General features: G+C 67.8%; 62 protein-coding genes (1 of these 62 only partly in view). 23 read left to right on the top strand and 39 right to left on the bottom strand.

Going from position 1 to position 53877, the window contains the following annotated elements; genetic code table 11:
- Positions 1-331, bottom strand: partial view of a hypothetical protein gene (locus A7D27_RS20290; RefSeq protein ID WP_069565898.1) — the 5' portion only. 248 nt of this gene lie to the left of the window's left edge; the window shows 331 of its 579 coding nt (coding positions 1-331); it begins with the start codon at positions 329-331; its stop codon lies beyond the left edge, outside the window.
- The gene (locus tag A7D27_RS20285; protein WP_069561884.1) at positions 306-1076 is read right to left on the bottom strand and encodes an SURF1 family protein; all 771 of its coding nucleotides are present in this window, start codon (positions 1074-1076) and stop codon (positions 306-308) included. The genes A7D27_RS20290 and A7D27_RS20285 overlap by 26 nt, the downstream gene beginning before the upstream one ends.
- Before the next feature lie 31 nt (positions 1077-1107).
- Between A7D27_RS20285 and A7D27_RS20280 the strand changes: the two genes are divergently transcribed.
- Entirely contained in the window at positions 1108-1311 is a 204-nt protein-coding gene (locus A7D27_RS20280) for a twin transmembrane helix small protein (RefSeq protein ID WP_069565897.1), read from the top strand.
- A gap of 6 nt (positions 1312-1317) precedes the next feature.
- Here A7D27_RS20280 and A7D27_RS20275 read toward each other — a convergent pair whose 3' ends face one another.
- From A7D27_RS20275 to coxB, 4 genes are read right to left on the bottom strand one after another with little or no spacing between them, the layout of a single operon-like run.
- Positions 1318-2205: a cytochrome c oxidase subunit 3 gene (locus tag A7D27_RS20275; RefSeq protein WP_069561882.1), complete on the bottom strand. Its 888-nt coding sequence runs from the start codon at positions 2203-2205 to the stop codon at positions 1318-1320.
- A gap of 22 nt (positions 2206-2227) precedes the next feature.
- Positions 2228-2773 (bottom strand): cytochrome c oxidase assembly protein, encoded by a 546-nt coding sequence (locus tag A7D27_RS20270; RefSeq protein ID WP_069561881.1) that lies wholly within the window; start codon positions 2771-2773, stop codon positions 2228-2230.
- Position 2774: 1 nt separating this feature from the next.
- On the bottom strand, positions 2775-4379 hold the full coding sequence (ctaD, locus tag A7D27_RS20265; RefSeq protein ID WP_069561880.1) for a cytochrome c oxidase subunit I: 1605 nt from the start codon (positions 4377-4379) through the stop codon (positions 2775-2777).
- A gap of 1 nt (position 4380) precedes the next feature.
- Positions 4381-5508: a cytochrome c oxidase subunit II gene (gene coxB, locus A7D27_RS20260; protein WP_083265718.1), complete on the bottom strand. Its 1128-nt coding sequence runs from the start codon at positions 5506-5508 to the stop codon at positions 4381-4383.
- A gap of 370 nt (positions 5509-5878) precedes the next feature.
- Here coxB and A7D27_RS20255 point away from each other — a divergent pair, with 370 nt between their 5' ends.
- Positions 5879-6538: a hypothetical protein gene (locus tag A7D27_RS20255; protein WP_069565896.1), complete on the top strand. Its 660-nt coding sequence runs from the start codon at positions 5879-5881 to the stop codon at positions 6536-6538.
- A 3-nt stretch (positions 6539-6541) separates the two neighbouring features.
- Here the strand turns inward: A7D27_RS20255 and A7D27_RS20250 are convergent, their stop codons facing one another.
- The 11 genes from A7D27_RS20250 to A7D27_RS20200 all read right to left on the bottom strand — a co-directional run bounded on the left by A7D27_RS20250 (position 6542) and on the right by A7D27_RS20200 (position 16694).
- Positions 6542-8071, bottom strand: coding sequence for a SulP family inorganic anion transporter (locus A7D27_RS20250; protein ID WP_069565895.1), 1530 nt, complete (start codon positions 8069-8071; stop codon positions 6542-6544).
- Positions 8072-8137: 66 nt separating this feature from the next.
- Positions 8138-8869 (bottom strand): carbonic anhydrase, encoded by a 732-nt coding sequence (locus tag A7D27_RS20245; RefSeq protein WP_083265717.1) that lies wholly within the window; start codon positions 8867-8869, stop codon positions 8138-8140.
- 289 nt (positions 8870-9158) lie between these two features.
- Positions 9159-9863, bottom strand: coding sequence for a carbonic anhydrase (locus tag A7D27_RS20240; protein WP_069561877.1), 705 nt, complete (start codon positions 9861-9863; stop codon positions 9159-9161).
- A 148-nt stretch (positions 9864-10011) separates the two neighbouring features.
- Positions 10012-11070, bottom strand: a complete 1059-nt coding sequence (locus A7D27_RS20235) for a PA0069 family radical SAM protein (protein WP_069561876.1) — start codon at positions 11068-11070, stop codon at positions 10012-10014.
- An 82-nt stretch (positions 11071-11152) separates the two neighbouring features.
- On the bottom strand, positions 11153-11665 hold the full coding sequence (locus tag A7D27_RS20230; RefSeq protein ID WP_069561875.1) for a hypothetical protein: 513 nt from the start codon (positions 11663-11665) through the stop codon (positions 11153-11155).
- Positions 11662-12489: a hypothetical protein gene (locus A7D27_RS20225; RefSeq protein WP_069561874.1), complete on the bottom strand. Its 828-nt coding sequence runs from the start codon at positions 12487-12489 to the stop codon at positions 11662-11664. Before A7D27_RS20225 ends, A7D27_RS20230 begins: the two co-directional genes overlap by 4 nt.
- A gap of 129 nt (positions 12490-12618) precedes the next feature.
- Complete coding sequence (locus tag A7D27_RS20220; RefSeq protein WP_083265716.1) at positions 12619-13260, bottom strand: Vat family streptogramin A O-acetyltransferase; 642 nt, start codon at positions 13258-13260, stop codon at positions 12619-12621.
- Between the two features lie 44 nt (positions 13261-13304).
- Positions 13305-14087, bottom strand: a complete 783-nt coding sequence (locus A7D27_RS20215) for a DUF1835 domain-containing protein (RefSeq protein WP_069561873.1) — start codon at positions 14085-14087, stop codon at positions 13305-13307.
- 22 nt (positions 14088-14109) lie between these two features.
- Positions 14110-14376, bottom strand: a complete 267-nt coding sequence (locus A7D27_RS20210; protein ID WP_069561872.1) for a YheV family putative zinc ribbon protein — start codon at positions 14374-14376, stop codon at positions 14110-14112.
- The gene (gene prlC / locus A7D27_RS20205) at positions 14373-16421 is read right to left on the bottom strand and encodes an oligopeptidase A (RefSeq protein ID WP_069561890.1); all 2049 of its coding nucleotides are present in this window, start codon (positions 16419-16421) and stop codon (positions 14373-14375) included. The genes A7D27_RS20210 and prlC overlap by 4 nt, the downstream gene beginning before the upstream one ends.
- Positions 16422-16499: 78 nt before the next feature.
- Entirely contained in the window at positions 16500-16694 is a 195-nt protein-coding gene (locus A7D27_RS20200; RefSeq protein ID WP_069561871.1) for a hypothetical protein, read from the bottom strand.
- 164 nt (positions 16695-16858) lie between these two features.
- On the opposite strand from A7D27_RS20200, the gene A7D27_RS20195 reads away from it, so the two are divergent.
- Positions 16859-17404: a gamma carbonic anhydrase family protein gene (locus A7D27_RS20195; protein ID WP_069561870.1), complete on the top strand. Its 546-nt coding sequence runs from the start codon at positions 16859-16861 to the stop codon at positions 17402-17404.
- 28 nt (positions 17405-17432) lie between these two features.
- The gene (locus A7D27_RS20190) at positions 17433-18077 is read left to right on the top strand and encodes an HAD family hydrolase (protein WP_069565894.1); all 645 of its coding nucleotides are present in this window, start codon (positions 17433-17435) and stop codon (positions 18075-18077) included.
- A gap of 2 nt (positions 18078-18079) precedes the next feature.
- On the opposite strand, the gene A7D27_RS20185 is transcribed toward A7D27_RS20190, so the two are convergent.
- Both A7D27_RS20185 and A7D27_RS20180 read right to left on the bottom strand, forming a co-directional pair.
- Complete coding sequence (locus A7D27_RS20185; protein WP_069561868.1) at positions 18080-18313, bottom strand: DUF1161 domain-containing protein; 234 nt, start codon at positions 18311-18313, stop codon at positions 18080-18082.
- Between the two features lie 31 nt (positions 18314-18344).
- A complete protein-coding gene (locus A7D27_RS20180; protein ID WP_069565893.1) occupies positions 18345-19442 on the bottom strand; it encodes an aminopeptidase in 1098 nt (365 codons plus the stop codon).
- A gap of 48 nt (positions 19443-19490) precedes the next feature.
- Between A7D27_RS20180 and A7D27_RS20175 the strand changes: the two genes are divergently transcribed.
- Both A7D27_RS20175 and A7D27_RS20170 read left to right on the top strand, forming a co-directional pair.
- Positions 19491-19907, top strand: coding sequence for a hypothetical protein (locus tag A7D27_RS20175; RefSeq protein ID WP_069565892.1), 417 nt, complete (start codon positions 19491-19493; stop codon positions 19905-19907).
- Between the two features lie 62 nt (positions 19908-19969).
- On the top strand, positions 19970-20389 hold the full coding sequence (locus A7D27_RS20170) for a hypothetical protein (protein WP_069565891.1): 420 nt from the start codon (positions 19970-19972) through the stop codon (positions 20387-20389).
- A gap of 3 nt (positions 20390-20392) precedes the next feature.
- Here the strand turns inward: A7D27_RS20170 and A7D27_RS20165 are convergent, their stop codons facing one another.
- From A7D27_RS20165 to A7D27_RS20140, 6 genes are all read right to left on the bottom strand, one after another.
- Positions 20393-21391, bottom strand: a complete 999-nt coding sequence (locus A7D27_RS20165; protein WP_069565890.1) for an LLM class flavin-dependent oxidoreductase — start codon at positions 21389-21391, stop codon at positions 20393-20395.
- 234 nt (positions 21392-21625) lie between these two features.
- On the bottom strand, positions 21626-21850 hold the full coding sequence (locus A7D27_RS20160; protein WP_069561864.1) for a DUF1161 domain-containing protein: 225 nt from the start codon (positions 21848-21850) through the stop codon (positions 21626-21628).
- A gap of 140 nt (positions 21851-21990) precedes the next feature.
- Positions 21991-22206, bottom strand: coding sequence for a dodecin (locus A7D27_RS20155; protein ID WP_044410160.1), 216 nt, complete (start codon positions 22204-22206; stop codon positions 21991-21993).
- A gap of 80 nt (positions 22207-22286) precedes the next feature.
- Positions 22287-22811, bottom strand: coding sequence for a DUF3060 domain-containing protein (locus tag A7D27_RS20150; protein WP_069565889.1), 525 nt, complete (start codon positions 22809-22811; stop codon positions 22287-22289).
- Between the two features lie 97 nt (positions 22812-22908).
- Positions 22909-23796, bottom strand: coding sequence for a LysR family transcriptional regulator (locus A7D27_RS20145; RefSeq protein WP_069565888.1), 888 nt, complete (start codon positions 23794-23796; stop codon positions 22909-22911).
- 1 nt (position 23797) lies between these two features.
- Positions 23798-24469, bottom strand: coding sequence for a DUF3592 domain-containing protein (locus A7D27_RS20140; protein ID WP_069561861.1), 672 nt, complete (start codon positions 24467-24469; stop codon positions 23798-23800).
- A 117-nt stretch (positions 24470-24586) separates the two neighbouring features.
- On the opposite strand from A7D27_RS20140, the gene trpB reads away from it, so the two are divergent.
- The 3 genes from trpB (at position 24587) to A7D27_RS20125 (ending at position 27717) form a co-directional block, all read left to right on the top strand.
- Complete coding sequence (trpB, locus tag A7D27_RS20135; protein WP_069561860.1) at positions 24587-25810, top strand: tryptophan synthase subunit beta; 1224 nt, start codon at positions 24587-24589, stop codon at positions 25808-25810.
- Positions 25810-26619 carry a tryptophan synthase subunit alpha gene (trpA, locus tag A7D27_RS20130; protein WP_069561859.1) on the top strand — a complete coding sequence of 270 codons (810 nt, stop codon included), beginning with the start codon at positions 25810-25812 and terminating at the stop codon, positions 26617-26619. The genes trpB and trpA overlap by 1 nt, the downstream gene beginning before the upstream one ends.
- Positions 26620-26838: 219 nt before the next feature.
- Positions 26839-27717, top strand: coding sequence for a M24 family metallopeptidase (locus A7D27_RS20125; protein WP_139134140.1), 879 nt, complete (start codon positions 26839-26841; stop codon positions 27715-27717).
- A gap of 51 nt (positions 27718-27768) precedes the next feature.
- Here the strand turns inward: A7D27_RS20125 and A7D27_RS20120 are convergent, their stop codons facing one another.
- Positions 27769-28635: a carboxylate/amino acid/amine transporter gene (locus A7D27_RS20120; RefSeq protein WP_069565887.1), complete on the bottom strand. Its 867-nt coding sequence runs from the start codon at positions 28633-28635 to the stop codon at positions 27769-27771.
- Positions 28636-28736: 101 nt separating this feature from the next.
- Here A7D27_RS20120 and A7D27_RS20115 point away from each other — a divergent pair, with 101 nt between their 5' ends.
- Complete coding sequence (locus tag A7D27_RS20115) at positions 28737-29411, top strand: FadR/GntR family transcriptional regulator (protein WP_069565886.1); 675 nt, start codon at positions 28737-28739, stop codon at positions 29409-29411.
- Between the two features lie 71 nt (positions 29412-29482).
- On the top strand, positions 29483-30919 hold the full coding sequence (locus A7D27_RS20110; RefSeq protein WP_083265715.1) for an FAD-dependent oxidoreductase: 1437 nt from the start codon (positions 29483-29485) through the stop codon (positions 30917-30919).
- Here the strand turns inward: A7D27_RS20110 and A7D27_RS20105 are convergent.
- The 6 genes from A7D27_RS20105 to hemF form a co-directional block, all read right to left on the bottom strand.
- Positions 30916-31284: a DOPA 4,5-dioxygenase family protein gene (locus tag A7D27_RS20105; RefSeq protein ID WP_069561855.1), complete on the bottom strand. Its 369-nt coding sequence runs from the start codon at positions 31282-31284 to the stop codon at positions 30916-30918. The genes A7D27_RS20110 and A7D27_RS20105 overlap by 4 nt on opposite strands.
- Before the next feature lie 55 nt (positions 31285-31339).
- Positions 31340-31936 carry a hypothetical protein gene (locus A7D27_RS20100; protein ID WP_069565885.1) on the bottom strand — a complete coding sequence of 199 codons (597 nt, stop codon included), beginning with the start codon at positions 31934-31936 and terminating at the stop codon, positions 31340-31342.
- Complete coding sequence (locus A7D27_RS20095; RefSeq protein ID WP_170832312.1) at positions 31933-33201, bottom strand: peptidyl-prolyl cis-trans isomerase; 1269 nt, start codon at positions 33199-33201, stop codon at positions 31933-31935. The genes A7D27_RS20100 and A7D27_RS20095 overlap by 4 nt, the downstream gene beginning before the upstream one ends.
- Entirely contained in the window at positions 33188-34174 is a 987-nt protein-coding gene (locus A7D27_RS20090; protein WP_069565884.1) for a phospholipase, read from the bottom strand. Before A7D27_RS20090 ends, A7D27_RS20095 begins: the two co-directional genes overlap by 14 nt.
- A 274-nt stretch (positions 34175-34448) precedes the next feature.
- Positions 34449-35273 carry a shikimate dehydrogenase gene (aroE, locus tag A7D27_RS20085; protein ID WP_069565883.1) on the bottom strand — a complete coding sequence of 275 codons (825 nt, stop codon included), beginning with the start codon at positions 35271-35273 and terminating at the stop codon, positions 34449-34451.
- A gap of 157 nt (positions 35274-35430) precedes the next feature.
- A complete protein-coding gene (gene hemF, locus A7D27_RS20080) occupies positions 35431-36348 on the bottom strand; it encodes an oxygen-dependent coproporphyrinogen oxidase (protein WP_069565882.1) in 918 nt (305 codons plus the stop codon).
- Positions 36349-36505: 157 nt separating this feature from the next.
- Here hemF and A7D27_RS20075 point away from each other — a divergent pair, with 157 nt between their 5' ends.
- Positions 36506-37483 (top strand): NADPH:quinone reductase, encoded by a 978-nt coding sequence (locus A7D27_RS20075; RefSeq protein ID WP_069565881.1) that lies wholly within the window; start codon positions 36506-36508, stop codon positions 37481-37483.
- Positions 37484-37541: 58 nt separating this feature from the next.
- On the opposite strand, the gene A7D27_RS20070 is transcribed toward A7D27_RS20075, so the two are convergent.
- The 3 genes from A7D27_RS20070 to A7D27_RS20060 form a co-directional block, all read right to left on the bottom strand.
- Positions 37542-38099: an L-threonylcarbamoyladenylate synthase gene (locus A7D27_RS20070; RefSeq protein ID WP_069561849.1), complete on the bottom strand. Its 558-nt coding sequence runs from the start codon at positions 38097-38099 to the stop codon at positions 37542-37544.
- 40 nt (positions 38100-38139) lie between these two features.
- Positions 38140-39240, bottom strand: a complete 1101-nt coding sequence (dprA, locus tag A7D27_RS20065) for a DNA-processing protein DprA (RefSeq protein ID WP_069565880.1) — start codon at positions 39238-39240, stop codon at positions 38140-38142.
- An 84-nt stretch (positions 39241-39324) separates the two neighbouring features.
- Positions 39325-40350, bottom strand: a complete 1026-nt coding sequence (locus A7D27_RS20060) for a LysM peptidoglycan-binding domain-containing protein (protein WP_069561847.1) — start codon at positions 40348-40350, stop codon at positions 39325-39327.
- 141 nt (positions 40351-40491) lie between these two features.
- Here A7D27_RS20060 and def point away from each other — a divergent pair, with 141 nt between their 5' ends.
- From def to A7D27_RS20025, 7 genes are all read left to right on the top strand, one after another.
- Positions 40492-40998 (top strand): peptide deformylase, encoded by a 507-nt coding sequence (def, locus tag A7D27_RS20055; RefSeq protein ID WP_069561846.1) that lies wholly within the window; start codon positions 40492-40494, stop codon positions 40996-40998.
- A 60-nt stretch (positions 40999-41058) separates the two neighbouring features.
- Positions 41059-42003, top strand: a complete 945-nt coding sequence (gene fmt, locus A7D27_RS20050; protein ID WP_069565879.1) for a methionyl-tRNA formyltransferase — start codon at positions 41059-41061, stop codon at positions 42001-42003.
- Positions 42000-43313 carry a 16S rRNA (cytosine(967)-C(5))-methyltransferase RsmB gene (rsmB, locus tag A7D27_RS20045; RefSeq protein WP_069565878.1) on the top strand — a complete coding sequence of 438 codons (1314 nt, stop codon included), beginning with the start codon at positions 42000-42002 and terminating at the stop codon, positions 43311-43313. Before fmt ends, rsmB begins: the two co-directional genes overlap by 4 nt.
- Before the next feature lie 11 nt (positions 43314-43324).
- Positions 43325-44698, top strand: a complete 1374-nt coding sequence (gene trkA / locus A7D27_RS20040; protein WP_069561843.1) for a Trk system potassium transporter TrkA — start codon at positions 43325-43327, stop codon at positions 44696-44698.
- A 120-nt stretch (positions 44699-44818) separates the two neighbouring features.
- Positions 44819-46342, top strand: a complete 1524-nt coding sequence (locus A7D27_RS20035; protein ID WP_083265714.1) for a TrkH family potassium uptake protein — start codon at positions 44819-44821, stop codon at positions 46340-46342.
- A gap of 67 nt (positions 46343-46409) precedes the next feature.
- Positions 46410-46730 (top strand): tetratricopeptide repeat protein, encoded by a 321-nt coding sequence (locus A7D27_RS20030; RefSeq protein WP_069561842.1) that lies wholly within the window; start codon positions 46410-46412, stop codon positions 46728-46730.
- A 1-nt stretch (position 46731) separates the two neighbouring features.
- Positions 46732-47160: a hypothetical protein gene (locus tag A7D27_RS20025; RefSeq protein ID WP_069561841.1), complete on the top strand. Its 429-nt coding sequence runs from the start codon at positions 46732-46734 to the stop codon at positions 47158-47160.
- 30 nt (positions 47161-47190) lie between these two features.
- On the opposite strand, the gene A7D27_RS20020 is transcribed toward A7D27_RS20025, so the two are convergent.
- The 3 genes from A7D27_RS20020 to A7D27_RS20010 all read right to left on the bottom strand — a co-directional run bounded on the left by A7D27_RS20020 (position 47191) and on the right by A7D27_RS20010 (position 49059).
- Positions 47191-47457, bottom strand: coding sequence for a PilZ domain-containing protein (locus tag A7D27_RS20020; RefSeq protein WP_069561840.1), 267 nt, complete (start codon positions 47455-47457; stop codon positions 47191-47193).
- A gap of 95 nt (positions 47458-47552) precedes the next feature.
- Positions 47553-48440, bottom strand: coding sequence for a lysophospholipid acyltransferase (locus tag A7D27_RS20015; protein ID WP_069565877.1), 888 nt, complete (start codon positions 48438-48440; stop codon positions 47553-47555).
- Positions 48441-48507: 67 nt separating this feature from the next.
- A complete protein-coding gene (locus A7D27_RS20010) occupies positions 48508-49059 on the bottom strand; it encodes a DNA-3-methyladenine glycosylase I (RefSeq protein WP_069561839.1) in 552 nt (183 codons plus the stop codon).
- An 81-nt stretch (positions 49060-49140) separates the two neighbouring features.
- Here A7D27_RS20010 and glyQ point away from each other — a divergent pair, with 81 nt between their 5' ends.
- From glyQ to A7D27_RS19990, 4 genes are read left to right on the top strand one after another with little or no spacing between them, the layout of a single operon-like run.
- Positions 49141-50088, top strand: coding sequence for a glycine--tRNA ligase subunit alpha (gene glyQ / locus A7D27_RS20005; RefSeq protein WP_069561838.1), 948 nt, complete (start codon positions 49141-49143; stop codon positions 50086-50088).
- Positions 50085-52139 (top strand): glycine--tRNA ligase subunit beta, encoded by a 2055-nt coding sequence (glyS, locus tag A7D27_RS20000; protein ID WP_069565876.1) that lies wholly within the window; start codon positions 50085-50087, stop codon positions 52137-52139. The genes glyQ and glyS overlap by 4 nt, the downstream gene beginning before the upstream one ends.
- 52 nt (positions 52140-52191) lie before the next feature.
- On the top strand, positions 52192-52722 hold the full coding sequence (gene gmhB, locus A7D27_RS19995; protein WP_069565875.1) for a D-glycero-beta-D-manno-heptose 1,7-bisphosphate 7-phosphatase: 531 nt from the start codon (positions 52192-52194) through the stop codon (positions 52720-52722).
- A gap of 15 nt (positions 52723-52737) precedes the next feature.
- Positions 52738-53511, top strand: coding sequence for a 1-acyl-sn-glycerol-3-phosphate acyltransferase (locus A7D27_RS19990; protein ID WP_069561835.1), 774 nt, complete (start codon positions 52738-52740; stop codon positions 53509-53511).
- 132 nt (positions 53512-53643) lie between these two features.
- Here A7D27_RS19990 and A7D27_RS19985 read toward each other — a convergent pair.
- On the bottom strand, positions 53644-53877 hold a 234-nt coding region (locus A7D27_RS19985), incomplete at its 5' end, for a hypothetical protein (RefSeq protein ID WP_205895381.1).

The raw sequence follows: 53877 nt of genomic DNA, 5'->3' as shown, positions 1-53877 counted from the left end.
CGGCGCGGTTGGCTTCGCGGCCCAGGCCGATGTTGATCTGCCGGGCGAGGTAGACCAGTTGCTGGCAGTCAGCGGGGCAGCCGGCCGGGGCGGTCACCAGCAACTGCCAGCGCTCGGGGGCGGCGGCGCCCTGCACGCCGAGGTCTTCGCGCTGCTGGCCGTTGCCGATCAGCGTGCCGTGGTAGCTGCGCCCGTCGGGCACCCAGAAACGCAGGTGGTACATGGCCGAGGCCAGCACCATGGGGCCGATCACCACGGCGAGGATCAGCAGCAGTTGCAGGCGCCCACGGGCGCGGTGCGGGCGTTCAGGCAGAGCGAGGGCTGGGTTCATCAGGAAGCTCCCGTGCTAGGCGGATGCCGAGGTAGAGGTACAGGGCACAGAGGGCGACGGCCAGGGCGAACCATTGCACGGCGTAGCCCAGGTGGCGTTCGGGGCCCATGGCCACCACCGGCCAGTCGGTGTCGTAGGCGGCGCTGCCGGGCTCCAGGCGCAGTTCCAGGGGCAGGCCGCCACGGCCGAGGCGCTGCCAGAGCGCGGCGGCGTCCACCTGGTTGATCAGTTGTGGCCAGTCGCGGCTGTCCACATGGCGCAGTTCGAGGCTGGTGCCGGGCGGGACGTAGGCCCAGGCATCGAGCACCTGGGCGGCGGCAGGGGTGTCGAAGGTCGGCGGGGTGCGGCGGTCGGGCCAGGGCAGCCAGCCCCGGTTGACCAGCACCCAGAGCCCGCTGGCCGGGTCGTAGAAGGGTTGCAGCAGTTCGACGCCGGGGCGGCCGTTGCGGGTGCGGTTGTCCAGCAGGAGGCTGTGCTGGGCGTCGAAGCGGCCCTGCAGACGCACCCGCATGAAGGCGGGGTCGGGCTGGCGTTCCAGGTCCAGCACGCTCACCGGGTCGGCCTGTCGGCGGGCTTCGTAGCCGGCCAGCAACTGGCGCTTCTCCTCGGCGCGGCCGAGCTGCCAGAGGCCCAGGCCGACCAGCAGCGGCAGCAGCAGGAGCACCGCCAGGGTGGGCCCCCAGCCGGGTCGGAAGCGCCGGGCCCGGGGTCGCCGGGTGCCCGGGTAGGGCTGGCTATACTGCACGACGTCCCCCTTCTGTCGACGGAGTCGCCCCATGCTCAAGGCGCTCATCCTGGTGTTGCTGCTGGCCATGCTGGTCAGCCTGTTCAGCGGCCTGTTCTTCCTGGTCAAGGACGCCGGCAAGGGCCACCGCCTGGTGAACGCCCTGACCCTGCGGGTGGTACTGGCCGCGTCGATCCTGGCGCTGGTGGCCTGGGGTTTCTACAGCGGCCAGTTGGTGTCCCACGTCACCTGGTAGGGCGGTTCAGAGCACGTAGACGAAGATGAACAGCCCGACCCAGACCACGTCCACGAAGTGCCAGTACCAACTGGCGGCCTCGAAGCCGAAGTGGTGCTCGGCGTCGAAGTGGCCGCGCAGGATGCGCACCAGCATCACGATGAGAATCAGGGTGCCCATGGTCACGTGGGCGCCGTGGAAGCCGGTGAGCATGAAGAAGGTGGCGCCGTAGATGCCCGAGCCGAGGGTCAGGCCCAGTTCGGTGTAGGCGTGCACGTATTCCTCGACCTGCAGGGCGAGGAAGGCGGCGCCGAGCAGGATGGTCAGGGCCAGCCAGATCTTCAGCAGCTTGCGGTTGTCTTTCTTCAGCGCGTGGTGGGCGAAGGTGACGGTGAAGCTGGAGGACACCAGCAGGAGGGTGTTGATCAGCGGCAGGTGCCACGGGTCGATCACTTCCTTCGGTCCGGGGAACAGCTTGGGATCGGGGGTGTTGAGCAGCGGCCAGGTGTATTCGAAATTGGGCCAGAGCATGTTGGCCACGCCCTTGTCCCCCTCACCACCGAGCCAGGGGCCGGCCCACATGCGGATGTAGAACAGGGCACCGAAGAAGGCGGCGAAGAACATCACCTCGGAGAAGATGAACCAGCTCATGCCCCAGCGGAACGAGCGGTCCATCTGCGGGCTGTAGAGCCCGCCCCGGCTCTCGCGGATCACCGCGCCGAACCAGCCGAACAGCATGTAGGCCAGGCACAGGCTGCCGATGAAGAAGATCAGCGGGCCGTTGGACTCGGGCCGCGCGGCCTTGAGGTCGTTGAACCAGGTGCCCAGTCCGTAGACGGTCACGAGCATGCCGATGGTGGCGATGATCGGCCATTTGCTCTGGGCGGGGACGTAGTACTGCTCGTGGCTAGCCATCGTGTCGTTCTCCTTGCGCGCCTCAGTTGCTGGCGACTGGCGGCTTGCGGGCGGTGATGTCGAACAGCGTGTAGGCGAGGGTCAGGTGGTGCACGTCCGCCGGCAGGTCGCGGTCGACGATGAAACGCACCGGCATCTCGATGCGTTCACCCGGCTGCAGCACCTGCTGGGTGAAGCAGAAGCACTCGGTCTTGTGGAAATAGGCGGCGGCCTTGGAGGGCGAGATGCTGGGGATCGCCTGGGCGCTCATCGGCTTGTCGGTGGTGTTGTGGGCGATGAACAGCATTTCGTTGCTGGCCCCCGGGTGCACCACCAGGTCGTCCGCCTTGGAGCGGAACTCCCAGGTCATGTCCGCCGCGTTGGTGGCGAGGAACTGCACGCGCACCTGGCGCTTGTCGTCCTGCACCTGGCTGCCTTCGTAGGCGCTGGCGTTGGTCTTGCCGTTGATGCCGAAGGCGACGCACATGACGTCGTAGATCGGCACCAGGGCGAAACCGAAGCCGAACATCGCCACCACCAGCACCAGCAGGCGCTGGATCAGGCGGCGGGTTCCCAGCTCGCCGTCCATGTCACTTCACCTCGGGCGGGGTGCTGAAGGTGTGGTACGGCGCCGGCGAGGGCACGCTCCATTCCAGCCCCTCGGCACCGTCCCAGGGCTTGGCCGGGGCGGGTTTGCCGCCACGGATGCACTTGATGACGATGAACAGGAACAGCAACTGGGTGGCGCCGAAGGTGAAGGCGCCGATGGAGGAGACCATGTTGAAGTCGGCGAACTGCAGGTTGTAGTCGGGGATGCGCCGGGGCATGCCGGCCAGCCCCACGAAGTGCATGGGGAAGAAGGCGAGGTTCATGCCGATGAAGCTCATCCAGAAATGCAGCTTGCCGAGGGTCTCGTCGTACATGTGGCCGGTCCACTTGGGCAGCCAGTAGTAGGCCGAGGCGAAGATGCCGAAGATGGCGCCGGGCACCAGCACGTAGTGGAAGTGCGCCACCACGAAGTAGGTGTCGTGGTACTGGAAGTCCGCCGGGGCGATGGCCAGCATCAGCCCGGAAAAGCCGCCGATGGTGAAGAGGATGACGAAGGCCACGGCGAACAGCATCGGTGTCTCGAAGGTCATCGAGCCCTGCCACATGGTGGTCGCCCAGTTGAACACCTTCACCCCGGTGGGCACGGCGATCAGCATGGTGGCGTACATGAAGAACAGCTCGCCGGTGAGCGGGATGCCCACCACGAACATGTGGTGCGCCCAGACGATGAAGGAAAGGAAGGCGATGGAGGCGGTGGCGTAGACCATCGAGGTGTAGCCGAACAGCGGCTTGCGGGCGAAGGCCGGGATGATCGAGCTGACCGCGCCGAAGGCGGGCAGGATCATGATGTACACCTCGGGGTGGCCGAAGAACCAGAACACGTGCTGGAACAGCACCGGGTCGCCACCCCCCGCCGCGTTGAAGAAGCTGGTGCCGAAGTGGATGTCCATCAGCATCATGGTCACGCAGCCGGCCAGCACCGGCATCACCGCGATCAGCAGGAAGGCGGTGATCAGCCAGGTCCAGACGAACAGCGGCATCTTCATCAGGGTCATGCCCGGGGCGCGCAGGTTGAGGATGGTGGCGATCACGTTGATCGCGCCCATGATCGAGCTGATGCCCATGAGGTGGATGGCGAAGATGAAGAAGGTGACGCTCTCCGGCGCATAGGTGGTGGACAGCGGGGCGTAGAAGGTCCAGCCGAAGTTGGGCCCGCCGCCGGCGCTGAACAGGGTGCTGATGAGCAGGCCGAAGGCCGCCGGCAGCAGCCAGAAGCTGAAGTTGTTCATGCGCGGCAGGGCCATGTCCGGCGCGCCGATCATCAGCGGGATCATCCAGTTGGCCAGGCCGACGAAGGCCGGCATCACCGCGCCGAAGACCATGATCAGGCCGTGCATGGTGGTCATCTGGTTGAAGAACGCCGGTTCGACGATCTGCAGGCCGGGCTGGAACAGCTCGGCGCGGATCACCATGGCCATGGAGCCGCCCAGCAGGAACATGGCAAAGGCGAACCACAGGTACAGGGTGCCGATGTCCTTGTGGTTGGTGGTGAGCACCCAGCGCATCAGGCCCTTGGCCGGGCCGTGGTGGTGATCATGCCCGGCATGATCGTGGCCATCGTGGCCCGGATCGATCACTGCACTCATGTCATTTCTCCTCGGCTTGTTTGAGGGCCAGGACTTCCTTGGGCGTGACCATGTCGCCCGTGTTGTTGCCCCAGGCGTTGCGCTCGTAGGTGATCACGGCGGCGATATCGACTTCCGAAAGCTGTTTGCCGAAGGCGGCCATGGCGGTGCCGGGCTTGCCGTGGAAAACGATGTCGAGGTGGCCTTCCTTGGGCCCGGTGGCGATCTTCGACCCCTTCAGCGCCGGGAACATGGGCGGCATGCCCTGCCCCTCGCCCTGGTGACAGGCGGCGCAGGCGGTGTGGTAGACCTTGTCGCCGCGGGCCACCAGTTCGTCGAGGGTCCAGTCCTTCTCGGTCAGTTCCTTGACCTTGGCCACCTCGGCCTTGCGCTCGGCGAGCCAGACGGCGAAGTCTTCGCGGGACTTGGCCTCGACCACGATGGGCATGAAGCCGTGGTCCTTGCCGCACAGCTCGGCGCACTGGCCGCGGTAGAGGCCGGGCTTGTCGATGCGCGTCCAGGCCTCGTTGACGAAGCCGGGGATGGCATCGCGCTTGACCGCCAGCGCCGGCACCCACCAGGAGTGGATGACGTCGGCGGCGGTGATCAGGAAGCGCACCTTGGTGCCCACCGGAATCACCAGCGGCTCATCCACCTCCAAGAGGTAGTGCTCGCCCTTGTCGGCCTTGTTCTGGATCTGCTCGGCGGGCGTGGCCAGGTTGCTGAAGAATTCGACGTCCTGGCCCAGGTACTTGTAGTTCCACTTCCACTGGTAGCCGGTGATCTGGATGTCCAGCTCCGACTCGGAGGTGTCGTAGATCTTGATCAGGGTGCGGGTGGCCGGCACCGCCATCGCCACCAGGATCACGAAGGGCACGACGGTCCAGAGGATCTCCACCGTGGTGCTTTCGTGGAAGTGGGAGGGCTCCTGGCCGGTGGAACGGCGGTGGACGAGCATCGACCAGAACATCACGCCGAAGACGATCACGCCGATCACGACGCAGATCCAGAAGATCGTCATGTGCAGGTCGAATACGCTCTGGCTGACCTCCGTAACGCCGGGCGACATGTTGACCGTCCAGGCCGCTTGAACCGGAGTCAACGTCAACCACAGCAGGAATCCCATCCAGGCACGCGGATGTCGCATCATTGCGGGTTCCCCTTATCGTTCTTGTTCTTCCCGCCGGCTGGGCCAGCGGCTGGGGGACGGTCGTCAATACGGCTGACTTTAACGGCCGACCTCTAGCACGTGGTGCACAGTCGGGTGTCATCAGGTAACGCCTTCGGGTCGGAGTATAGACAGGGGGACCGACCTGGCAATCAGCGGGGAAACTTATCCTGTGCGGAACGTTCGCAGCGGCGCAGGCCGCGCCGGGCGTGGCTTCGCTGGTAAAGTAAATGGGAGCCGTTATCGCTTGGATGCATAAGCGTTAAGCGATTATGACAATCCGGTCTTAGCCGCCGACCCCGGCAGGCTAAGGTCTGTTCTTCCCATCCCATGTCCTGAATCAGGAGCAGTCATGAACACCCTCGCCCTGCGCGAACTGATCCGCCAGGCCCACGCCCAGGAAGCCGCCCACGGCCATCTGGCGCGCCTGCTCGATGCCCAACTGTCCCGCCTGCACCCGGCCATCCGCCTGCCCGGCAGCGATGCCCACGGGGTGCTCTCGCGCTTCGTCGCGGCCTACATCGACCAGGTGCCGGACGTGCTCGACGCCGCCGCCAGCGTCGCGGCCGAGGCCGGTATCGAGGCGGAGGTGAAGCCGGTGCTGAAGGTGGCCGAGCACTTCTTCCTGCAGCCTCCCAGCGTGGTGGAGGGACACGAAGGGCTGGACGGCCTGCTGGACGAAGCCTACCTGGCCCATCGTCTGGTGGAAGAGGTGAACGACCGCTACATCGCCCACCTGGGCGAGCCGCTGATCCCGCTGGACACCACAGTGGCCAACCTGGTCGCCCACCAGCTCATCGGCGAGCCCTTCGCCAACCAGCTGGACGAGGCCGTCCACCTGGCGGTGGACGGCATGCTGGACCCGGGCGTGTTCCAGCGCGAGTCGGTGCAGCAGTACCGCGCGCGGCTGCACGACCCTAAGGTGGAGGCGGCGTGGAAGCGCTGGCCCTGCCTGTCGCGCCAGCTCGGCGTCGAGCTGCAACTGGACCCGGCACCCTGCGCCATCGCCTGACCCTCAGACCGTCCGCCCCCGCAGGCTCAGCCGTCGCCCCTCCAGGCGCCGGTTGAGCCCGCGCGCTTCGATGCACAGCCCGCCGCCCTGGCGCTCGGCGTTGCGGCCCCAGTCCTGCAGCAGCTCCATGCAGGCGTGGTCGATGTAGCTGAGCCGGTCCAGCGGCACGTGCAGTCGCATGCTCGGCGCCACACCCTCCAGGGTCGCCGCCAGTTGCGGCACCCGCAGGAAGGTGGCCGCGCCCATCAGACGCAGTTCTGCCTCGTCCGGACCGATGGGCACCAGGGCGACCTTCAGCCGGGAGGCCTTCCAGGCCAGCTTGGCCAGGGTCAGGCCGAAGCCGATCAGCACCCCGCTGAGCAGGTCGAAGGCGACGATGCCCAGCGCCGTGGCGGCATGGATCGCCAAGGGTGCGCGCCCATAGCGGCCGAGGCCGCGCAGGCTCTTGAGGTCCACCAGCTTGATGCCCGTGTAGACCAGCACACCGGCCAGGCTGGCGATGGGGATCTGCTGCAGCAGGCCCGGCAGCAGCGCCACCAGGGCCAGTAGCCAGGCGCCGTGCAGCACGGCCGAGAGACGGGTCCGCGCGCCGGCCTGGACGTTGGCCGAGCTGCGCACGATTACCCCGGTCATCGGCAGGGCGCCGAGCACCCCGCACAAGAGGTTGCCAATGCCCTGGGCCGACAGCTCGCGGTCCAGGTCGGAGCGCGGGCCGCTGTGCATGCGGTCCACCGCTGCTGCGGAGAGCAGCGTCTCGGCACTGGCGACGAAGGCCAGCACCAGCGCCACCAGCAGCAGTTGCGGGTCGGCCAGGCGCAGCAGGTCCGCCGGCTGCAGCCAGTCGATGGCCTCGCCGAGGGTGGCCGGTACCTGCACACGGTTCACCTGCAGGTCGAGGCCGCTGGCCACCAGGGTGGCGAGGCCGACGCCGATCAGCGCACCGGGCAGGAAGCGCAAAATCCCCGGACGCCAGCGCTCCCAGGCCAGCATCACCAGGATGGTACCGAGCCCCAGCAGGGCGGCATCGAGGCCGCCACCCGGGCCGAACAGGCGGGCCGCCTCCAGCAGGGTCGCCGGGAAGGCCAGCAGGTTGTCCAGGCCCGAGGCCTGGGGGCTGGCGTCGAACATCACATGGACCTGGGACAGCACGATGAGGATGCCGATGCCGGCCAGCATCCCCTGCACCACCGCCGGTGCGGTGACGCGGAACCAGCAGCCCAGGCGCAGGCTGCCGGCCAGCAGTTGAAGGGCACCGGCCAGCACCAGGACCGGCCCGAGCATGGCCACGCCGTGCTCGCGAACCAGTTCGAAGACCAGCACGGCCAGCCCGGCCGCCGGGCCGCTGACCTGCAGCGGCGAGCCGGCCAGCCAGCCCACCACCAGGCCGCCGATGATGCCGGTGACCAGGCCCTTGGCCGGCGGCATGCCGGAGGCGATGGCGATACCCATGCACAGCGGCAGGGCGACGAGGAAGACCACCACCGAGGCGAGCACCTCCCGTGGCAATGAGTTCTTGAGTTCAGCAAGGCGCATGGCGTGTTCTCCTGAGCGCAGCATGGGGTACGGCGGCCCAGCGGGCGCCGTGGCAAGGGACGGGCGTCAGGACGCCAGGTAGCGGGGACGCGGGGTGGCCATGCTCGCGCTGGCCTCCTCCAGCGGGCGGAAGCGGCCCGTCTCGGCGTCGTAGGCGCGGATGGCAGCGGTCTCGATGTCGTAGACCCAGCCATGGATGAACAACTGCCCGGCCGCCAGGCGCGCAGCGACGGCCGGGTGGGTGCGCAGGTGGTCCAGTTGGGCCACCACGTTCTCCTCGGTGAGCACGCCAAGGGTGTCGTGCCCGGCGCAGTCGCAGTTGCGCTCCACCAGGCTGCGGGCCACCTCGGCATGGCGCAGCCAGGCACGCACGGTGGGCATGCGGCCGAGGCTCTCGGGGGCCAGCACCGCCTTCATGGCGCCACAGTCCGAATGGCCGCAGACGATGATGTGCTGCACGCCGAGGGCCAGCACGGCGTATTCGATGGCGGTGGAGACGCCGCCATTCATCTGTCCGTAGGCCGGCACCAGGTTGCCGACATTGCGGGTGACGAACAGGTCGCCGGGCGAGCTCTGGGTGATCAACTCCGGGACGATGCGCGAATCGGCGCAGGTGATGAACATGGTGCGTGGAGCCTGGCTGCGTGCCAGACGCTGGAACAGCGCCTGCTGTTCGGGGAACGCCTGCTCCCGAAAGCGTCGGCAGCCGTCCACCAGCGCGGCGAAGGTGGCCTCGGCGGGGGTGTCACCGAGGCCGGCAGACTGCCCGGGTCGAATGCTGAGAATGTCCTGTTTCATGGGTCCTCCTGAAGGTCGGATGGGCGTCATGCCCAGTGCTCCGCCACGGGTTGGCGGATGGCGCTTCAACTAGGCGGTCGGAGCCCCTACAGACCTTAAACACGAGCCTTAACCCAACCTGAATAGGCCGCTCTGGCACGCAACTTACAGACGAGCGGAGGATGGCACGCCGCCAGCCCCGGCCAGGGACGCGGCGTGCCGGGCAGGGCGCGGAACGGAGGGGACGCAACGAAGAACAGGAGGCGGGAAGGAACAGGCCAGGCCCCGGCCGCAGCCGGGGCGCCAGGGCTTACAGGTAGCGGGCGCGGGGCGTGGCCATTGGCAGCGGGCCATCGCCGATGGTGCGGAAGCGGCCGCTCTCGGCGTCGTAGGCACGGATGGCGGCGGTCTCGATGTCGTAGACCCAGCCGTGGATGAACAACTGGCCGCTGGCCAGGCGTGCGGCCACCGAGGGGTGGGTGCGCAGGTGGTCCAACTGGGCCACCACGTTCTCTTCGGTCAGCACACCGAGGGTCTCGTGGTTGGCGCAGCCACAGTTCTCGGCGACCACGGTACGGGCCACTTCGGCATGGCGCAGCCAGGCCTTGACGGTGGGCATGCGCTTCAGTTGCTCGGGGTTGAGCACCGCCTTCATGGCGCCGCAGTCGGAGTGGCCGCAGATGATGATGTGGTGCACGCCGAGGGCCATGACGGCGAACTCGATGGCGGTGGAAACGCCACCGTTCATCTGCCCATAGGGCGGCACCACGTTGCCGACGTTGCGGGTGACGAACAGGTCGCCGGGGGAGCTCTGGGTGATCAGCTCCGGGACGATGCGCGAGTCGGCGCAGGTGATGAACATGGCGCGGGGTTTCTGCTCATGGGCCAGACGTTTGAACAGCTCTTCCTGCTCCGGATAGACCTGGTCGCGGAAGCGCTGAAAACCTTCGACGATGTTGCGCAGCGCTTCTTCGGCGCTTTCTTGGGGTTGCGGGGTATCGTGCTCGTCGCTCATGCCGACCTCATTCGCCTTAGGACTCTGTAGGGGTAGGTGGGATTACTTTACCGACACGGTAGGATTTATCCGACCCACTACAGGACACCGTTCGGCGCGCTCCGGTCACACCTCGGACGCGGAAAACCCATGCCGCTCATCCCATCACTCAGAGCAGGGCCATCTGCCCACCAGGCGGACAGAAGCGCGAGCAGTCCAGCGCCACATCACTGCGCTTCTCCAGCCCCAGGCGACGCATGGCTACCGCAAAGCGCCGGGCCAGCAGCGCGGCAAAGGCGCCTTCGCCGGTAAAGCGCTTGCCGAAGCGGCTGTCGTACACCTCGCCACCCCGGCACTGACGGATGATGCTCATCACGTGGGCGGCGCGCTGCGGGTAGTGGGCCTGCAGCCATTCCTCGAACAGCGGCGCCACCTCCCGGGGCAGGCGCACCAGCATGTAGGAGGCACTGCGCGCACCGGCATCGCGGGCCGCCTCCAGCAGGCTTTCCAGCTCGCTGTCGTTGATCATCGGGATCATCGGCGAACAGAGCACGCCCACCGGCACGCGGTTTTCACGCAGCACGCGGATCGCCCGCAGCCGTGCGGAGGGCGCCGCGGCGCGGGGTTCGAGCACGCGCTTGAGGTCATCGTCGAGGGTGGTGAGGCTGATCATCACCTTGACCAGGCGCTGCTCGGCCAACTGGGTCAGCAGGTCGAGGTCGCGCAACAGCAGCGAGCCCTTGGTAACGAGGGTCAGCGGGTGGCGGTAACGCAGCAGCACCTCCAGCACCTGGCGGGTGATGCGGTGCTCGCGCTCGATGGGCTGGTAGGGGTCGGTGTTGGCCCCCAGGGCGATGGGCGCGCACTGGTAGCCCGGCTTGCTCAACTGCTGCTCCAGCAAGGCGGCGGCGTTGGTCTTGGCGATCAGCCGGGTCTCGAAATCGATGCCTGGGGACAGGTCCCAATAGGCGTGGCTGGGCCGCGCGTAGCAGTAGATGCAGCCGTGCTCGCAGCCCCGGTAGGGGTTGATGGAGCGGTCGAAGGGCAGGTCCGGCGACTGGTTGCGGGCGATGATGCTCTTGGCTGTCTCGATGCGCACTTCAGTGGCGCGGGTCGGCGGCACCTCCTGGTACCAGCCGTCGTCCTCGGCCACCGAGAGGGTCGGGGCGAAGCGGTTGCAGGGGTTGCTGCCGGTTCCCCGACCACGGGGCGGGAGGGTGACGGTCATGGCGGGGCGCTCCGAAAATACTGTATGCATAAACAGTATATTCGGACAGCGTACTGCGCCAGACGGTTTTCGTCGGAAAGCCCTACTCGTCCTCGCTCGGCGGCGTGAACGGCTCGATCAGGTACTGCCGACCATGGGCCTTGCAGTCGGCCAGCGTGCCTTCGGCGGAGGCGCGCAGTTGCAGGAAGCTGCTGCCGAAGCGCTGCTCGTCGGTATCCACCAGGCCGTTCTTGAGGTCCACCGAATTGGTCATGGCCATGGAGTCGGCGTACTTGAATTCATCGCCCCAGCCGGACTTGCCGCCCCAGAGGACGATGCGCTCGCCCTCCTGCCAGTGCACCGCCGCCTTGCGCGACCCATCCGCCCACTGGTAGCCGACCACGCAGAAGTGGTTGGGCTGGTCGTTGCGCTGGGCCTGCACCAGCAGGTAGCGCATGTCCTGCTCGGGGTTGGCGAAGGCCTTGTCCGCGTTGATGTCGAAGCGGGCCACCTGGTCGGAGAACACCGAGGGGCCGAAGGATTCGGCCGCGCACAGGCCGAGGACCGCGAAGAGCAGGGTGCCGGAGAGCCATCCGGCCAGGCGTGGGCTGTTCATTTCTTCGGTTTACCCGGGTTGTTGGGGTTGTCGATGAAGGCCTGGGTGAGGGTGAAGAACGCCTGACCGCCCACGTCCGCCACCTTGACGAAGTTGCCCCCCGGGCTGCCGGAGTTGCTGGTCCGCCAGGCGAATACCTTGGACGGTGCCGGAGCACCCAGCTTGGCCCCGCTGGCCACGTCCAGGGCGTTCTGCACGTGCTGGCGCATGCGCTCGAAGCGGGTGTCGCTGCCGTCGTTGGCCAGCCGCAGGAACTCGTCGATGTTGGCCTGCTTGGCGCCAATGTTCGGGTAGTTGCCGAAACCTTCGAACTGCAGCGGCTGCTTGGCAGTGATGAAGGCCGTCATGGTCTTGCCGGCAGGTTTGCCGAAGTGCTTGGGGTCGGAGAACGCCATGCGGTTCTCGATCACCTGGCGCATCCACTGCATGGACTTCAGCGCCTCGGCGTTGTCGGTATTGGGCTTGGGCGCAATGGACTCGGCGAGCAGCAGCCGCGCCAGACAGCCTTCGTCAGTGGTGGGATCGGGCAGGCTGAGCTTGCCGGTCACTTCGATCGAGACATGGATACCCGATGGCAGCCCGTCGACCGCCGAGAAGGCCTCGACCCGAACCGCCGGGCAGGCCCGCAGTGCCGTGAGCACCACGGTCTGTTCCGCCTGGCGGTCGTTGGGGTTCTGCTTGACCTCGATGCAGGCGTTGGCGCTCTTGACCACGTAATGCTTCTTGCCCGGGCCAAGGCCGTTCAGCCGCAGCCTGAGGACGTTGCCGACCACCAGTTGGACGGTGCCGACGACCGGCTTGTTGTTTCGGGTGAAGGTGGGCACTGGGGAATCTCCTTGCGCTGTCGCTGCGTCGTGCTGCAGCTCCCTGTGCGCGGCGGCACAGCCGGGGAAACTACTCCCGGCCCCGCCACCGGGCAAGGCGGCCACGCGGCGGAAGTGACGCAGTTCGCCTCACGCCTCGCGGGCGCAGCGCTCCAGGGCATCGAGGTCGGCCGCCATGATCGCCGCCAGGTGCCGGCTGACTTTCTCCACCGGCCAGTCCCACCAGGCAATGGCCAGCAGGCGCTCCACCACCGCGTCGGGGAAGCGCTGCTTCAGCGGCTCGGCCGGGTTGCCGCCGACCACGGTGTAGGGCGGCACGTCGCGGGTCACCACCGAGCGCGAGGAGATGATGGCGCCGTCGCCGATCTTCACCCCGGGCATGATCAGCGCCTCGTAGCCGATCCACACGTCGTTGCCGATCCGGGTGTCGCCCTTGTTGGGGAACTCCGACAGGTCGGGCATGTGGTGTTCCCAGCCACCGCCGAAGATCTGGAAGGGGTAGGTGGAGAAGCCGGAGAGCTTGTGGTTGGCGCCGTTCATGATGAACTTCACCCCACGGGCGATGGCGCAGAAGCGCCCGATCACCAGGCGGTCACCGATGAAGGGGAAGAGGTAGAGCACGTTGCGCTCGAAGTGCTCCGAATCCTCCGGGTCGTCGTAGTAGGTGTATTCGCCGATCTCGATCTGCGGGTTGCTCACCGTGTTGCGGATGAAACAGACCTGGGGGAAGCCCGCCATGGGGTGCGGGTTGCGAGGGTCGGGGCCGTGCATGGCACCTCCTGTGCGCTGCGAAGGGGGAAGGGAGAGCCGCTGGGTCAGCCCGGCAGGCGGCGCACCCGAAGGTTGCCGTAGCCGTTGGCGGCCGGTTCACCAGCGATCTCGACCCGGCCCTGGGCAGCCAGTTCCCGTGCTCGCCAGAAGAGGAAGAAGTCGGTGGCGAAGAAACCGTCGCAGTTGGCCATGACGTCGGCCATCACCCGTGCCAGCGGCTGCCAGTCAGTGCTGCAGCACTGCAGCAGATCGGCGTCGATGAAACTGAAATCCTCGCCATGGAAGACCTCCTGCCGCCAACGGCGGATGCCGGCACCTTCGGCCAGCACGCTGCGCCATTGCGTTGCCAGGTAGTGACGACGCTCGGGCCCCACCTGCCTCGGCAGGTAGCGCTCGGCCAGGTCGGTCGGCGTGTGCATGGCCACTGCGCGGCGGTGGCTGACGCTGCTGTCGCCGCTGCCGCAGGGCACTTCCCAGAACGGCAGGTCGCTGTGCTCCAGTACCGCGGCAACACGGGCCAGCAGCAACTGCTCGGAGGCGCTGTCGCCGTGCCAGACGGTCACCCCATGGTCCTGATCGGCCAACCCGGCGAGCCACTGCGCATCCGCCCCCAGGTCACGCTCGAAGTCCGGCATCGGGTGCACACCCTCCGGCCAGACCGCCCGCCAGAAGGCGGAACGGCGGGTGCAGGGCGGCTGCTCGATGTCCTTGAGCGGGCCGACGGCGAGGTCGTCACGCAGCACCCGCAGCCACTCATGGGCCACGGAATCACCGAGGACGATGCCGACGCCTTCGGCCGCGTTGTCACCACATACCAGGTGCCACATGACGCCCTCCTTGGCCTTGTCGCTACTCGCTGGATTTCTTCAGCTTGGGATTGGGGAAGAACTGCACGCTCTGCACCTTGGGGTCGGCCGGCTTGGGCTTGGCCTGGTTGACCCGGGTGCCGAGCTCCTTGGGCACCGACTGGCCCTGGGCGTTGAGGGTGTCGGCGTAGCCGCAGCCGACGCACTGGCGGTGCGGTACGCCGTCCTCGTCCCACATCTGGATCTTGTCCATCTCGCTGCAGGCGGGGCACACGGCCCCGGCGATGAAGCGCTTCGGCGTGGCACTCATGCCGCGTCCTCCGTGAGGCCGCTGTGGCGCAGCAGGGCGTCGATGGAGGGCTCGCGACCACGGAAGTCGACGAACAGCACCATGGGCGCCTGGGAACCGCCCCGGGCGAGGATGGCGTCGCGGAAGGCACGGCCGGTGGCCGGGTTGAGCACGCCTTCTTCCTCGAACTTGGAGAAGGCGTCGGCAGAGAGCACTTCGGCCCACTTGTAGCTGTAGTAACCGGCGGCGTAACCCCCGGCGAAGATGTGCGCGAAGCTGTTGGCGAAGCGGTTGAACGCCGGTGGGCGCATCACTGCCACTTCGTCACGCACCGCTTCCAGCACGTCGAGCACGCTGCGGCCGTCGCCGTGGGTGGCATGCAGTTCGAAGTCGAACAGGGAGAACTCCAGTTGGCGGACCATCATCAGGCCGGACTGGAAGTTCTTCGCCGCCAGCATCTTGTCCAGCAGGTCCTGAGGCAGGGGTTCGCCGCTCTGGTAGTGGCCGGAGATCAGCGCCAGGCCTTCCGGCTCCCAGCACCAGTTCTCCATGAACTGGCTGGGCAGCTCGACGGCGTCCCAGGCCACGCCGTTGATGCCTGAGGCACCGGCATGCTCGACGCGGGTCAGCAGGTGGTGCAGGCCGTGGCCGAACTCGTGGAACAGGGTGGTGACTTCGTCGTGGGTCAGCAGCGCGGGCTTGTCGCCGACGGCCGGGGTGAAGTTGCACACCAGGTTGGCCACCGGGGCGACCAGTTCGCCACGGGCGTTGCGGCGCTTGTCGCGGGCACCGTCCATCCAGGCGCCGCCGCGCTTGTTGGCGCGGGCGTAGAGGTCGAAGAAGAAGCGGCCGACGTGCTCGCCGTTCTCGCGGATCTCGAACAGGCGCACGTCCGGGTGCCAGGTGTCGAAGCCGCTGAGTTCGCGGATTTCGATGCCGTAGAGCTTCTGCACGATGGCGAACAGGCCAGTGAGCACCTTGTCGATGGGGAAGTAGGCGCGCAGGGTTTCCTGGGAAATGTTGTAGCGCTGCTCGCGCAGCTTCTCGCTGAAGTAGCCGACATCCCAGCTCTTCAGGTCGGCAACGCCACGTTCGGCGGCGAAAGCCTTGAGCTCGTCCAGGTCACGGGCGGCGAAGGGCTTGCTGCGCTGGGCCAGGTCCCGCAGGAAGCCGAGCACCTGGGGGGTGGTCTCGGCCATCTTGGTGGCGAGGGACAGGTCGGAGAAATGGGCGAAGCCCAGCAGGCGGGCCAGTTCCTGGCGCAGGTCGAGGATCTCGGCCATTACCGGGCCGTTGTCGTTCTGGCCGGCGTTGGGGCCCTGGTCGGAGGCACGGGTGGCGTAGGCGGTGTAGACCTCTTCGCGCAGGGCGCGGTCGTCGGCGTAGGTCATCACGGCGTAGTAGCTGGGGAATTCCAGGGTGATCAGCCAGCCGTCCAGGCCCTTGGCCTCGGCGGCCTGCTTCATCTGCGCCTTGGCCGAGTCGGTGAGGCCGGCGAGGGCGGCTTCGTTGGTGACGTGCTTGGTCCAGGCCTGGGTGGCGTCCAGCAACTGGTTGGAGAAGCGGCTGCCCAGCTCGGAGAGCTTCATCTGGATCTCGCCATAGCGCTGCTGCTTGTCGGCAGGCAGGTCGATGCCGGAGAGGCGGAAGTCACGCAGGGCGTGTTCGAGGATGGTCTTCTGCGCCACATCGAAGCCAGCGGCCTCGGGGCTGGCGGCCAGGGCCTCGTAGGCCTGGAACAGGGCGCGGTTCTGGCCCATTTCGGTCCAGTACTCGGACAGCTTGGGCAGGCAGGCCTCGTAGGCGTTGCGCAGTTCGGCGCTGTTGCAGACGGCGTTGAGGTGGCTCACCGGGCTCCAGGCACGACCCAGGCGCTCACCCAGTTCGTCCAGCGCCAGCACCAGGCCCTTCCAGCTGGGGGTGCCGTCCTGCCCGGCCAGCAGCGCGGCGAGGGCGGCGCGGTTGTCGGCCAGGATCTGGTCGACGGCGGGCTCGACGTGCTCGGGCTTGATGGTGGAGTAGGGGGGCAGGTCGAAATCTTGCAGGAGGGGATTGCTGGAACTCACGGCATTCACCTGTAGCGTCTTGGAAAAGGGTTCTAGGCTCGGAAAAACAAGAAGGGGGCGCAAGGCCCCCTCAACGAATCACTTTTTCTTGCTGGTCCGCGACATGGACCAGGCGCCGTTCTGTGGTAGACCGCTGACCCCCTTGGCGACCTTCTGGATCTCCCCTCCCTGGCGCAGGAATGCTGCGACCTGATCCTCGAGGGTTGCACGGGTTTCCAGGGCCACTTCGGCTTCAGCCTTACGTGCAGAAGCTCTGATACGCAGGGTGGACATGACACTCTCCTTATCCAAAGGCGGCCAGCCAGTATGCCAGATTCTTGACAGCTTTGCAGAAATAGTGTTCCGACAGCCGGAAACCGACGTGCCAGAGGGTTCTCCGAACCGTGTGGGCCGCATCTTAATTACAATCGTCTTCCACCACAGCCACAGGACTTTCTATGAACCCGATTAGAGCCTACCGCGGCCTGTCGCCCCAGCTGGGCGAGCGGGTCTTCGTCGATCCGACCGCCGTGGTGATCGGCGACGTGCACCTGGGAGAGGACAGTTCGGTGTGGCCGCTGGCGGTCATCCGCGGCGACATGCACCGCATCCGCATCGGCGCCCGCACCAGCGTGCAGGACGGCAGCGTGCTGCACATCACCCACGCTGGCCCGTTCAACCCCGACGGCTTCCCTCTGGAGATCGGCGACGACGTGACCATCGGCCACAAGGCCCTGCTCCATGGGTGCCGGATCGGCAGCCGGGTGCTGATCGGCATGGGCTGCATCGTGATGGACGGCGCGGTGATCGAGGACGGCGTGGTGCTCGGCGCCGGCAGCCTGGTGCCGCCGGGCAAGCGCCTGGTCACCGGCTACCTCTACGTCGGCAGTCCGGTGCGCCAGGCGCGCCCGCTGACCGACAAGGAAAAGGCCTTCTTCACCTACAGCGCCGCCAACTACGTGAAACTGAAGAACCACCACCTCGCCGAACACCCCGGCGCCTGAGCCGCCCCCTTACCGACAGCAGGACCGCATGCGCTACCCGAACATCCTCTTCGACCTCGACGGCACCCTCACCGACCCGCGCGAGGGCATCACCCGCTCCGTGCAGTACGCCCTGGCCCAGCTCGACATCCATGAGCCGGACCTGGCGCAACTGGAACACTTCATCGGCCCGCCGCTGCTGCAGTGCTTCATGCAGACCTACGGCCTCAGCGAGGCACGCGCCTGGGACGCGGTGAACCACTACCGCGACCGCTTCAAGGTCACCGGCCTCTACGAGAACCGCGTGTTCGACGGCATCGACGCATTGCTCGCGCGCCTCGCCCAGCAGGACCGCACCCTGTACATCGCCACCAGCAAGCCCACCGTGTTCGCCCGCGAGATTGCCCGGCACTTCGGCTTCGACCGGCACTTCCGGCACATCTACGGCAGCGAGCTGGACGGCACACGCACCCACAAGGTGGAGCTGATCGCCCACCTGCTGGCGGAAGAGGGGCTGGCCCCGGCGGACACGCTGATGATCGGCGACCGCAAGCACGACCTCATCGGCGCCAGCCAGAACGGGCTGCACGCCGCCGGCGTCGGCTATGGCTTCGGCAGCCGCGAGGAACTGATGGCCGAGGCGCCGACCTACTACTTCGCCACCCTCGGCGAGCTGGACCGCGCCTTCGGCTGAGGTCAATTGCCGTTGCGCTGGTAGAGGATCTTGCGGGTGCCGTTCTCGCAGGAGCCGACCACCATGTTGGGGTCCTCCACCTCGCTGGCGGGCACGATCTCCAGGGTGTAGGCCGTCACCCCGGCGGCCTGGATCTTCACCTCGATCTCGGCCTTCAGTTCCTCGCACGGCTTGGGCGCGGCCATCGCCGCGCCCGAGACCAGGCCACACAGCATCACCAGCATCCACCGCTTCATCGTGCGTCTCTCCCTTGTCTCGAATCCGCTGTCATTCGACCGGAGCCGCCGGGGCGGAGTTCGCCGCCTGCAGCTCGGCCAGGCGCGCTTCCCGTGCCGCCACCGGCAGGGCCGCCAGCGTCGCCACCCGGGCGTGGAAATCGCTCCAGCCTTCTGCCTGGCGATACAACGCGGCGAAGGCCGGCACCCAGCGGTCGTAGAGGCCGAAAGGCAACAGCTTGGCGTTGTTCATCGGCCCCGCCATCCAGCCGTCATAGCGCCCCACGCCGCCCCAGGGGCCATCGCGCAGGGCACGGTAGTCGCGCCGCAAGCGCTCGAACTCGGCGGCCTTGGCCTCGCGCAGCTCGGCGTCCGGGCGACCACTGGCATAGAGCGCCTGGAGCCGCTCGCGGCTGGCCAGCACCAGCGCGGTGAACTGCTCGCGCTGGCGCAGGGACGGGTCCTCCCGGCTCGCCAGCCCCCGCGCAGCGCGCCATTGGCGCAGCCCCTCGCGCTCCACGAAGCTGGCGTAGGACTCGTTGAAGGCGCTGTCGTCGGTCACGTACAGCCGCTGGTGGGCCAGCTCATGGAAGATCACCGCCACCAGCCGATCCTCGCCCCAACCGAGCATGCTGCTGAGGATCGGGTCATCGAACCAGCCGAGGGTGGAATAGGCCTCCACGCCGCCGACCCAGGTGTCGAAGCCGTCCTCGCGCATCAGCGCTGCCGCGCCCCGGGCCCGACCCTGCTGGTAGTAGCCGCGGTAGGCCACGCACCCGGCGATGGGAAAGCAGTGGGTGACCGGCGCCAGTGAGAACTCCGGCGTGGCGAACACATTCCACACCACGAAGGGCCTGTGGATATCCGCATAGACCCGGTAGCTGCCGTTGTCCGGCAGGGCCAGTTGCTGGCTGGCGTAGTCCCGCGCTTCCTGCGCCAGGGCCAGGCGCTGGCGCAACGCCGGGTCACGGGCCGGGTCGGCGACGATGCGCGCCACCGGTTCGCGGGCACGCAGCAACTGCCACTGCCCGGCGGCCAGTTGCCCGTAGTAGTCCAGCGTCGAGCAACCGCCCAGCACCAGGGCAAGCAGGCCGGGAACCGCGAGGGTGCGGCAGCGGTCGAGAAAGGCGAGAAAAGAGGAGGGCGGCATGCGCCGAAGCTAACGCAACGCCCCCGACCACGCCAGAAGGAGTTGCCCATGCGTCGCCTGCTCGTCCTTGCCCTGCCCCTGAAACTGGCCGGCTGCGGCCTGATCATGCCCAGCCCCGACCCGGACCAGGCCTGGATCGCCTTCGCCCCGCAGCAGCGGGGCGCACTGGAGGCCGCGCGGGTGGACGAACGTCCTCTGGAGGACGACCGCTACTTCCAGGTCCAGCCTGGGCGCCACGCCCTGGAGGTGCGCTACCGCTTCGAGGTGGACGGCAGCGCCATCGGCACCGCCCAGCCGAGCCTTGCCCGCACCTGCCTGCTGACCCTGGACTACGCCGACTTCGCCGCCGGCCAGCGCTATGAAATGCGCGCCGGAGAGATCGGTTTCCGCCCCTGGGTGCGGCTCTACGACGAGCGCCAGCGGGAAGTGGCCCGCGCCCGTGAAGGCCGCTGCGGCGATGTCTGAACGGGGCTGCCGTCGCGCCCCGGCGGGTTTATCCTGACAGCCCGCCCCATGAGGTGATCGCCATGCACAAGCCCGCCCTGCTGCTCCTGCTCGCCAGCCTCGGCGGCTGCGCCAGCCCGTTGCCGACGCCCGACCCGAACCAGGCCTGGGTGGAGCTGCGCAGCGATCCGGGCACCACGCTGATGGCCAACCGGCAGGATGGCGAGCGAACCCGGGACGGGCGCTTCTACCAGCTCAGCCCCGGCGCCCATGAACTGGAAACCCGCTTCCAGTTCGACATCCCCGGCGGAGGCGGCTTCAACACCAGCAGCGGCCCGACCCAGCTCACCTGCCACATCCGCTTCCGCTACGACGGCTTTGCCGCCGGCCAGCGCTATCGCCTGGAAGCCCGACCGGTGGTGATGAGCGCCCAGGCGCTGCTGCGCGACGCCCAGGGCCAGGTGGTGGCGCGGGGCGACGTACTCGGCTGCGGCCCGCTCTGAGGCTCAGCCGCGCAGCCCGGCGAGGATGTCGAAGGCCCGCAGGCGGTGCTCGTGCTGGTAGACATCGCAGGTGAAGATCAGCTCGTCCGCCCCGGTCTGCTCCAGCAGCACCTCCAGCTTGCTGCGGATCTTCTCCGGCCCGCCGACCATCGCCAGGCCCAGGAAACTGCCCACCGCCTCCTTCTCGTGAGGCAGCCAGCGCCCGGCCATGCTTTCCACCGGCGGGCGCAGCACCAGGCTCTCGCCGCGCATCAGCGCCAGCACCCGCTGGTAGACGGTGGTGGCGAGGAACTCCGCCTCCTCGTCGGTGGGCGCCGCCACCAGCGGCACGCCGAGCATCACGTAGGGCGCATCGAGCACCTCGGACGGGCGGAAATGGTTGCGGTACACGCGGATCGCCTCGTGCAGGTAGCGCGGGGCGAAGTGCGAGGCGAAGGCGTAGGGCAGGCCCTTCATGCCTGCCAACTGAGCGCTGAACAGGCTGGAGCCGAGCAGCCAGATCGGCACGCGGGTGTCCATGCCGGGCATGGCGATCACCTTCTGGCCCTCCTGGCGCGGGCCCAGCAGCCGTTCCAGCTCCTCGACGTCACGCGGGAAGTCATCGGCGCTGCCCAGGCGGTCGCGCCGCAGCGCCTGGGCGGTGAAGTGGTCCGCCCCTGGCGCGCGCCCCAGGCCCAGCTCGATGCGGCCCGGGTAGAGGGTGGCCAGGGTGCCGAATTGCTCGGCCACCACCAGCGGCGCATGGTTGGGCAGCATCACCCCGCCGGAGCCAAGGCGCAGGGTCGAGGTGTTGGCGGCGAGGTAGCCCAGCAGCACGGCGGTCGCCGAGCTGGCGATGCCGTCCATGTTGTGGTGCTCGGCCACCCAGAAGCGCGAGAAGCCCAGCCGCTCGACGTGCTGCGCCAGGGCCAGGGTGTTGTGCAGGGCCTGAGCGGGGCCGCCGTGGTCGCGGATCGGCGCCAGGTCGAGGACGGAAAGGGGAAGCGAGGACAGCGCAGTCATGGTGATCGGGCCTTGCGAGGGGAAGGCGGCAGGCCTTCCGTAGGACAGGATGCGCCTACTCTAAGTTGCCCCTTCCGATCGGACCAGAAGGCACTTTTCCGTGCCTCAGGCACCTTCAGGTAAGCCCCTCACCGCTGCGGACGGGCCATTCCGGTAGAGAAAGACGCCCCGGAACGGAAAGACAACGGCAAAAAGAAGCCGGCATCACGCCGGCTTCTTCCCCGATACGGTGAATCAGTTGCGCTGGTAGACGATTTCCTTGGTGCCCGCCTCGCAGCTGCCTACCACCTTCTTGTCGGTGACGCTGCCCTTGTCGACGATCTCCAGGGTGTAGGAGGTCGCACCCTTGGCCTGGATCTTCGCGTCGATCTCGGACTTCAGCTCTTCACAGGGCTTGCCAGCGGCCATGGCCGAACCGGCAAGCACGAACACACCAGCAGCCAACAGCAGTTTTTTCATCGGTAACGCTCCCTGGTTGCAGAAAAGAAACGGCTCATGCGAGCCCTGGAGACGACCCGTCTCCAGAGTCGGCCGGGCCACCCGGGCCCGGCCGAACGCGAACAGCCTAGCCCAAGGTGCCAGGGATCTCTGTCGGACAGTCAGCTATCGCTGAGTCGGAAGCCTACTTTCAGCGTCACCTGGTAATGGCCCACCTTGCCGTTCTCGATGTGGCCGCGGGTTTCCACCACCTCGAACCACTCCAGCAGCTTGATGGTCTTGGCCGCCTGTTCCAGTGCATTGCCGATGGCGTCTTCAATGCTGGTGCGGGACGAGCCCACGATCTCGATCTTCTTGTAGGTGTGGTGATCCGACATAGCCGTTCTCCTTGCCGTAACGATGATTCGCCTGACAGTTCTGGCACGTACCTCGGGCGACACGTTCAGGTTAGCTGCACTCACCTGCGCTGCCGTGATGGCAAGGGCTGGTGCTCGATGCGGTTGTCCACCCCCTGCACCGTCATCAGCGGCTCCGAACCGCTCCAGCGCAGCTGGTTGTCGGCCCCCGTCAGATTCACCACGGTCGGCCCCCTGAAGACCAGCTCCAGGTTGTGGTCGGCGCCGCTGACCTCCAGCCGCGCGTGGTTCGGGGTGCGGCCTTCGAGGGCCGCCTGGACGCGGTTCTTCGCCGCGTCTACCTCCAGGCGCTCGACGCGCCCGGCGGTGACCTGGTTCTGAATACCCGACACGCTCAGCGCCCCACTCTGTTCCAGGCTCACCTGGTGATCCGAGCCACGCACGGTAACGGCACCGCAGGTGCCGGTGAGGCGGATGTGATTACCGGAGCCGGTGATCGCCACGTCCTGCCCCTGGCAGGGCACATCACGGGTCAGGCCAACGCCGTCGATGCTCACCGGGTCGGCCTGGGCGAGGGGAGCGAGGGTCAGCGCCAGCAGGGCGCCGGCGAGGGGGAACTTGGGCATGGACGCGTCCTTCTTCCTTCCATTGGGCATGCCCCGCTGTGACCGGCCTTGGCCTGGGAAGTTGCATGCCTCTGGCGCAAGCGTGTCGCCTTGGACGTCAGCGTCCCAGCTCCTGGCGCAACCAGCCCGCCAGGGCATCGGCGCGGCGGTCGGCCTGCCGGCCATTGATCCACAGCGCCAGGCGCGCGGGCGTCTCGACGAACCCCCAGGGCGCCACCAGGCGGCCCGAGGCCAGTTCATCCGCCACCAGTTGCTGCGGGGCGATGGCCACGCCCAGGCCGGCCACCGCTGCCTCCAGCAGGTAGTAGAGGTGCTCGAAGCCCTGCCCGAGGCGCAGCCGATCGACCGCCAGACCCTGGGCCCCAGCCCATTGCGGCCAGGCCTGGGGCCGCGAGGCGGTGTGCAGCAGCGCCTCGTCCAGCAAGGCAGCAGGTGGCGCACCGGCCAGCCGGTCATGCCGGGCGTAGCGGGGGCTCAGCACCGGGCCGATGGATTCCGCCGCCAGCTCCACCACCCGCAGGTCCGCCGGCCAGGGCGGTGCGGCGAAGCACAGGGTGGCGTCCACCCCCGGTCGCCGAGGGTCCAGCTCGCCCTCGCTGGCGGACAACTGCAGACGCAGCTCCGGCAACTCGCGGTTGAGACGGTCCAGGCGCGGAATGAACCAGCGCGCCAGCAGACTGCCCGGGCAGGCGAGGACAAAAGGCGCCTCGTCGCTGCGCCGTGCAAGTTCGGCACAGACCCCGCGCAAGCGCTCGAAGGCCTCCGCCGTGGCGTCCCGCAGGCGCTGGCCGGCATCCGTGAGTTTTACGCCGCGTCCGTCCTTGCTGAACAGCGCCACGCCGAGGGACTCCTCCAACTGCCGCACCTGGCGGCTCACCGCCCCGTGGGTGACGTGCAGTTCATCGGCGGCACGGCTCATGCTCTGCAACCGCGCGGCAGCCTCGAAGGCACGCAGGGCGTTGAGGGAGGGCAGGCCCTGGCTCATATCAGTCCGCCAGTTCCGGCAGGAAGGCCGTGTCCATGGCGTAGCGGCGCGGGTTGGCCGGGTCGATCAGCACCCGCACCCAGCCATCGTCGGGCAGGTGACGGGACGGATCGAACCAGAGGTTCTCGCTGTTGAACACATGCAGCTTGCCGGTGGCGGGGTTCTTCCATTGGGCGACGATGCGCCAGGGGTGCTGGCCGTTCACGCTCAGCGAACCGTTGAGCCGGACGTCGACCACCTCGGCCATAACCGCCTGGCCGGTCAGCGCCAGTTGCGCAGCGCGGCGCCGAGCCAGCAGCGGCGGCACCACGAAGCACGAGCCGATCAGGGCGAACACCGCGCCGATGCCGCCGAGCACCAGGGAGCCGACCCAGTTGTCGACGAAGCTGTCCAGGTGCGCATCGCGAGGGTCGGCCGGGTCGTAGTAGACCCTCGCCGACTCGCCCAGCTCGAAGGCCGGCGGGCTGCTGCAGCCGCTGCTGGTGTGCTCCACCACCTCACCCGTCGCCGTAAGGAAGGCCACCGTCGGGCAGCCGCCGCTGATGTCGATCACCTCCGCCGTGGCCAGCGTCATGCGCGCCTGGTCGCTCAGCCGCGCCATCTGAATTGCCGCCGCACCCACGATCATCAGGCCGCCCAGGGCGGGGAACACCCACAACCATCCCAGTTTCATGCGTCGATCTTCCTGTGAATAAAAGTCACACGTTGTAGCGGAATTATCAGTTTTTCTGCCACCCCGTCCAGTCGTAGACTGGCCACCATTGTCCCAGCCACCCAACGGATGACCGCCATGCCTGGTTCACAGAATTCCTATCGCAACGGCCCGGACGCCAAGGGCCTGTTCGGCGCCTTCGGCGGCCAGTACGTCGCCGAGACCCTGATGCCGCTGATCCACGACCTGGCCCGCGAATACGAGAAGGCCAAGGAAGACCCGGCCTTCATCGAAGAGCTGGCCTACTTCCAGCGTGACTACGTCGGCCGTCCGAGCCCGCTGTACTTCGCCGAGCGCCTGACCGAGCACTGCGGCGGCGCGAAGATCTACCTCAAGCGCGAAGAGCTGAACCACACCGGCGCGCACAAGATCAACAACTGCATCGGCCAGATCCTCCTGGCCCGCCGCATGGGCAAGAAACGCATCATCGCCGAGACCGGCGCCGGCATGCACGGCGTGGCCACCGCCACCGTGGCCGCCCGTTTCGGCATGGAATGCGTGGTGTACATGGGCACCACCGACATCGACCGCCAGCAGGCCAACGTGTTCCGCATGAAGCTCCTGGGCGCCACCGTGATCCCGGTCACCGCCGGCACCGGCACCCTCAAGGACGCCATGAACGAAGCCCTGCGCGACTGGGTGACCAACGTCGACACCACCTTCTACCTGATCGGCACCGTCGCCGGCCCGCACCCGTACCCGGCCATGGTCCGTGACTTCCAGGCCGTGATCGGCAAGGAAACCCGCGAGCAGCTGGCCGAGAAGGAAGGCCGCCTGCCCGACTCCCTGGTCGCCTGCATCGGCGGCGGCTCCAACGCCATGGGCCTGTTCCACCCCTTCCTCGACGACGCCTCGGTGCAGATCGTCGGCGTGGAAGCCGCCGGCCACGGCATCGAGACCGGCAAGCATGCCGCCAGCCTCAACGGCGGCGTACCGGGCGTGCTGCACGGCAACCGCACCTTCCTGCTGCAGGACGACGACGGCCAGATCATCGACGCCCACTCCATCTCCGCCGGCCTGGACTACCCCGGCATCGGCCCGGAACACGCCTGGCTGCACGACATCGGCCGCGTCGAGTACACCTCGATCACCGACCACGAAGCCCTGGAAGCCTTCCACCAGTGCTGCCGCCTCGAAGGCATCATCCCGGCCCTGGAAAGCTCCCACGCCCTGGCCGAAGTGTTCAAGCGCGCGCCCCGGCTGCCCAAGGACCACATCATGGTGGTCAACCTCTCCGGCCGCGGCGACAAGGACATGCAGACCGTGATGCACCACATGCAACAGAACCAGGAGAAGCACTGATGAGCCGCCTGCAGACCCGCTTCGCCGAGCTGAAGCAGCAGAACCGCGCTGCCCTGGTGACCTTCGTCACTGCCGGCGATCCGAACTACGACGCCTCCCTGGCGATCCTCAAGGGCCTGCCGGAAGCCGGCGCCGATGTGATCGAGCTGGGCATGCCCTTCACCGACCCGATGGCCGACGGCCCCTCGATCCAGCTCGCCAACATCCGCGCCCTGGCCGGCAAGCAGAACCTGGCCAAGACCCTGCAGATGGTCCGGGAATTCCGCGAGGGCAACCAGAGCACCCCGCTGGTGCTGATGGGCTACTTCAACCCCATCCACCACTACGGCGTCGAGCGCTTCGTCAGCGACGCCAAGGCCGCGGGCGTGGACGGCCTGATCGTCGTCGACCTGCCGGCCGAACATAACGACGACCTGTGCCAACCGGCCCAGAACGCCGGCATCGACTTCGTCCGTCTGACCACCCCGACCACCGACGACGCCCGTCTGCCGACGGTGCTCGCCGGCAGCTCCGGCTTCGTCTACTACGTCTCGGTGGCCGGCGTCACCGGCGCCGGCTCCGCCACCCTGGAGCACGTGCAGGCCGCCGTGACCCGCCTGCGCCGCCACACCGACCTGCCGGTGGCCATCGGCTTCGGCATCCGCACCGCCGAACACGCCGCCAGCATCGCCCGCCTCGCCGACGGCGTGGTGGTGGGCTCCGCCCTGGTGGACCAGATCGCCAAGGCCGAAACCGCCGAACAGGCCGTCGACGGCGTCCTAACCCTCTGCAAGACACTGGCCGACGGCGTGCGCAGCGCCCGCGCCTGATCACGATACAGCCGCAATAGAAGCCGCTGCTCCCAGTTGGGAGCAGCGGCTTTTCACGCTGAAGCACGTGCGAGCGAGGCCCCACATCGAGAGCAGCCAGCATCACCGCACCCGATCATTCCGCCATCGAATGACGTAGCCCTGCGATCAAGATCCCGTCTCAGGCGGCGTACTCTCCGATAATCTCCGTTCTCCGCTCCAGTCCCACGGATGTAATTCATGCTCCCCACCATGAAGCGCCTGTTCAACTCACTTCACGCCCTGACAGGACGCCCCCGAGTCCGTCCGCTATGGGATCGATACGCCGCCGGTAATCAGCGATTGGCGAAAAGCATCGCCCGACGATCAGCTGCCGAGCGCCTCAAGGACCAGCGGGAACAAGCCCCCGAGGCGAGCCGCCTGTTGCGTTCTCTGGCGCCATTGATCATCCAAGGGGCCAATGGACTAGAGATCCAGGAGCACCTGCTGAACGCTTATCTGGAACGGGGTTGGCGCCCGATGCTGGTGGGTTACCACGGCTATCCGGCGGCGGTCCCCGTCTCGGTCAACTATGGCGTCGGAGGTGTTATCCCGACCGACAAGCCGATCCCGAAGGCGGCACTGGTCAAGGTCGAGCTGATCGCAGGCACTCCCGTTTCGCACTTGGCGCAGACCTGGACCTTTGCTGGCCGGAAGGCCACACCGCTGCAACTGTTCATGCTCGACAAAGCGCGGCTGGCACTGCGCAAGGGCATCGAGCCGGTACGCCATGGGGCCAGCATCGACACCATCGGCGATGCGATCTCCAAGGTGCTCGATGAAAACGACCTTTTCCCGATCCGCGAGCTATGCGGGTACACGATGGGTGCGCAACGTGTCGAAGAGCCGCAGATCTTGGGCTATGGCCTCCGCGGTATACCTTCCCGTGGGACCTGTATGGAGGCTGGCCAGGTATTGAACATCCAGGTGCTGGCTCAAAGAGCGCAAGTTCGTACACGCGTCAGGGGAGAGGAGGGTTTCCAGTACTACACCGGAGACAGAGGGGATGCTGTTGTGTTGTCCGCCATGGTTGAGGTCACTGAAACCGGGCATAGATTGTTGACCGAGTTCGTCGATTGACCCAGCGCCTCCCGATAGGCCGAGCGCGATAGGTGAGGGCAGCGCCCAGTCCTAGGGCTGCTGCATGGCCGGCTTCCGGCCCAAACGACTTATCCACAGGGATGCGAGGATCACCGCGCCGCCCAGGGCGAGGCGGGGGAGGTCGGCGTCGCGGTTCCAGATCAGCAGGTTGACCAGCAGCCCGGCGGGCACGTGGAGTTCGTTCATTACCGCCAGGGTGCCGGCGCTGACACGGGTGCTGCCCTTGACCCACCAGAACATCCCAAGTGCCGTGGCGAACAGCCCCATCCACAGCAGCACGCCCCATTGCACGGTGGTCTGCGGCAGGCGCTCGGGGTTGCCGAAGAACAGGAAGGAGGGCAGCACCAGCACCAGCGCGCCGAGGAAGAAATGGCCGAAGAAGCGGTGCAGCGGCTGCTCCACCGGGTAGCGCACCAGCAGCCGGCGGCACAGCACCTGGCCGGCGGCGAAGGTGGCGTTGGCCACCTGCAAGAGGATGAAGCCCAGCAGGTACTCCCCCTCCAGCCGGTCGAAACGGATGATCACCCCGCCACCCACCGCCACCAGTGCGGCCAGCAGCGCCCAGGGGCTGAAGCGCCGCGCCAACGCATCGTCCAGGAGGGTCACGTAGATCGGCGTGAGCACGGTGAACAGCAACACCTCCGGCACCGTGAGCACCGCGAAGCTGCGGTACAGGCACAGGTAGGTGATGCCGAACTGCAGCGCCCCGGCCAGCCAGAAACCTGCCAGCAGGCGGGCCGGCAGGCCGCGCCAGCGGGTGAAGGGCAGGAACACCAGCGCCGCGATCAGCACCCGCGCCAGCACCGCGAAGTCACTGTCCACCCGACCGGCCAGGTACTCGCCGATCAGGCTGAAGGAAAAGGCCCAGAGCAGGGTGACGATGAGCAGGAAGGGCATGGACGGCCTCCGGAAATGCGGGCCGCGATGATAGGCGCTGCCTGTTCGTTCGTCATCGCGGGTGCTTGACTGTACTTGGTAACCAAGTACAGTGGCGCCCCATGAGCTCAACGAATCCTCCCACGCGGCATGCCGCCGACGACGCCCTGGAAGGGCTGTTCGTCGAAATCTTCGACGGCCACCTGGCCCCCGGCGAGGCATTGCCTGCGGAACGGCTGCTGGCCGAACGCTACGGCGTCTCGCGCATCACCGTGCGCCAGGCGGTGCACAAGCTGAAGGACGCCGGCCTGGTGGAGGTGCGTCAGGGCGGCGCCAGTCGGGTGCTGGACCCGGCCCGCGCCGATGCCCGGGTGTTCGAACTGCTGCTGCGCTACGGCGCCCGCCTGCGTTCGGATGCTGCCCGCCGCCTGCTGCGCGACCTGGACGAGTACCAGCAGCTCTACGCCATCGGACTGCTGGAGGCGGCGGCGCGCCACGCCACGGACGACGAGCGGGCCGAGCTGCTGGCGGAGGTGGAAGGCTGCCCGGCCACACCGACGCCGGAGCAGTTGCAGGCCCTTGAGCGACGGGTGTGGCAGCGGCTCACCGCCTTCGGCCGCAACCGTGTACTGCAGATGGAGATGGCCCTGTGGCAGCGCTGGCTGGGGGAGGAGCCGCCCCCGGCGGGCGACCCGGCGGAGCAGCGCTGGTTCTACCTGACCCTGGTGCGCCAGTTGCACGCCCGGCAGGACCCTATCCCGTTCTACCTGGCCTCGGTGCGTACACCGGCCGCCTGAACCCGTCGCCACCCCGGATTGGGTGGTTTTTTTTCGACCCGATCAACTTGGCAACCAAGTGGAGGTACAGGATGTACACGCGATTGCTCGATGCCCTGGGTGTTTCCCGCCGCTCCTTGCTGCGCCTGGGCGGCGCGGCGCTGCTGACCGGGCTGGCCCGGGGTGGGCAGGCCTCGCCCGGCGGGCCGCCGGACCGGCAGGTGGACGTGGTGGTGGTGGGTGCGGGCCTCTCCGGCCTGGTGGCGGCCCGACGCCTGGTGGCCGCGGGGTGCCGGGTGCAGGTGCTGGAGGCACGCGAGCGGGTCGGCGGGCGCACCCTCAACCAGCCCCTGGGCGAGGGCATCGAGGTGGACGGCGGTGGCCAGTGGGTCGGCGGCAGCCAGCAGGCGGTGATGGGCCTGGCCGGTGAACTGGGCGTGCCGCTGGTGCCGCAGTACACCCAGGGCGAGATGGCAGCGCTGATCCAGGGTCAGCGCTACACCTTCCCGCCCGAAGGCCCCGGCCCCAAGGCACGGGCGTTGATGGACCGACTCGAAGCCATGGCGGCGCGGGTGCCGCCGGAGGCGCCCTGGAAGGCACCCCGCGCCGAGGCCTGGGACGCCATGAGCGTGGCGGCCTGGCTGAAGGCCCAGCGCGCGGACGAGGAAGCCGTCGAGGCGGTGGCGACCACCCTCTCCACCACCCTGGCCAGCGAGCCGGGGCGGGTCTCGCTGCTGTGGTTCCTGTTCTATCTGCGTTCGGCGGGCGGCTTCACCGCACTGGACGACCAGGCCCAGCAATTCCGCCTGAAAGGCGGGGCGCAGCGCCTGTCGCTGCTGCTGGCCGAGCCACTCGGCGATGCCTTGCTTACCGGCAGCGCGGTGAGCCGGATCGACGGCTGGCTGGAGGGCCCGCTGCGAGTCCATAGCGAACGGGCGGTGATCAGTGCCGAACAGGTGGTGGTGGCGATGATGCCGGCCGATGTCAGCCGCATCGGCTTCGGCCCCGCCTTGCCACCGGGCCGCGAGGCCCTGCAGCGCAACTGGGCTGCCAGCGGCGGGATCAAGGTGCACCTGCGCTACCCGGCACCGTTCTGGCGCGCGGCCGGCCTCTCCGGTGCCGGCCTGGTCACCGACGGGCTGGTGCAGATGACCGTCGACAGCACCCCGGAAGGCCGGGGGGACGGCGTGCTGCTGGCCTTCCTCGATCCGGCCCGCGCGGGCGGCGATCCGGCCCGGCGGCGCAAGCGGGTGCTGCGCGAACTGAGCCGTCTGCTGGGTGACGAAGCCGCGCGGCCGCTGGCCTATGTGGAGCAGGACTGGTCCCAGGAGCGCTGGAGCGCCGGCTGCGTGTCGCCCCTGCCGTCCGGCGTGCTGGCACGCAACGGCCACTGGCTGCGGGCGCCCCTGGGCCGGCTGCACTGGGCCGGGAGCGAGGCCTCGCCGATCTGGTGCGGTTACCTGGAAGGGGCGGTGCTGGCGGGTGAGCGGGCGGCCCAATCGGTGCTGGTGGCGCTGGGGCGGGCCTAAAGGTCGTACTCGATGGCCCCATCCTGCAGGTCGGCGAGGTCCAGCGGGCGAACCTCGCCCATCCACAGCGGAAAGTCGCGGTGGTCCTTCAGGTCGCTGCCGGTAATGGGGTGCACCAGCACGTTGAGGCCACCGCGATTGAGCGCCAGCCAGGGCACCACGTCGCCGAACAGTTCAGGCCTGAAGGCCAACTGGCAGCTCCAGTCCGGATGCGGGCCGACCCGCTTCTCATGGACGCGGCCCATCTTCAGCGGGAAACGGCGGGCCGCCTCCTCGCACAGCGCACGGGCCTGGGGCAGGGTCTCGGCGTCGAAGTAGACGTGGGCGTGGAAGCCCTTGATGCGGGGGGTGGCAAAGGCCGACATGGCGGTCTCCCGGAAAGCGGAGGCTGCCATGGTAGCCGCTTGCGCCTAGCGCTGCTCAGTCGGCGCGGGCGCTGCCGGGCAGCAGCTCCGGGGCTTCACGCTCCAGGCACGCCTGCATGGCCTCCAGTTGCTCCAGCGCAGCGCGGGCTTCGTCCAGCTCGGCGGGGCTGCGTTCGCCGCTCTGGGCGGCGGCCTCGATGCGCGCGCGAATCTCCGGGATCTGCTGCACGCCAGCGGCATAGGCCTGCACCAGCTCGCGGGTCTGGCGTTCCTCCAGGGCGGCGTACTTCCGGGGGTCGGCGCGCTCGGCCTCGCTGGCGGCCTGGCGCGGCTTGAGCCCGCCCAGGGCCGGGCTGCGCGGGTCGCCGTGTTCCGCCGTCCAGTGCATGAACTGCTGGGCCTGCTGGAGATCCAGGGGCGCCGGGGACGGTGGGGCCTCATCCACGGACTTGGTGACCACGGGGGCCGCCGTTGCGGGTGCGGCTACTGGCTGAGAGGCCGTCGAAACAGGCGCAGGCGGGAGGCTGGCCGGCACGAGCGGCGCCTGGGACGGCGACGCCACGGCCACCGGGGCCTCTCGCCAGTTCCAGGCCGCGCCCACGCCGGCGCTGACCAGCACGCTGGCCAGGGCGAGCCCCAGCCAGCCCTTCACAGCCCCTCCACGCGGGCATCGGCGAGCAACTGGCGGATACGTGCCTCGAACTCGGCGGCCAGTTGCTCACGGGCCACGGCCTGGTTCACCTCGTAGCGCACACTCGGGTCCGCCAGGGGCAACTGACGGTCCTCGCGGCTGCGCACGCGGAGAATCTCGAAGGCACCGTCGATCAGCATCGGCTGGGACAGGGTGTTGGCCTTCTGGATCAGCGCGGTTTTGCGCAGCAGGTCCAGCTTCGGGTCGTCGGCGCGGATCAGCCCGAGGTCACCCGGCGGGGTACGAGCCTTGTCGTCCGCCAGGGAATGGCGGCGCACGGCTTCGTCGAAATCCAGCCCTTGCTGCAGCTCGGCGTAGAGGCGGTCGGCGCTGGCCTGGTCCCCCAGGCGCAGGTGCGCGGCCTGAACCTGGGCGACGTTGCGGTAGCGCGCCAGGTTGCGCTGGTAGTAGGCCTCGGCGTCGGTGTCGCTGACCCGGGCGGCCCGCGCCCGCAGGCTGTCGGACTCATGGTGGAAGTCGCTGTAGAGGCCGATCTGGTGCAGGTAGCGCTGACGCACCAGGCGATCGCGCACCAGGGTGCGCAGGCCCTGGCGTTCTTCGGCGCTGAAGCCTTCCTGGCCGAGGCGGTACCAGAGGTGGTCACGCTGCACCCGAGCCTGGACCTGGCGCGCCAGGTAGCCGAGGTTGCCCTGCTGCAGTTCCACGCGGCCCTGGACGTTGTCGCCCTGGTAGAGGTCGAGCAGGTCGAGGCGCTGCTCGGCTTCACCGGGGAACTGCCAGCGGATCAGCTCGATACCTGCCGCTTCGCGGGCCTGGGCCGGGTCCAGTTGCAGGCTGTCCACCACCAGCATGCGAGAGGCGGGGGCCAGCACCTGGCGCAGGCGTTCCGCGCTGAGCGGCCGGGGCTGACGCAGATAGGGGCTGAGGTCTTCCTCGGCGCGACGGCCGAAGTACTGCTCCAGCAGGTTGCCGGCCTCGATCTCGACGCTGGCGTCGAGGTCGCGGCGGCTCTGCTCGTTCAACTGCGGCTCCAGCTCCCGTACCAGCAGGTGGTTCTCCACCAGCCCACGGCGCAACTGGCGCGGGTCGGTGTTGAACTTGACCCGGGTGAGCACCTGTTCCAGCAGGGCGATGCTGCGCCCGGGCAGGCGCTGGCCGTCGATACGCAGGTCCGGGGTGCTGGGCGTGGCCTGTACGCCGCCGAGCCAGGCGCCGAGCAGCAGCGCCAGGGCCCGGCGGCGCCAGGGGCGCTCAGAGGCTTTCACGGGCATTGAAGCTGCGCGCACCCTTGGTCAGCACGGTGACGGTCAGGGCGATGGACTCGGGAATCAGCTCGCGGGCGACCCGCAGCCGGGTGGCGTAACTGGTGTCGTAGAGCGGCTCGGGGTGGGCGTAGGCAACCTGGCCGGTCTGGGTCAGCAGCTCGCGGATGCTGCGGGCCGGGTCGTAGCGGCTGATGCGGTTGGCCACGGCGGTGGGGTCGTTGAGTTTCTCGCTGGTGTAGTGGTCGTCGACCCAGCCTTCCCAACTGGAGTGGCCGTTGGCCGAGGTGATCCACACATGGTGGGGCTGGGCCACGTCGCCGGTGGCGTGCAGGGCATAGCCGATGGTCTGCAGGGAAGGGGCGGCGCGGAACTGGTCGAACCAGTAGCCGGCGAGGTTATCGATGGGCTGGAAGGCGGCGGTCTGGAAGTCGCCGTAGTGCTCCTGCCAGTCGGACCGGCTGCCACGCCGGTAGTGGGCCTCGGTGGTGTCGAAGTCCTCGCGTTTCAGCTCGCGGTTGTACAGGTAGACCATGGCGTACCAGTCCACGTCGGCGGCGGTGCCGTCCACCTTGTGGTAGCGGTAGTCGTAGCCACCGTGGGGGTTGCCGTGGGCGTCACCCTGGCGACCGAGGTTGAGGAAGTGCCAGTAGGAGGTGTAGTTCACCAGCCCGGCGGCGGCGTTCCACACCGGGGCGTATTCGTAGCCGACCCACCAACCACCCAGGCGTGTGTCACGGAAGTCGTCCACGTCGTAGGCGGCCTGGCCGAGGATCTCGCCGGCCTTGGCCTCGCTGCCGGCGGCGCCGACGTAGAAGGCGTAGGCCCGGCGCATCTCCTCGGTGGCATAGGCGGAGTTCATGTACGCCAAGGCGTCCTTGACGATGTTCTTGTGGGTGGGCTGCGACCAGGCGTGGGCCTGGCCGGCAAAGGCGCACAGGGCAAGGCTGGCGACCAGGCGGGGGATCGGTCTCATCGGCAGTGCTCGGCAGGTGGATGGAACCCCCACTCATAGCCGACGGATGTTCCGCTTGCATGACAGCGCGGCCCGTCCATGGGACGGGCGTCTCAAACGGCCTCGAAACCCAACCTTGGTTGGGGTGGGCCCCTGGCCTAGCCAGGCCGCCAGGGCTACCTCGGCCGGGTGCTGCTGACCTTTCTCGCAGGTGCCCTCCAGTTCCTGGTGGGGTGCTGCCCGTCGGCATCCTGCCGAACGTCGTCTCGCAGTCGGTGGTAAGCCGGCGTCACGCTCAGCCCTCGGCGAGCTGGCGACGCAGTTCGGCCAGCACCGGGGAGCTGTCGGGCAGCACGCCACGCCAGAGCAGGAAGGCTTCGGCAGCCTGCTCCACCAGCATGCCGAGGCCGTCGAGGGTGCGCGCGGCACCGTGGCTGGCGGCCCAGCGGTTGAAGGCGGTCGGTTCCTTGCCATACATCATGTCGTAGCAGGCGGTGTGGCGCGGCTGAATGAGGCTGGGGGCGATGGGGGGCAGGTCACCGCCCAGGCTGGCGGAGGTGCCGTTGATGATCAGGTCCACCGGTTCTTCCAGCCAGTCGAAGCCGCTGGCGGACACCGGGCCGAGGTCGGCGAACAGGCGGGCGAGGGCTTCGGCCTTTTCCACGGTGCGGTTGGCGATCACCAGGGACGCCGGCTTTTCCGCCAGCAGCGGTTCGATCACCCCGCGCGCGGCCCCTCCGGCGCCCAGCAGGAGGATGCGCTTGCCGGCCAGGGACAGCCCGGCGTTGCGGGTGAGGTCGCGGACCAGCCCGGCGCCGTCGGTGTTGTCCCCGAGCAGGCGGCCGTCGTCGAGCTTCTTCAGGGTGTTCACCGCACCGGCGCGCTGGGCGCGGGCGCTGAGCTGGTCGGCCAGTTCGAAGGCCTGCTCCTTGAAGGGCACGGTGACGTTGCCGCCCAGGCCGGTGGCGAAGAAGGCGCGGGCGCAGCCGGTGAAGTCGTCCAGCGGGGCGAGGACCGCTTCGTAGCTCAGCGCCTGGCCGGTCTGTTCGGCGTAGAGGCGGTGGATGAGCGGCGATTTGCTGTGGCCGATGGGGTTGCCGAAGACGCAGTAGCGGTCCATGGGAAGTCCTTGGGGCAGGGCCAGGGCAGTTCGGGAACCCGCTCCGGCACGTCACGTAGGAAGGCCCGGCAGGGCGGGCCCGGATCAGCGGCGGAGTCTACACCGGTGAATGCGCTTGCCGGGCCTGTGCCAACGCGCCTCGCCGGGCGCGAGGGCGTCAGGGCTGGGTGGCCAGCCAGTCGCGGTCCTGGAGGAAGTACTCGGTGAGACGCGCTTCTTCGCTGCCCGGCTCGGGCTTCCAGTCATAGCCCCAGCGCACGTGGGGCGGCAGGGACATGAGGATGGATTCGGTACGCCCGCCGGACTGCAGGCCGAACAGGGTGCCGCGGTCGAACACCAGGTTGAATTCGACGTAGCGGCCGCGGCGGTAGGCCTGGAATTCACGCTGCTGTTCGGTGAAGGGGGTGTGGCGGCGGCGGCGGATGATCGGCAGGTAGGCCTCCAGGTAGGCATCGCCGATGGCGCGCATGAAGGCGAAGCTGGTGTCGAAGTCCCACTCGTTAAGGTCGTCGAAGAACAGGCCGCCGATGCCGCGGGGCTCGTTACGGTGCTTGAGGTGGAAGTAGCGGTCGCACCAGGCCTTGTAGCGTGGGTAGACGTCTTCGCCGAAGGGGGCGCAGGCGTCGCGGGCCACCTGGTGCCAGTGCACGCAGTCTTCCTCATGGCCGTAGTAGGGGGTGAGGTCGAAGCCGCCGCCGAACCACCAGACCGGGGCCTCGCCTTCCTTCTCGGCGATGAAGAACCGCACGTTGGCGTGGGAGGTGGGTACGTGGGGGTTTTCCGGGTGGATCACCAGGGACACGCCCATGGCCTGGAAGCCCCGGCCGGCAAGCTCCGGACGATGGGCGCTGGCCGAGGGCGGCAGGCTGGTGCCGAACACGTGGGAGAAGTTGACCCCGCCTTTTTCGATCAGCCCGCCGTTCTCGATCACGCGGGTACGACCACCGCCGCCGGCGGGGCGGTCCCAGGCATCCTCGAAGAAGCTGGCCTGGCCATCCTCGGCGGCGAGGGCGGTGCAGATGCGGTCTTGCAGATCGAGCAGGTAGGCCTTCACGGCCGCAATGTGTTCACTCACGTCGGATACACCTTGAGTCGGCTTGCGAGCGCCGCCGGACGGGGCTTGCGGGGAAAAAAGAGGGCGCAAGCATACCACCGCCGGGGGCGGGCGGTGGCTTGACGGCGATCAAGCGGAAGGCTTGGATGTGGGCCTTTCCCATCCAGGAGCCTGAACCATGCCCAGACGCATCCAGTTTTCCCGATACGGCGGTCCCGAGGTACTGGAACTGGCGGAGGTGGCACTGCCACAGCCCGGTCCGGGCGAGGTGAGGGTACGCAACCACGCCATCGGCCTGAATTTCATCGAGACCTACTACCGCAGCGGCCTTTACCCGGCACCGGACTTTCCGTCCGGGCTGGGCAGCGAGGGTGCAGGCGTGGTCGATGCGGTGGGCGAGGGCGTGGCACGGGTGAAGGTGGGCGACCGGGTGGGCTACGCCACGGGCCCGCTGGGCGCCTACGGGGAGTACCACGTGCTGCCCGAGGGACACATGGTGACGCTGCCGGATGCCATCGGCTTCGAACAGGCGGCGGCGGTGCTGCTGAAGGGGCTGACGGTGCAGTATCTGCTGCGCCAGACCCATGCGCTGGAGGCCGGCGAGACGGTGCTGTTCCACGCGGCCGCCGGCGGGGTCGGCTCCATCGCCTGCCAGTGGGCGAGGGCCGTGGGGGCCAAGCTGATCGGTGTCGCCGGCTCGGCGGAAAAAGCCGCGCGGGCCACGGCGCTGGGCGCCTGGGCGTGCATCGACAGCAGCCGCGAGGATGTGGTGCAGCGGGTGCTGGCGCTGACCGATGGGCAGAAGTGCCGGGTGGTGTACGACTCGGTGGGCAAAGACACCTGGGCGACCTCGCTGGAGTGCGTGGCGCCGCGCGGGCTGCTGGTGAGCTTCGGCAATGCGTCGGGGCCGGTCACCGGGGTCAACCTGGGGGTGCTGGCCCAGAAGGGCTCGCTGTTCGTCACCCGTCCGACCCTGGGCGGCTACGCGGACACGCCGGCACGCCTGCAGGCGATGGCGGACGAGCTGTTCGGGATGATCGCCAGCGGGGCGATCCGGGTGGAGATCGGCCAGCGCTATGCCCTGGCGGAGGTGGCACGGGCCCATGCCGACCTGGCGGGGCGCCGCACCCAGGGCTCCAGTGTGCTGCTGCCCTGAACGCATCAGCCCCGGACAGTGCCGGGGCTGTTTTCAGCTCAGAGGCCGGAGGCCGTCTTCAGGAGGGGCGGATCACCCGTCCGGTGGCCAGGTCACGGATGGTGCTGGGCTTGCGACGGCCTCCCAGGGCGCCGCCGAGCACGGCGTCCAGTTGGCCGGGGAAGTACTGCTGGACCCGCAGGCGCGACAGGGCGGCGGGCCGCCCGCCGGGGTTGGCGGAGGTGGAGACCAGCGGCCCGACTTCAGCGCACAGGGCGCGCACCAGGGGGTGGTCGGTGACGCGCAGGGCGACGCTGTCGTGCTGGCCGGTGATCCACTCGGGCAGCAGGCCCTGGTGGGGGACCAGCCAGGTGTTGGGACCCGGCCAGCTGGCGGTGAGCTGGTCGATCCAGGCGTCGGGCAGGCCGTCGAGGAGGAAGTCGAACTGCTGGATGTCGTCGGCCACCAGGATCAGGCCCTTTTCCACTGGCCGGTCCTTGAGCGCCAGCAAGCGGTAGACCGCGTCCGCATTCCACGGATCACAACCCAGGCCCCACACCGCTTCGGTGGGGTAGGCGATCACGCCACCTTCTCGGACGATCCGCGCCACGCGTTGAACCTGCCATTTGTTGACCATCGCCTGCTCCCGGAAAAACGATGGCGCGAGTGTACAGGGCTCACCCGCAGCGATGAACCCAGCGCCCCGCCTCGCAGGCGACACAGCCGTCGAGCTCCAGTTCGGTGAGGCTGGCCAGTACGCGGGGCAGGTCCCAGCCGCTGGCGTGGGCCAGGGCCTCGCTGCTGTAGGGGGCGGCCCGCAGCAGGTCCAGCAGCGGGTGCTGGCGGGGGGCTTCGATCGGCTTGGCAGTTGGGAGCGGTGCCACCTGCTGCCAGCCCCGCAGGGCTTCGAGGATGTGCTCGGTGGTCTCCACCAGCACGGCACCTTCGCGGATCAACTGGTGGCAACCCCGCGCCCCCGGATGGTGGATGGAGCCGGGCAGGGCGTAGACCTCGCGACCCTGTTCGGCGGCCAGCCGGGCGGTGATCAGCGAGCCGCTGGAGGGGCTGGCTTCCACCACCAGCACACCCAGGGACAGCCCGCTGATGATGCGGTTGCGGCGGGGGAAGTTGGCGGCGTGGGGCGGGCAGTCCAGGGGCAGTTCGGACACCAGGGCGCCGCCCCCGGCCAACAGGTCCCGGGCCAGCCCGGCATGGCGCCGGGGGTAGAGCCGCTGCAGGCCGGTGCCGAGCACGGCGATGGTCTTGCCACCGGCTTCCAGCGCGCCCTGGTGGGCGGCACCATCAATGCCCAGCGCAAGGCCGCTGGTGATGGTGAACCCTCCGCCAGCCAGGGTCCGGGCGAAGGCGTGGGCGTTGTCGAGCCCGGCGGCAGAGGCGCGGCGGCTGCCGACGATGGCCAGTTGCGGGGTCTCCAGCAGGCCGGGGTCGCCTTGGAGGAAGAGCAATGGCGGGGCGTCCGGCAGTTCGGCGAGCAGGGCGGGGTAGCGCGGATCGTCCCAGGTGATCAGGTGGCAGTCCGACCCTTCCAGCCAGGACAGGGCGCTGGCAGCCCGCTCGCGGATGGCGGCATCCCGGCGTGGGCCGGCGCAGGCTTCCGGCAGGCCGAGGGACCGCCAGGCGGCAGCCGGGGCGCTGAGCGCGGCAGAGGCACTGGCGAAGGCTTCGATCAGGGTGTGGAAACGGCGAGGGCCGACTTCGGGGAGGCTGTGCAGGCGGAGCCGGGCTTCCAACTCGGCGGGGGAGAGGGCGGGCGGCATGGGGTTCGTCCTTGACCGGTGCCGCATGACGCGGCTGGCCGCCCTGTATACAACAAACCCCCGCTAGGCGGGGGCTGATTGGCACTACGGATTTTGTACCTTGTCCATCACCGCCAGTTGGCGACTCGCGGCCAGGACCAGGCCGTAGCTGAGCTTGTCGTAGGTGCGGAACACCATCAGCAGGCCGGCACGCTCGTCGGGGATCTTCACCATCTCGCCGGTGACCCGGTCACGGACGGTTTCGCCGGTCTTGTAGACCGCCAGCACGTTGCCCTCGATCAAGCCATCACGCTTGCCCTTGTTCAGGGTGACCACGTCGAACTGGCCGATCTGGTTCACACCACGCGGCACGTCGAGGATCACGCCCTTGATGTCTCCGGCCGGTGCGCTGGGCATGAAGGTGGAGGTGATAGCGCGTTCCTCAGTGGGGAACAGGCGGTCGCCCAGACGGACTTCCTGGGTGGAGCGGGTCAGGTTGAGGGTGGCAACATCGCCTTCCTCGGCCACCACGTCACCACCACCGATGTCATCGGCGTTGATGCCGAGGAATTCCTGGGTCTTGGGATCCAGGTAGGTCTTGCCCTGGCGGAAGATGCCGTAGGTGGGGTTGGCCACATCGAACTTGCCACGGGCATAGACGCGGTCACCCGCACCGCTCACCACGCGCTCGGCATTACCGGCGACAATGTAGGGCGCGCCCTGGAACTGCTCAGGGGTATCGACGATGCGGTTCGACAACAGGAAGCTGTTGATCGCCTCCAGCGGAATGGTCGGAATCGCCTCGGCCATCGGCGTGCTGCGCACCTGGGGTGACAGCTTGATGGTGCCGCGGGACGCGCCGCGATCCAGCACCAGCCGCGGCTGGCCATCGACATACACCAGACTCAGGGTGTCGCCGGGGTAGATGAGGTGCGGGTTCTGGATCTGCGGATTGGCGTGCCAGATTTCCGGCCACTTCCAGGGTTCGCTGAGGAACTTGCCGGAGATGTCCCAGAGTGTGTCGCCACGGACCACCGTATAGCGTTCCGGATGGCCGTCCTTGAGCTCCACCGCAGCCTGTGCCAGCCCGTTGGCAGCCAGGAGCAGCAGGGCGAGTAGTGATTTCCTCATGCGGTGAATCCCTTTATTATGTGCGTTCACGCGAAACAGCCTGAAAGCCGCCCCAACCGGGCTTTTCAGGCGTTTTTCAATGCTGCTCATCATCTTAGCAGCGGATTTTGACTTTATTCCACAAGTGCATCACAAACCCATATGGCGATCCTGAACATCCTCGAATTCCCTGATCCGCGCCTGCGCACCATCGCCAAACCGGTGGAGGTGGTGGATGACGCGCTGCGCCAGTTGATCGACGACATGTTCGAGACCATGTACGAAGCCCCCGGCATCGGCCTGGCGGCGACCCAGGTGAATGTGCACAAGCGCGTGGTGGTGATGGACCTGTCGGAAGACAAGTCCGAGCCGATGGTCTTCATCAATCCCGAGTTCGAGTCCCTGACCGACCAGATGGACCAGTATCAGGAAGGCTGTCTCTCGGTGCCCGGCTTCTACGAGAACGTCGACCGTCCGCAGAAGGTGAAGATCAAGGCCCTGGACCGCGACGGCCAACCGTTCGAGATGATTGCCGAAGGCCTGCTGGCGGTCTGCATCCAGCACGAATGCGACCACCTCAACGGCAAGCTCTTCGTCGACTACCTCTCCAGCCTCAAGCGCGACCGGATCAAGAAGAAGCTGGAAAAGCAGCACCGCCAGCAGGCTTGACCCCCGAACCCCAAAGGCTTGCTCCGGCAAGCCTTTTTCTTTTTGTAGAGTGAGCCCCGCATGACCCAAGCCCTGCGCCTCGTCTTCGCCGGCACCCCGGAGTTCGCCGCCGAACACCTCAAGGCCCTGCTCGACACCCCTCACCAGATCGTTGCCGTGTACACCCAGCCCGACCGCCCTGCCGGCCGCGGCCAGAAGCTCATGCCCAGCCCGGTCAAGCAGCTTGCCTTGCAGCACGGCCTCCCGGTCCTGCAGCCGCCGACCCTGCGCGACCCTGCCGCCCAGGAAGAACTGCGCGCCCTGGCCCCGGACCTGATGGTGGTGGTGGCCTACGGCCTGATCCTGCCCCAGGTGGTGCTGGACATCCCGCGCCTCGGCTGCATCAACAGCCATGCCTCGCTGCTGCCGCGCTGGCGGGGTGCCGCGCCGATCCAGCGGGCGGTGCAGGCAGGCGACGCCGAGAGCGGCGTCACCGTGATGCAGATGGAGGCGGGCCTCGACACCGGCCCCATGCTGCTCAAGGTCACCACCCCGATCACCGCCGGCGACACCGGCGGCAGCCTGCATGACCGCCTCGCCCAGCTCGGCCCCCAGGCCGTGGTCCAGGCCATCGCCGGTCTTGCCGCCGGCACGCTGCAGGGCGAGGTGCAGGACGACGCCCTCGCCACCTACGCCCACAAGCTCAACAAGGACGAGGCGCGGATCGACTGGAACCGCCCGGCCGACGAACTGGAGCGCCTGGTGCGCGCCTTCAACCCCTGGCCCATCTGCCACAGCACCCTCGACGGCCAGCCGCTGAAGGTGCTCGCTGCCGAGCCAGCCGAAGGCCGCGGCCGACCCGGCCAGATCCTCGACGCCAGCAAGGACGGCCTCACCGTGGCCTGTGGCGAAGGCGCCCTGCGCCTGACCCGCCTGCAACTGCCCGGCGGCAAGCCCCTGGCCTTCACCGATCTCTACAACAGCCGCCGCGAGCAGTTCGCCCCCGGCCTGGTGCTCGGCGCATGAGCCCGCGCCTCGCAGCCGCCCGCGCCCTGGCGGCCGTGCTCAACGGCAAGGCCTCCCTCGGCGGCAGTCTGCCTGCCCAGTTGGACAAGGTGGACCCGCGCGACCGCGGCCTCGCCCAGGACCTCGCCTTCGGCGCCGCCCGCTGGCAACCCCGTCTGTCGGCCCTGGCCGAGCGCCTGCTGCAGAAGCCGTTCAAGACCGCCGACCGTGACGTCGAAGCCCTCTTGCTGGTGGGCCTCTACCAGCTGTTCCACACCCGCATCCCGCCCCACGCGGCCATCGGCGAAACCGTTGGCTGTGCCGACAAGCTGAAGAAGCCCTGGGCCAAGGGCCTGCTCAACGCCGTGCTGCGCAATGCCCAGCGCCAGGGCGAGGCGACCTTCGCCGAACTGGAGCGCGACCCCATGGTGCGTACCGCCCACCCACGCTGGCTGCAGAAGGCCCTGAAGGCCGCCTGGCCGGAACAGTGGGAAGCCGTCTGCGCGGCCAACAATGCCCACCCGCCGCTGATCCTGCGGGTCAACCGCCGTCACGGCGACCGCGATGCCTACCTCGCCGAACTGCGCCAGGCGGGGATCGAAGCCGAACCCTGCCCCTTCAGCCGCGACGGCATCCGTCTGGCCGAAGCCTGCGACGTCACCGGCTTGCCGGGCTTTTTCGAAGGGCGCGTCAGCGTCCAGGACGAAGCCGCGCAACTGGCCGCCGACCTGCTGGAACTGGCACCCGGCCAGCGCGTTCTGGACGCCTGCTGTGCCCCCGGGGGCAAGACCTGCCATTTGATGGAGGCCGAACCCGGCCTGGCTCATGTAGTTGGCGTGGATCTGGAAGAGAGCCGCCTGGTGCGCGTGCGCGAAAACCTGGCGCGCCTGGGCCTGGAGGCTCAACTGATCGCCGCCGATGGCCGCGACACCGCGAGCTGGTGGGACGGCACGCCGTTCCAGCGCATCCTGCTCGACGCCCCGTGCTCGGCCACCGGCGTGATCCGTCGCCACCCCGACATCAAGCTGACCCGCAAGGCCGAGGACATCGCCCCCCTGGCCAGCCTGCAGGGCGAACTGCTGGACGCCCTCTGGCCCACGCTCGAGGTCGGCGGCATCCTGCTCTACGCCACCTGCTCGGCGCTGCCGGCGGAAAACAGCGAGAACATCGCCGCCTTCCTCGCCCGCACCCCTGGCGCACGGGAGCTGGACATCGCCGGCGGGTTCGGCATCAAGCAACCCCATGGACGCCAACTGCTGGCCCGGGAAGACGGCCATGACGGCTTCTACTATGCCAAGCTGATGAAGATCGCCGCGTCTCCCCGCGGCTAACGGAGCAATCAGTGAAGATCATCATTCTCGGAGCCGGCCAGGTCGGCGGCACCCTTGCAGAACACCTGTCCGGCGAAGCCAACGACATCACCGTGGTCGACACCGACGGCGACCGCCTGCGCGACCTCGGCGACCGGCTCGATATCCGCACCGTTCAGGGCAAGGGCTCGTTTCCCACCGTGCTGCGCCAGGCCGGTGCCGACGACGCCGACATGCTGGTGGCGGTGACCAACAGCGACGAGGTGAACATGGTCGCCTGCCAGGTGGCCTACACCCTGTTCCACACCCCCACCAAGATCGCCCGCGTGCGCGAGTCGGCCTACCTGACCCGCGAGGCGCTGTTCGACAACGAGGCCATCCCGGTCGACGTGCTGATCAGCCCCGAGCAGGTGGTCACCAACTACATCAAGCGCCTGATCGAGTACCCCGGCGCCCTGCAGGTGATCGACTTCGCCGAGGGCAAGGCCCAGTTGGTGGGCGTCCGTGCCTACTACGGCGGCCCGCTGGTGGGGCAGGAGCTGCGCCAGATCCGCGAGCACATGCCCAGTGTCGACACCCGCGTGGCGGCCATCTTCCGCCGCAACCGGCCGATCATCCCCAAGGGCGATACCGTGATCGAAGCGGACGATGAGGTGTTCTTCATCGCCGCCAAGGCTCACATCCGCGCGGTGATGAGTGAGCTGCGCCGCCTGGAGGACAGCTACAAGCGTGTGGTCATCGCCGGCGGCGGCAACATCGGCGAGCGCCTGGCCGAGGCCATCGAGAGCCGCTACCAGGTGAAGATCATCGAGATGAACCCGGCCCGCTGCCGCTACCTGTCGGACACCCTCGACAGCACCGTGGTGCTGCAGGGCAGCGCCTCGGACCGCGACCTGCTGGTGGAAGAGAACATCAACGATGCCGACATCTTCCTGGCCCTGACCAACGACGACGAGGCCAACATCATGTCCTCGCTGCTGGCCAAGCGGCTCGGCGCGCGCAAGGTGATGACCCTCATCAACAACCCCGCCTACGTGGACCTGGTGCAGGGCGGCGAGATCGACATCGCCCTGAGCCCCCAGCTCGCCACCATCGGCACCCTGCTCACCCACGTGCGCCGGGGCGACATCGTCAGCGTGCACTCCCTGCGCCGGGGCGCGGCCGAAGCCATCGAGGCCATCGCCCACGGCGACACCAAGTCGAGCAAGGTGGTGGGCAAGATGATCGAGGACATCGCCCTGCCACCGGGCACCACCATCGGCGCGGTGATCCGTGACGACGAGGTGCTGATCGCCCACGACGACACGGTGATCGAGTCCGGCGACCACGTGATCCTCTTTCTCGTGGACAAGAAGTACATCCGCGACGTGGAGCGGCTGTTCCAGGTCGGCCTGACCTTCTTCTGACGCCGCCAACCGGGCGCGCGCGGTATCCAGATACCGGCCGCCCGGTTTTCAGCCATTTCCTACATCCCCGCCCAGCGAGGCGACGGTAGGGTTCGGACCCTCCCGTTCCGAGGGCCCGCCATGTCCCGCTTCGAATCCCTCCTGCCACTGCGCCAGCCCACCTTGCCGGCCCACCAGGTGCCGGGCCGAGCCCAACGCCACGCGGTGATCCGCCGGATTCTCGGCGTGCTGCTGATGCTGTTCAGCTGCACTCAGTTGCCTCCCCTGCTCATCGACCTGTACTACGGCGAGGGTGCCTGGCGGGGCTTCCTCCTGGCGCTGCTGATCACCCTCGGCATCGGCGGGCTCATCTGGCTGCCGGTACGCGGCGCCAGCGGAGACCTGAAGATCCGCGACGGCTACCTGATCACCGCACTGTTCTGGACCGTGCTCGGCACCTTCGGTTGCATCCCCTTCCTGCTCATCGACACGCCACGCATGGGCCTGGTGGACGCACTGTTCGAGTCCGTCTCGGGCATCAGCACCACCGGGGCCACTGTGCTCACCGGCCTCGACCGGTTGCCCAAGGCAGTCCTCTACTACCGCCAGCAGCTGCAGTGGTTCGGCGGGATGGGGATCATCGTCCTGGCGGTGGCGATCATGCCCATGCTCGGCATCGGCGGCATGCAGCTGTACCGCGCCGAAATGCCCGGCCCGCTGAAGGAGCAGAAGCTCTCACCGCGCATCGCGGAAACCGCGCGCGCCCTGTGGCTGATCTACTGCGGCCTGACCCTGGCCTGCGCGCTGGCCTACTGGGCAGCCGGGATGAGCCTGTTCGACGCCATCTGCCACAGCTTCTCAACCATCGCCATTGGCGGCTTCTCCACCCACGACGCCAGCATCGGCTACTTCGACAGCCCGTTGGTGGAGACCGTCTGCATGTTCTTCCTGGTGGTCTCGGGGGTGAACTTCGGCCTGCACTTCATCGCCTTTCGACAGCGCAGCCTGCGCCACTACCTGCGCGACGCGGAATGCTGCGCCTACCTGTTGCTGCTGCTGGGCACCTTCGCGGTCTGTGCCACCACGCTCATCGTCCACCAGCACTACGAGACGCCACTGCAGTCGATCCGCTATGCCGCCTTCATGGTGGTCTCGGTGGCCACCACTACCGGCTTCGGCCTGGCGGACTTCAGCACCTGGCCGACCCTGCTGCCGCACCTGCTGCTCTACACCACATTCATCGGCGCCTGTGCCGGCTCCACAGGCGGCGGCATGAAGGTGATGCGCATCCTGCTGGTGTTGCGCCAGGGGGTGCGGGAGTTCCAGCGGCTGCTCCACCCCAACGGGGTGTTCACCCTCAAGCTGGGGCGCCGCCAGATTCCCGAGCGGGTGGTGGAGTCGGTCTGGGCCTTCTGCTCCATCTACCTGATGACCTTCGTGGTGCTGCTCCTGCTGCTCATGGCCATGGGACTGGACCAGCTCACTGCCTTCTCCACCCTGGCCTCCTGCATGAACAACCTGGGCCCGGCCCTGGGCGAGGCAGCGACGCACTACGGCAACCTGCCCGATGGCGCCAAGCTGGTGCTGAGCCTGGCCATGGTGCTGGGGAGGCTGGAGGTGTTCTCCCTGCTGATCCTGCTCAGCCCGGCCTTCTGGCGGTTCTGAGCCTTGGGGTTGGGCGCTCGCGTCGATCAGGGTAGGGTGAGCGCCTCGACAACCCGGGGACAGGACCATGATCGACTCACTGGAGAAGATGCTCGCCAAAGGCGTGGACAACGCACTGCTGCGCTTCGGCCTCGGCAAGGGCTACCTCGATCAGGGTGATGCGACGGCAGCAGCGCTGCACCTGCAACGCTGCATCGAGCATGACCCGGCCTACTCGGCCGCCTGGAAGCTGCTGGGCAAGGCACTGGAAAGCACCGGCGACACCGAAGGTGCTCGCCAGGCCTGGGAGCAGGGTCTGAGCGCCGCGCAGGCCAAGGGCGACAAGCAGGCGGAGAAGGAGATGGGGGTGTTCCTCAAGCGCCTCGCCCGTCGCCAGGGAGGGCAGTGACATGACGCGCACCTTGCTCGCCCTGGGAGTCGCGGTGTTCGCGTTGAACAGCGTCGCCGCCCAACCGGCGCCGCCCTACCAGGTCGACTCGATCAAGCCACCGATACTGGAAGCCCCGCCTTCGGCCGAACCGGCCCTGACCGAAGCCTGCCGCGCCTGGAAACTGGACGCGCGTAGCGCCAGCCGCTTCTTTAGCCTGGCCGAGCTGCTGGATGGCGTGGTGCTGCACCACGCGTTCTCCTGGGTGCCCTGCAGCATCGAGGGGCGCCTGCATGACGGCCGCGGCCAGGTGTGGAACTTCCGCATCAACGGCGGCGCCACGGCAACGACCTGGCGAGGCGAGGGACCGACCCGGGAGGAGTATCGCTGGGGCTGCCGCCGTCAGGCGTGCGAACCGCTGGTGCTGCTGACAGTGGACGAGGAAGGCTAGGGGGGATTTCTGAGAACGGCCGGAAGCGGATCAGGACTCGACGAAGCGCAGGCCGACGCCCTCGGCGTCCACCCGCATGATCTCCATCTGCAGGATCGGCGCTTCGAAGGGCAGGTCCTGCACCTGACCGGTGAGGATGGTACCCACCGGCAGGGCCACCAGGTCCGGGTGGCGGACGTACACGCCGCCGTCCGACAGGTCGCGGGTGTGGGCGAAAAGGTCCCCGAAGCTCTCGTGGCTGATCTTGATCCGGCACTTCATCGGCGTACGGGGATGCTGGCGCTGGTTGGAGGACATCGCGACACACCTTGGATTCGTCTGAGCGGTTTTTTAGCCTAAATCCGTCGACTCGCCCAGCAAAAGGCTCAAAAAAGGCGCCGAAGCGCCTTTTCTCAATACCAGCGGGCTTCGCCCTCGGGGCGCTTCTTGAAGCGCTTCATGCTCCACATGTACTGGGTCGGGTAGGTGCGCACGTAGCGCTCCACCACGGCGCTCATCGCCGCCACACCTTCTTCCACGTTGTCGCTGTACATCCCCTCCGGCGCAGCCTCGAGGATGACCTTGAAGCCAGAGCCATCCGGCAGGCGCAACGCATGCAGGAACACTCCGCGTGCCTTGCCGCCGGCGAGCATGCCGGGGACGAACTTGCTGGTCAGCGCCAGCGTGCCGAGGAAGGGCACGAACACGCCGGCGGACAGGCTCGGCTCCGGGTCGGCCGGAATGCCCACCGCGCCGCCCCGGCGCACTTCCTTGATGACGCTGAGGATGCCTTCCTTGGTGGACGGCGCGACACGGTTGCCGAGCTGCACGCGCTGCTTCTGCAGCAGCTCGTCCACGGCCTTCAGCTTCGGCGGGCGGTAGAAGATGATCGGTTTGCACTGGGCACAGTAGAAGTGGTTCAGCACCTCCCAGTTGCCCAGGTGGCTGGTGATGCCCACCACGCCCTTGCCGCTGGCCAGGGCCTCGTGCAGCACCTCCAGACCTTCCACCTCGCGCACCAGGCCGATGGATTTCTCCGCCGGCCAGATCCAGGCGCAGGCGCTTTCGGTGAGGGTGCGGCCGATGTCCATCAGGCTCTGGCCGACGCGCTGGTCGAGCTCGGCCGGGGACAGTTCCGGGAAGCACTTGGCGAGGTTGATCCGCGTGACCTCGCGGGAGCGGTTAGGCAGCTTCCACATCAGCCAGCCGATTGCCGCACCCACGACTTGTACCGCCCGCCAGGGCAGCAGGGCGAAGAGGCGCAGGAAGCCGACCACGAGGGCGCCTTTGAGCTTGTCCACAGGCAACTCCAGGGCAAGGAAAAGCGCGCATTCTACCGTGACGCGCGTTCAGGTGCGGGACGGGCCGTCAGCCCGCCAGGTGCGGATGCCGGTCGCAGTCGAGGGTGTGGTCCATCACCATGCCGGTGGCCTGCATGAAGGCGTAGCAGATGGTCGGCCCGACGAAGGTGAAGCCCAGCTTGCGCAGTGCCTTGCTCATCGCCTCGGCCTCGGTCGTCACCGCCGGCACCTCACTGCGATCGGCGAAGCGGTTGATCCGGGGGGTGCCGCCGACGAAGGACCAGAGCAGGTCAGACGGACTCTCCAGTCGCAGCCAGGCCTGGGCGTTCTGCCGGGCCGCACGCAGCTTGGCGCGGTTGCGGATGATGCCCGGGTCCTGCATGCGCACCTCGATTTCCTCGTCGGTCATCTGCGCCAGGCGCTGTGGGTCGAAACCGAACAGCACCTCGCGGTAACGGGCACGCTTCTTCAGCACCGTGATCCACGACAGGCCGGCCTGGAAACCTTCCAGCAGGAGCATCTCGAACAGTGCTCCGGCATCCCGCTGGGGCACGCCCCATTCCTGGTCGTGGTAGGCGATGTAGAGGGGGTCTTCGTTGCACCAGAAGCAGCGTGGCATAAGGCTTTCCATGCGGTTGCGGCGGGTCGGATCGGGTATACTCGCGCCCTTTCAGTCGAATACCCAGCACAGGTGAAATTCGTGAGCCAGACTACGCCCGCCGTGCGCACCTTCCAAGACCTGATCCTCGCCCTGCAGCAGTACTGGGCCGAGCAGGGCTGCGTGGTGCTCCAGCCCTACGACATGGAAGTGGGCGCCGGTACCTTCCACACCGCCACCTTCCTCCGCGCCATCGGCCCGGAAACCTGGAACGCCGCCTACGTGCAGCCCTCGCGCCGTCCCACTGACGGCCGCTACGGCGAGAACCCCAACCGCCTGCAGCACTACTACCAGTTCCAGGTGGTCCTCAAGCCCAACCCTGAGAACTTCCAGGAGCTGTACCTGGGCTCCCTGAAGGCCATCGGCATCGACCCGCTGGTACACGACATCCGCTTCGTCGAGGACAACTGGGAGTCCCCCACCCTCGGCGCCTGGGGCCTGGGCTGGGAAATCTGGCTGAACGGCATGGAAGTCACCCAGTTCACCTACTTCCAGCAGGTCGGCGGCATCGAGTGCTACCCGGTGACCGGCGAGATCACCTATGGCCTGGAGCGCCTGGCCATGTACCTGCAAGGCGTGGACTCGGTCTATGACCTGGTGTGGACCGACGGCCCCTTCGGCGTGGTTACCTATGGCGATGTGTTCCACCAGAACGAGGTGGAACAGTCGACCTTCAACTTCGAGCACGCCAACGTGCCGAAGCTGTTCGAACTCTTCGACTTCTACGAGAGCGAGGCCAACCGCCTGATCGAGCTGCAGCTGCCGCTGCCGACCTACGAGATGGTCCTCAAGGCCTCCCACACCTTCAACCTGCTGGATGCACGCCGCGCCATCTCCGTGACCGAGCGCCAGCGCTACATCCTGCGCGTGCGCACCCTGGCCCGCGCCGTGGCCCAGAGCTACCTGCAGGCGCGCGCGCGCCTGGGCTTCCCCATGGCGACCCCCGAACTGCGTGACGAAGTACTGGCCAAGCTGGAGGCGGCAGAATGAGTGCACAAGATTTCCTCGTCGAACTGGGCACCGAAGAGCTGCCGCCCAAGGCCCTCAAGTCCCTGGGTGACGCCTTCCTCGCCGGCATCCTCGGCGGCCTCAAGACGGCCGGCCTGAGCCACGGCGCCGCCCGCGTCTACGCGGCGCCGCGCCGCCTGGCGGTGCTGGTCGAGCAACTGGCCACCCAGCAGCCCGACCGCAGCGTCAACCTCGACGGCCCGCCGCTGCAGGCCGCCTTCGACGCCGCCGGCAACCCGACCCAGGCCGCCCTCGGCTTCGCCAAGAAGTGCGGCGTCGACCTGGCCCAGATCGACACCAGCGGGCCGAAGCTGAAGTTCAGCCAGACCATTCCCGGCCAACCCGCCAAGGGCCTGCTGGCTGGCATCGTCGAGGCCTCCCTGGCCGCCCTGCCGATTCCCAAGCGCATGCGCTGGGCTGCTCGCCGCGAAGAGTTCGTGCGCCCGACCCAGTGGCTGGTGATGCTCTTCGGCGATGACGTGGTGGACTGCGAGATCCTCGCCCAGAAGGCGGGCCGCGAGTCCCGTGGCCACCGCTTCCACAACCCCGCGAACATCCGCATCAGCAAGCCCTCCAGCTACCTGGAAGACCTGCGCGCCGCCTATGTACTGGCCGACTTCGCCGAGCGCCGCGAGCTGATCGCCAAGCGCGTCGACCAGTTGGCTGCCGAGCAGAAGGGCAGCGCCGTGGTTCCGGCGGACCTGCTGGACGAGGTGACGGCGCTGGTCGAGTGGCCGGTGCCGCTGGTGTGCTCGTTCGAGGAGCGCTTCCTCGAGGTGCCCCAGGAAGCCCTGATCACCACCATGCAGGACAACCAGAAGTACTTCTGCCTGCTGGATGCCAACGGCAAGCTGCTGCCGCGCTTCATCACCGTGGCCAACGTCGAGAGCAAGGACCCGGCACAGATCATCTCGGGCAACGAGAAGGTCGTGCGTCCGCGCCTGACCGACGCAGAATTCTTCTTCAAGCAGGACAAGAAGCAGAAGCTGGAAACCTTCAACGAGCGCCTGAAGAATGTGGTGTTCCAGGCCCAGCTTGGCACCGTGTACGAGAAGGCAGAGCGCGTTTCCGCACTGGCCGCCCACATCGCCGAGCGCGTCGGCGCCGACCCGGTGAAAGCCGCCCGTGCCGGCATCCTCGCCAAGTGCGACCTGGCCACCGAGATGGTCGGCGAGTTCCCGGAAATGCAGGGCATCGCCGGCTACTACTACGCCTTGAACGACGGTGAAGCGGACGACGTCGCCCACGCCCTGAACGAGCAGTACATGCCGCGCGGTGCCGGCGCCGAGCTGCCGCAGACCCTGACCGGTGCTGCGCTGGCGGTGGCCGACAAGCTGGACACCCTGGTGGGCATCTTCGGCATCGGCATGCTGCCCACCGGCAGCAAGGACCCCTTCGCCCTGCGTCGCCAGGCCCTCGGCGTGCTGCGCATCCTGATCGAGAAGAAGCTGGACCTGGACCTGAACGATGCCGTCGGCTTCGCCATCGCCCAGTACGGCGACAAGGTGAAAGCGGACGGCCTGGCCAACCAGGTGCTGGACTTCATCTTCGACCGCCTGCGCGCCCGCTACGAAGACGAGGGCGTGGATGTGGCGGTGTACCTCTCCGTCCGCGCCCTCAAGCCGACCTCGGCCCTTGATTTCGACCAGCGCGTGCAAGCCGTGCAGGCCTTCCGCGCCCTGCCGGAAGCCGCTGCCCTGGCCGCCGCCAACAAGCGCGTGTCCAACCTGCTGGGCAAGGCCGAAGGCGAAGTGCCGGCTGCGGTCGACAGCGCCCTGCTGCAGGAAGACGCCGAGAAGGCCCTTGCCGCGGCCGTGGCAGAGGCCGAGCGCGCGGTAGCCCCCATGGCAGCCGCCCGTTGCTACAGCGAAGCCCTGGGCCGCCTGGCGAGCCTGCGCGAGCCGGTGGATGCGTTCTTCGAAGCGGTGATGGTCAACGTCGATGACGCGGCGGTCCGTGCGAACCGCTACGCCCTGCTGGCGAAGCTGCGCGGCCTGTTCCTCGGCGCCGCCGACATCTCCGTTCTCGGCTGAAGGCTGAGCCAACCGCAGGCGCCAAGCCTGCGGTTGGGCGCCAGGACACACCATGAAACTGCTCATCCTCGACCGCGACGGCGTCATCAATCACGACTCCGACGCCTACATCAAAAGCCTCGACGAATGGGTGCCGATCCCGGGCGCCATCGAGGCCATTGCGCGCCTCTCGCATGCGGGCTGGACCGTGGCCGTGGCCACCAACCAGTCGGGCATCGCGCGCGGCTACTACCCCGTTGAAACCCTTGGCGCCATGCATGCGCGGTTGCGTGAACTGGTGGCAGGGCAGGGCGGTAACGTCGGCCTGATCATCCATTGCCCCCATGGGCCCGACGACGGCTGCGACTGCCGCAAACCCAAGCCGGGCATGCTGTTGCAGATTGCCGAATACTACGACGTGCCACTGAGCGGCATCTGGTTCGTCGGCGACAGCAGCGGTGACCTGGAAGCAGCCAGGGCCGTCGATTGTCAGCCTGTGCTGGTTAGAACCGGCAAGGGCGAGCGGACCCTGGCCAAAGGCGTGCCCGGGGACGTGCTCGTATTCGACGACCTGGCGGCCGTCGCCAACCATCTTCTCAGTTAGCCAAGGCAAGGAACCATGACGACAGTGCAGGCCATCAGAACCGTCCTCTTCTACCTGCTGCTGTCGTCCAGTGCCTTCGTGTGGGGCACGATCAGCTTCTTCGTCGCCCCCTTCCTGCCATTCCGCGCACGCTACCGTTTCGTGATCTGGCGCTGGTGCCGCTTCGCGGTCTGGCTGGCCAAGGTGGTGGCAGGTGTCGACTTCCGCGTTGGGGGGAGGGAAAACATCCCAAAGACGCCCTGCGTGATCCTCTCCAAGCACCAGAGCACCTGGGAGACTTTCTTCCTCTCCGGCTTCTTCGAACCCCTCAGCCAGGTGGTGAAGCGCGAGCTGCTCTACGTGCCGTTCTTCGGCTGGGCAATGGCCCTGCTGCGCCCCATCGCCATTGACCGCAGCAACCCCAAGGCGGCACTCAAGCAACTGGCCAGCCAGGGCGACGAGCGCCTGCGTCAAGGCGCCTGGGTGCTGGTGTTCCCGGAAGGGACGCGGGTTCCGGTTGGGCAGATGGGCAAGTTCTCCCGCGGCGGGACTGCACTGGCGGTGAACGCAGGCCTGCCTGTGTTGCCAGTGGCACACAATGCCGGGCTGTTCTGGCCCAAGGTGGGCTGGGCCAAGTACCCCGGCACCATCCAGGTGGAGATCGGTCCGGCCATGTACGCGGAAGGGGAGGGTCCTCGTGCCATCGCCGAGCTGAATGACCGCGCTTATGCCTGGGTCGAACAGGCCCAACAACGGATCGAAGGCACCGCAACCCAGCCTGTCGAAACAGCAGACTCAACACCAGCCTGATTCTGTTGAAAAGCTGTGGATAAAAATTCCGGCTGCGTATTGTTTTCTGCCTGAGGCCCTCGTCAGCCGGGCCTCATAGCCTTTCCCTAGAAAACCGGCGATTGGTGCATAAGCTGATTGCCCGGACGGGATTCAGCGCTTCAGGTAGCGCGACTCCAACGCATTGAAGCAACGCACCAGGCGATCCCGATGCACACCGGGAAACGCCTTCTCGAACTGCACCATCAGCACACCGACCTTTACCCTGCCGCTGCGTAACTGATGCTCCAGATAGCCCATGAGCACGTCATCGCTGACGGACTTCTCCTCCGGCGTGTCGTGGATTTCCTGCATGACGCGCGCTCCTTTTCGATTCCCAATAAAAAG

The sequence above is a fragment of the Pseudomonas sp. 1D4 genome (assembly GCF_001728925.1).
GTDB classification, from domain to species: domain Bacteria; phylum Pseudomonadota; class Gammaproteobacteria; order Pseudomonadales; family Pseudomonadaceae; genus Metapseudomonas; species Metapseudomonas otitidis.
Note: the sequence above shows the minus strand (reverse complement) of the source record. Positions and strands in the feature narration are given on the sequence as shown.

Excerpts from the sequence above, each read along its gene's own strand:
- A7D27_RS20115 (WP_069565886.1), top strand. The coding sequence starts at position 28,737 with ATGAGCTCAACGAATCCTCCCACGCGGCATGCCGCCGACGACGCCCTG.
- A7D27_RS20230 (WP_069561875.1), bottom strand. The coding sequence starts at position 11,665 with ATGAACAGCCCACGCCTGGCCGGATGGCTCTCCGGCACCCTGCTCTTC.
- A7D27_RS20010 (WP_069561839.1), bottom strand. The coding sequence starts at position 49,059 with ATGCCACGCTGCTTCTGGTGCAACGAAGACCCCCTCTACATCGCCTAC.
- A7D27_RS20165 (WP_069565890.1), bottom strand. The coding sequence starts at position 21,391 with ATGACTGCGCTGTCCTCGCTTCCCCTTTCCGTCCTCGACCTGGCGCCG.
- A7D27_RS20060 (WP_069561847.1), bottom strand. The coding sequence starts at position 40,350 with ATGAGGAAATCACTACTCGCCCTGCTGCTCCTGGCTGCCAACGGGCTG.
- A7D27_RS20215 (WP_069561873.1), bottom strand. The coding sequence starts at position 14,087 with ATGTGGCACCTGGTATGTGGTGACAACGCGGCCGAAGGCGTCGGCATC.
- A7D27_RS20235 (WP_069561876.1), bottom strand. The coding sequence starts at position 11,070 with ATGACCGTCACCCTCCCGCCCCGTGGTCGGGGAACCGGCAGCAACCCC.
- A7D27_RS20280 (WP_069565897.1), top strand. The coding sequence starts at position 1,108 with ATGCTCAAGGCGCTCATCCTGGTGTTGCTGCTGGCCATGCTGGTCAGC.
- A7D27_RS20270 (WP_069561881.1), bottom strand. The coding sequence starts at position 2,773 with ATGGACGGCGAGCTGGGAACCCGCCGCCTGATCCAGCGCCTGCTGGTG.
- A7D27_RS20250 (WP_069565895.1), bottom strand. The coding sequence starts at position 8,071 with ATGCGCCTTGCTGAACTCAAGAACTCATTGCCACGGGAGGTGCTCGCC.
- A7D27_RS19990 (WP_069561835.1), top strand. The coding sequence starts at position 52,738 with ATGACGACAGTGCAGGCCATCAGAACCGTCCTCTTCTACCTGCTGCTG.
- dprA (WP_069565880.1), bottom strand. The coding sequence starts at position 39,240 with ATGCCGCCCGCCCTCTCCCCCGCCGAGTTGGAAGCCCGGCTCCGCCTG.
- trpB (WP_069561860.1), top strand. The coding sequence starts at position 24,587 with ATGCCTGGTTCACAGAATTCCTATCGCAACGGCCCGGACGCCAAGGGC.
- A7D27_RS20105 (WP_069561855.1), bottom strand. The coding sequence starts at position 31,284 with ATGTCGGCCTTTGCCACCCCCCGCATCAAGGGCTTCCACGCCCACGTC.
- A7D27_RS20195 (WP_069561870.1), top strand. The coding sequence starts at position 16,859 with ATGAACCCGATTAGAGCCTACCGCGGCCTGTCGCCCCAGCTGGGCGAG.
- A7D27_RS20175 (WP_069565892.1), top strand. The coding sequence starts at position 19,491 with ATGCGTCGCCTGCTCGTCCTTGCCCTGCCCCTGAAACTGGCCGGCTGC.
- A7D27_RS20245 (WP_083265717.1), bottom strand. The coding sequence starts at position 8,869 with ATGAAACAGGACATTCTCAGCATTCGACCCGGGCAGTCTGCCGGCCTC.
- A7D27_RS20145 (WP_069565888.1), bottom strand. The coding sequence starts at position 23,796 with ATGAGCCAGGGCCTGCCCTCCCTCAACGCCCTGCGTGCCTTCGAGGCT.
- glyS (WP_069565876.1), top strand. The coding sequence starts at position 50,085 with ATGAGTGCACAAGATTTCCTCGTCGAACTGGGCACCGAAGAGCTGCCG.
- trpA (WP_069561859.1), top strand. The coding sequence starts at position 25,810 with ATGAGCCGCCTGCAGACCCGCTTCGCCGAGCTGAAGCAGCAGAACCGC.
- A7D27_RS20120 (WP_069565887.1), bottom strand. The coding sequence starts at position 28,635 with ATGCCCTTCCTGCTCATCGTCACCCTGCTCTGGGCCTTTTCCTTCAGC.
- coxB (WP_083265718.1), bottom strand. The coding sequence starts at position 5,508 with ATGATGCGACATCCGCGTGCCTGGATGGGATTCCTGCTGTGGTTGACG.
- A7D27_RS20255 (WP_069565896.1), top strand. The coding sequence starts at position 5,879 with ATGAACACCCTCGCCCTGCGCGAACTGATCCGCCAGGCCCACGCCCAG.
- A7D27_RS20160 (WP_069561864.1), bottom strand. The coding sequence starts at position 21,850 with ATGAAAAAACTGCTGTTGGCTGCTGGTGTGTTCGTGCTTGCCGGTTCG.
- A7D27_RS20090 (WP_069565884.1), bottom strand. The coding sequence starts at position 34,174 with ATGAGACCGATCCCCCGCCTGGTCGCCAGCCTTGCCCTGTGCGCCTTT.
- A7D27_RS20240 (WP_069561877.1), bottom strand. The coding sequence starts at position 9,863 with ATGAGCGACGAGCACGATACCCCGCAACCCCAAGAAAGCGCCGAAGAA.
- A7D27_RS20075 (WP_069565881.1), top strand. The coding sequence starts at position 36,506 with ATGCCCAGACGCATCCAGTTTTCCCGATACGGCGGTCCCGAGGTACTG.
- A7D27_RS20020 (WP_069561840.1), bottom strand. The coding sequence starts at position 47,457 with ATGTCCTCCAACCAGCGCCAGCATCCCCGTACGCCGATGAAGTGCCGG.
- gmhB (WP_069565875.1), top strand. The coding sequence starts at position 52,192 with ATGAAACTGCTCATCCTCGACCGCGACGGCGTCATCAATCACGACTCC.
- A7D27_RS20035 (WP_083265714.1), top strand. The coding sequence starts at position 44,819 with ATGTCCCGCTTCGAATCCCTCCTGCCACTGCGCCAGCCCACCTTGCCG.
- A7D27_RS20180 (WP_069565893.1), bottom strand. The coding sequence starts at position 19,442 with ATGCCGCCCTCCTCTTTTCTCGCCTTTCTCGACCGCTGCCGCACCCTC.
- A7D27_RS20150 (WP_069565889.1), bottom strand. The coding sequence starts at position 22,811 with ATGCCCAAGTTCCCCCTCGCCGGCGCCCTGCTGGCGCTGACCCTCGCT.
- A7D27_RS20170 (WP_069565891.1), top strand. The coding sequence starts at position 19,970 with ATGCACAAGCCCGCCCTGCTGCTCCTGCTCGCCAGCCTCGGCGGCTGC.
- rsmB (WP_069565878.1), top strand. The coding sequence starts at position 42,000 with ATGAGCCCGCGCCTCGCAGCCGCCCGCGCCCTGGCGGCCGTGCTCAAC.
- A7D27_RS20220 (WP_083265716.1), bottom strand. The coding sequence starts at position 13,260 with ATGCACGGCCCCGACCCTCGCAACCCGCACCCCATGGCGGGCTTCCCC.
- A7D27_RS20185 (WP_069561868.1), bottom strand. The coding sequence starts at position 18,313 with ATGAAGCGGTGGATGCTGGTGATGCTGTGTGGCCTGGTCTCGGGCGCG.
- A7D27_RS20030 (WP_069561842.1), top strand. The coding sequence starts at position 46,410 with ATGATCGACTCACTGGAGAAGATGCTCGCCAAAGGCGTGGACAACGCA.
- def (WP_069561846.1), top strand. The coding sequence starts at position 40,492 with ATGGCGATCCTGAACATCCTCGAATTCCCTGATCCGCGCCTGCGCACC.
- aroE (WP_069565883.1), bottom strand. The coding sequence starts at position 35,273 with ATGGACCGCTACTGCGTCTTCGGCAACCCCATCGGCCACAGCAAATCG.
- A7D27_RS20110 (WP_083265715.1), top strand. The coding sequence starts at position 29,483 with ATGTACACGCGATTGCTCGATGCCCTGGGTGTTTCCCGCCGCTCCTTG.
- A7D27_RS20070 (WP_069561849.1), bottom strand. The coding sequence starts at position 38,099 with ATGGTCAACAAATGGCAGGTTCAACGCGTGGCGCGGATCGTCCGAGAA.
- A7D27_RS20155 (WP_044410160.1), bottom strand. The coding sequence starts at position 22,206 with ATGTCGGATCACCACACCTACAAGAAGATCGAGATCGTGGGCTCGTCC.
- A7D27_RS20125 (WP_139134140.1), top strand. The coding sequence starts at position 26,839 with ATGCTCCCCACCATGAAGCGCCTGTTCAACTCACTTCACGCCCTGACA.
- ctaD (WP_069561880.1), bottom strand. The coding sequence starts at position 4,379 with ATGAGTGCAGTGATCGATCCGGGCCACGATGGCCACGATCATGCCGGG.
- A7D27_RS20275 (WP_069561882.1), bottom strand. The coding sequence starts at position 2,205 with ATGGCTAGCCACGAGCAGTACTACGTCCCCGCCCAGAGCAAATGGCCG.
- A7D27_RS20025 (WP_069561841.1), top strand. The coding sequence starts at position 46,732 with ATGACGCGCACCTTGCTCGCCCTGGGAGTCGCGGTGTTCGCGTTGAAC.
- A7D27_RS20200 (WP_069561871.1), bottom strand. The coding sequence starts at position 16,694 with ATGTCCACCCTGCGTATCAGAGCTTCTGCACGTAAGGCTGAAGCCGAA.
- A7D27_RS20210 (WP_069561872.1), bottom strand. The coding sequence starts at position 14,376 with ATGAGTGCCACGCCGAAGCGCTTCATCGCCGGGGCCGTGTGCCCCGCC.
- A7D27_RS20190 (WP_069565894.1), top strand. The coding sequence starts at position 17,433 with ATGCGCTACCCGAACATCCTCTTCGACCTCGACGGCACCCTCACCGAC.
- A7D27_RS20140 (WP_069561861.1), bottom strand. The coding sequence starts at position 24,469 with ATGAAACTGGGATGGTTGTGGGTGTTCCCCGCCCTGGGCGGCCTGATG.
- fmt (WP_069565879.1), top strand. The coding sequence starts at position 41,059 with ATGACCCAAGCCCTGCGCCTCGTCTTCGCCGGCACCCCGGAGTTCGCC.